General features: G+C 62.2%; 45 protein-coding genes and 1 pseudogene (1 of these 46 running past the window's edge). 21 read left to right on the forward strand and 25 right to left on the reverse strand.

Features of this window, described 5'->3' with window-relative positions:
- Positions 1 to 364: 364 nt before the first annotated feature.
- On the forward strand, positions 365 to 1654 hold the full coding sequence (locus A0J57_RS17595; RefSeq protein ID WP_158298528.1) for a phospholipase D-like domain-containing protein: 1290 nt from the start codon (positions 365 to 367) through the stop codon (positions 1652 to 1654).
- Positions 1655 to 2403: 749 nt separating this feature from the next.
- Here the strand turns inward: A0J57_RS17595 and A0J57_RS17600 are convergent.
- Positions 2404 to 2646: a hypothetical protein gene (locus A0J57_RS17600; RefSeq protein WP_153017843.1), complete on the reverse strand. Its 243-nt coding sequence runs from the start codon at positions 2644 to 2646 to the stop codon at positions 2404 to 2406.
- Positions 2647 to 3009: 363 nt separating this feature from the next.
- On the opposite strand from A0J57_RS17600, the gene A0J57_RS17605 reads away from it, so the two are divergent.
- Both A0J57_RS17605 and A0J57_RS26055 read left to right on the forward strand, forming a co-directional pair.
- Entirely contained in the window at positions 3010 to 3390 is a 381-nt protein-coding gene (locus tag A0J57_RS17605; RefSeq protein ID WP_153017844.1) for a hypothetical protein, read from the forward strand.
- A 516-nt stretch (positions 3391 to 3906) separates the two neighbouring features.
- Complete coding sequence (locus A0J57_RS26055; RefSeq protein WP_153017845.1) at positions 3907 to 4152, forward strand: hypothetical protein; 246 nt, start codon at positions 3907 to 3909, stop codon at positions 4150 to 4152.
- Between the two features lie 235 nt (positions 4153 to 4387).
- Here A0J57_RS26055 and A0J57_RS26060 read toward each other — a convergent pair whose 3' ends face one another.
- The 4 genes and pseudogenes from A0J57_RS26060 to A0J57_RS17620 all read right to left on the reverse strand — a co-directional run.
- Positions 4388 to 4657, reverse strand: a complete 270-nt coding sequence (locus tag A0J57_RS26060) for a hypothetical protein (RefSeq protein WP_153017846.1) — start codon at positions 4655 to 4657, stop codon at positions 4388 to 4390.
- 86 nt (positions 4658 to 4743) lie between these two features.
- The gene (locus tag A0J57_RS17610; RefSeq protein WP_061938101.1) at positions 4744 to 5082 is read right to left on the reverse strand and encodes a hypothetical protein; all 339 of its coding nucleotides are present in this window, start codon (positions 5080 to 5082) and stop codon (positions 4744 to 4746) included.
- 85 nt (positions 5083 to 5167) lie between these two features.
- The gene (locus A0J57_RS17615; protein ID WP_061938104.1) at positions 5168 to 5512 is read right to left on the reverse strand and encodes a hypothetical protein; all 345 of its coding nucleotides are present in this window, start codon (positions 5510 to 5512) and stop codon (positions 5168 to 5170) included.
- 660 nt (positions 5513 to 6172) lie between these two features.
- Positions 6173 to 7399, reverse strand: a pseudogene (locus tag A0J57_RS17620) (IS1380-like element ISSp1 family transposase); the annotation flags it as partial.
- 339 nt (positions 7400 to 7738) lie between these two features.
- Here A0J57_RS17620 and A0J57_RS17625 point away from each other — a divergent pair.
- From A0J57_RS17625 to A0J57_RS17640, 3 genes are all read left to right on the forward strand, one after another.
- Complete coding sequence (locus A0J57_RS17625) at positions 7739 to 8035, forward strand: hypothetical protein (RefSeq protein WP_153017847.1); 297 nt, start codon at positions 7739 to 7741, stop codon at positions 8033 to 8035.
- 65 nt (positions 8036 to 8100) lie between these two features.
- On the forward strand, positions 8101 to 12336 hold the full coding sequence (locus A0J57_RS25420; protein ID WP_158298529.1) for an RHS repeat domain-containing protein: 4236 nt from the start codon (positions 8101 to 8103) through the stop codon (positions 12334 to 12336).
- Positions 12337 to 12869: 533 nt separating this feature from the next.
- Positions 12870 to 13571: an IS6 family transposase gene (locus tag A0J57_RS17640; RefSeq protein ID WP_061938264.1), complete on the forward strand. Its 702-nt coding sequence runs from the start codon at positions 12870 to 12872 to the stop codon at positions 13569 to 13571.
- 4 nt (positions 13572 to 13575) lie between these two features.
- Here A0J57_RS17640 and A0J57_RS17645 read toward each other — a convergent pair whose 3' ends face one another.
- Positions 13576 to 13899, reverse strand: coding sequence for a hypothetical protein (locus tag A0J57_RS17645; RefSeq protein ID WP_061938111.1), 324 nt, complete (start codon positions 13897 to 13899; stop codon positions 13576 to 13578).
- Positions 13900 to 14335: 436 nt separating this feature from the next.
- Between A0J57_RS17645 and A0J57_RS26960 the strand changes: the two genes are divergently transcribed.
- The 6 genes from A0J57_RS26960 to A0J57_RS17675 all read left to right on the forward strand — a co-directional run bounded on the left by A0J57_RS26960 (position 14336) and on the right by A0J57_RS17675 (position 22892).
- Positions 14336 to 14698, forward strand: a complete 363-nt coding sequence (locus tag A0J57_RS26960) for an RHS repeat domain-containing protein (protein WP_235600896.1) — start codon at positions 14336 to 14338, stop codon at positions 14696 to 14698.
- A gap of 293 nt (positions 14699 to 14991) precedes the next feature.
- On the forward strand, positions 14992 to 19485 hold the full coding sequence (locus A0J57_RS25425) for an RHS repeat domain-containing protein (protein WP_082718725.1): 4494 nt from the start codon (positions 14992 to 14994) through the stop codon (positions 19483 to 19485).
- A 1-nt stretch (position 19486) separates the two neighbouring features.
- Positions 19487 to 19900: a hypothetical protein gene (locus A0J57_RS17660; protein ID WP_061938117.1), complete on the forward strand. Its 414-nt coding sequence runs from the start codon at positions 19487 to 19489 to the stop codon at positions 19898 to 19900.
- Positions 19901 to 20491: 591 nt separating this feature from the next.
- A complete protein-coding gene (locus tag A0J57_RS17665; RefSeq protein ID WP_061938120.1) occupies positions 20492 to 20845 on the forward strand; it encodes a transposase in 354 nt (117 codons plus the stop codon).
- Positions 20842 to 21189 (forward strand): IS66 family insertion sequence element accessory protein TnpB, encoded by a 348-nt coding sequence (tnpB, locus tag A0J57_RS17670; protein WP_061938123.1) that lies wholly within the window; start codon positions 20842 to 20844, stop codon positions 21187 to 21189. The genes A0J57_RS17665 and tnpB overlap by 4 nt, the downstream gene beginning before the upstream one ends.
- A 74-nt stretch (positions 21190 to 21263) precedes the next feature.
- Positions 21264 to 22892, forward strand: coding sequence for an IS66 family transposase (locus A0J57_RS17675; RefSeq protein WP_061938126.1), 1629 nt, complete (start codon positions 21264 to 21266; stop codon positions 22890 to 22892).
- 7 nt (positions 22893 to 22899) lie between these two features.
- On the opposite strand, the gene A0J57_RS17680 is transcribed toward A0J57_RS17675, so the two are convergent.
- Positions 22900 to 23163 carry a hypothetical protein gene (locus A0J57_RS17680; RefSeq protein WP_061938129.1) on the reverse strand — a complete coding sequence of 88 codons (264 nt, stop codon included), beginning with the start codon at positions 23161 to 23163 and terminating at the stop codon, positions 22900 to 22902.
- Positions 23164 to 23377: 214 nt separating this feature from the next.
- Here A0J57_RS17680 and A0J57_RS17685 point away from each other — a divergent pair, with 214 nt between their 5' ends.
- On the forward strand, positions 23378 to 25273 hold the full coding sequence (locus A0J57_RS17685) for a potassium transporter Kup (protein WP_061938132.1): 1896 nt from the start codon (positions 23378 to 23380) through the stop codon (positions 25271 to 25273).
- Positions 25274 to 25405: 132 nt separating this feature from the next.
- On the opposite strand, the gene A0J57_RS17690 is transcribed toward A0J57_RS17685, so the two are convergent.
- The 6 genes from A0J57_RS17690 to A0J57_RS17715 are packed head-to-tail and all read right to left on the reverse strand — an operon-like array spanning position 25406 to position 33228.
- The gene (locus tag A0J57_RS17690) at positions 25406 to 26116 is read right to left on the reverse strand and encodes a response regulator (RefSeq protein WP_025549818.1); all 711 of its coding nucleotides are present in this window, start codon (positions 26114 to 26116) and stop codon (positions 25406 to 25408) included.
- Positions 26113 to 28773 carry a sensor histidine kinase KdpD gene (locus A0J57_RS17695; protein WP_061938135.1) on the reverse strand — a complete coding sequence of 887 codons (2661 nt, stop codon included), beginning with the start codon at positions 28771 to 28773 and terminating at the stop codon, positions 26113 to 26115. Before A0J57_RS17695 ends, A0J57_RS17690 begins: the two co-directional genes overlap by 4 nt.
- Positions 28770 to 29354, reverse strand: a complete 585-nt coding sequence (gene kdpC, locus A0J57_RS17700) for a potassium-transporting ATPase subunit KdpC (protein ID WP_061938137.1) — start codon at positions 29352 to 29354, stop codon at positions 28770 to 28772. Before kdpC ends, A0J57_RS17695 begins: the two co-directional genes overlap by 4 nt.
- Positions 29355 to 29377: 23 nt before the next feature.
- Complete coding sequence (gene kdpB / locus A0J57_RS17705) at positions 29378 to 31408, reverse strand: potassium-transporting ATPase subunit KdpB (RefSeq protein WP_062017303.1); 2031 nt, start codon at positions 31406 to 31408, stop codon at positions 29378 to 29380.
- A 13-nt stretch (positions 31409 to 31421) separates the two neighbouring features.
- Positions 31422 to 33125 (reverse strand): potassium-transporting ATPase subunit KdpA, encoded by a 1704-nt coding sequence (gene kdpA / locus A0J57_RS17710; RefSeq protein ID WP_061938143.1) that lies wholly within the window; start codon positions 33123 to 33125, stop codon positions 31422 to 31424.
- Between the two features lie 13 nt (positions 33126 to 33138).
- Positions 33139 to 33228 carry a potassium-transporting ATPase subunit F gene (locus tag A0J57_RS17715; RefSeq protein WP_037483019.1) on the reverse strand — a complete coding sequence of 30 codons (90 nt, stop codon included), beginning with the start codon at positions 33226 to 33228 and terminating at the stop codon, positions 33139 to 33141.
- 420 nt (positions 33229 to 33648) lie between these two features.
- Between A0J57_RS17715 and pncB the strand changes: the two genes are divergently transcribed.
- The 3 genes from pncB (at position 33649) to A0J57_RS17730 (ending at position 37229) form a co-directional block, all read left to right on the forward strand.
- Positions 33649 to 34953 (forward strand): nicotinate phosphoribosyltransferase, encoded by a 1305-nt coding sequence (pncB, locus tag A0J57_RS17720; protein WP_061938146.1) that lies wholly within the window; start codon positions 33649 to 33651, stop codon positions 34951 to 34953.
- 81 nt (positions 34954 to 35034) lie between these two features.
- Positions 35035 to 36099 carry a type III polyketide synthase gene (locus A0J57_RS17725; protein ID WP_061938149.1) on the forward strand — a complete coding sequence of 355 codons (1065 nt, stop codon included), beginning with the start codon at positions 35035 to 35037 and terminating at the stop codon, positions 36097 to 36099.
- Positions 36096 to 37229, forward strand: a complete 1134-nt coding sequence (locus tag A0J57_RS17730) for an NAD(P)/FAD-dependent oxidoreductase (RefSeq protein WP_061938152.1) — start codon at positions 36096 to 36098, stop codon at positions 37227 to 37229. The genes A0J57_RS17725 and A0J57_RS17730 overlap by 4 nt, the downstream gene beginning before the upstream one ends.
- Here A0J57_RS17730 and A0J57_RS17735 read toward each other — a convergent pair.
- Complete coding sequence (locus A0J57_RS17735; RefSeq protein ID WP_025549814.1) at positions 37159 to 37857, reverse strand: methyltransferase domain-containing protein; 699 nt, start codon at positions 37855 to 37857, stop codon at positions 37159 to 37161. The genes A0J57_RS17730 and A0J57_RS17735 overlap by 71 nt on opposite strands.
- Positions 37858 to 37916: 59 nt before the next feature.
- Between A0J57_RS17735 and A0J57_RS17740 the strand changes: the two genes are divergently transcribed.
- A complete protein-coding gene (locus tag A0J57_RS17740; RefSeq protein WP_044662863.1) occupies positions 37917 to 38318 on the forward strand; it encodes a DUF2147 domain-containing protein in 402 nt (133 codons plus the stop codon).
- 47 nt (positions 38319 to 38365) lie between these two features.
- Here A0J57_RS17740 and A0J57_RS17745 read toward each other — a convergent pair whose 3' ends face one another.
- From A0J57_RS17745 to A0J57_RS17765, 5 genes are all read right to left on the reverse strand, one after another.
- Positions 38366 to 39223, reverse strand: a complete 858-nt coding sequence (locus A0J57_RS17745) for a class I SAM-dependent methyltransferase (RefSeq protein ID WP_061938154.1) — start codon at positions 39221 to 39223, stop codon at positions 38366 to 38368.
- 62 nt (positions 39224 to 39285) lie between these two features.
- Positions 39286 to 40569: an HD-GYP domain-containing protein gene (locus tag A0J57_RS17750; protein WP_025549811.1), complete on the reverse strand. Its 1284-nt coding sequence runs from the start codon at positions 40567 to 40569 to the stop codon at positions 39286 to 39288.
- A 288-nt stretch (positions 40570 to 40857) separates the two neighbouring features.
- Positions 40858 to 42297 carry an efflux transporter outer membrane subunit gene (locus A0J57_RS17755; protein WP_061938164.1) on the reverse strand — a complete coding sequence of 480 codons (1440 nt, stop codon included), beginning with the start codon at positions 42295 to 42297 and terminating at the stop codon, positions 40858 to 40860.
- A 10-nt stretch (positions 42298 to 42307) separates the two neighbouring features.
- The gene (locus A0J57_RS17760) at positions 42308 to 43864 is read right to left on the reverse strand and encodes a DHA2 family efflux MFS transporter permease subunit (protein WP_061938168.1); all 1557 of its coding nucleotides are present in this window, start codon (positions 43862 to 43864) and stop codon (positions 42308 to 42310) included.
- The gene (locus A0J57_RS17765; protein ID WP_061938170.1) at positions 43861 to 45012 is read right to left on the reverse strand and encodes an HlyD family secretion protein; all 1152 of its coding nucleotides are present in this window, start codon (positions 45010 to 45012) and stop codon (positions 43861 to 43863) included. Before A0J57_RS17765 ends, A0J57_RS17760 begins: the two co-directional genes overlap by 4 nt.
- Before the next feature lie 96 nt (positions 45013 to 45108).
- Here A0J57_RS17765 and A0J57_RS17770 point away from each other — a divergent pair, with 96 nt between their 5' ends.
- Positions 45109 to 45540 (forward strand): MarR family winged helix-turn-helix transcriptional regulator, encoded by a 432-nt coding sequence (locus tag A0J57_RS17770; protein ID WP_025549807.1) that lies wholly within the window; start codon positions 45109 to 45111, stop codon positions 45538 to 45540.
- 247 nt (positions 45541 to 45787) lie between these two features.
- Here the strand turns inward: A0J57_RS17770 and ilvD are convergent, their stop codons facing one another.
- Positions 45788 to 47641 carry a dihydroxy-acid dehydratase gene (gene ilvD, locus A0J57_RS17775; protein WP_044660624.1) on the reverse strand — a complete coding sequence of 618 codons (1854 nt, stop codon included), beginning with the start codon at positions 47639 to 47641 and terminating at the stop codon, positions 45788 to 45790.
- Between the two features lie 100 nt (positions 47642 to 47741).
- Here ilvD and A0J57_RS17780 point away from each other — a divergent pair, with 100 nt between their 5' ends.
- A complete protein-coding gene (locus A0J57_RS17780) occupies positions 47742 to 48647 on the forward strand; it encodes a LysR family transcriptional regulator (RefSeq protein WP_061938173.1) in 906 nt (301 codons plus the stop codon).
- A gap of 5 nt (positions 48648 to 48652) precedes the next feature.
- On the opposite strand, the gene A0J57_RS17785 is transcribed toward A0J57_RS17780, so the two are convergent.
- Positions 48653 to 49450 (reverse strand): DUF2189 domain-containing protein, encoded by a 798-nt coding sequence (locus tag A0J57_RS17785; RefSeq protein ID WP_025549805.1) that lies wholly within the window; start codon positions 49448 to 49450, stop codon positions 48653 to 48655.
- A gap of 334 nt (positions 49451 to 49784) precedes the next feature.
- On the opposite strand from A0J57_RS17785, the gene A0J57_RS17790 reads away from it, so the two are divergent.
- Both A0J57_RS17790 and A0J57_RS17795 read left to right on the forward strand, forming a co-directional pair.
- On the forward strand, positions 49785 to 52700 hold the full coding sequence (locus tag A0J57_RS17790) for a TonB-dependent receptor (protein WP_158298530.1): 2916 nt from the start codon (positions 49785 to 49787) through the stop codon (positions 52698 to 52700).
- A gap of 21 nt (positions 52701 to 52721) precedes the next feature.
- Complete coding sequence (locus A0J57_RS17795; RefSeq protein ID WP_061938179.1) at positions 52722 to 53756, forward strand: ABC transporter substrate-binding protein; 1035 nt, start codon at positions 52722 to 52724, stop codon at positions 53754 to 53756.
- A gap of 23 nt (positions 53757 to 53779) precedes the next feature.
- Here A0J57_RS17795 and A0J57_RS17800 read toward each other — a convergent pair whose 3' ends face one another.
- The 4 genes in view from A0J57_RS17800 to A0J57_RS17815 are tightly spaced (at most 34 nt apart) and all read right to left on the reverse strand, a layout consistent with a single transcriptional unit that may run on beyond the window.
- Positions 53780 to 54571: an N-acyl homoserine lactonase family protein gene (locus A0J57_RS17800; protein WP_061938182.1), complete on the reverse strand. Its 792-nt coding sequence runs from the start codon at positions 54569 to 54571 to the stop codon at positions 53780 to 53782.
- 31 nt (positions 54572 to 54602) lie between these two features.
- Positions 54603 to 55484 (reverse strand): NAD(P)-dependent oxidoreductase, encoded by an 882-nt coding sequence (locus A0J57_RS17805; protein ID WP_061938266.1) that lies wholly within the window; start codon positions 55482 to 55484, stop codon positions 54603 to 54605.
- Positions 55485 to 55518: 34 nt separating this feature from the next.
- Entirely contained in the window at positions 55519 to 56316 is a 798-nt protein-coding gene (locus tag A0J57_RS17810; protein WP_025551186.1) for an SDR family NAD(P)-dependent oxidoreductase, read from the reverse strand.
- Positions 56309 to 57671 carry the 3' portion of an MmgE/PrpD family protein gene (locus A0J57_RS17815; RefSeq protein ID WP_268873894.1) on the reverse strand. 26 nt of this gene lie beyond the right edge of the window, so 1363 of the gene's 1389 nt are visible here — the last part of the coding sequence; the start codon falls outside the window, past its right edge; it ends in the stop codon at positions 56309 to 56311. The genes A0J57_RS17810 and A0J57_RS17815 overlap by 8 nt, the downstream gene beginning before the upstream one ends.

Below are 57671 nucleotides of genomic sequence, written 5' to 3' on the forward strand. Positions count from 1 at the left end.
CCTGCGCCCAGGCGCAATGCCCCCCAAGCGCAGCCCCTCAGGCCGCCCTGGCAAACCGGCAAACCACCAGCCCAGCCCAAATCATACCTCAAACCCACCCTCCAACCCTGGTAGATTTCCTGGAAGGAACCGGTTGAGAATCAATGGCCGTCAGAGCTGTTGCGGGGGTGATACCCTGCGACTTCCGCCGCTATCGTGATCTAAACCGCATCGACCAGCGGTGCTGCTAGGCGATAGTCTTTTTCGACCGCAAGGTGCGATAACGCCCAATATGTTTTCCTAACACCCTGTTCCAATGTCCTTATTTACAGAATTTACACCGGTTTACAGGAAATCGCTGGCGTGGATCAGGAAGGGAGAATCAGTGAGCCTAGTGAAGATCAGGGATGCCTACGGCAATTCGAAGGATAGCGGCTATTCCATCGATTTCTTCCGACACGCGGCCATGGGAGCTCGAGAGGCATTTCTCGCCAGTCCCTTTGTCGCGACATATGACCCGATCAGAATGCTCGTCGAACAGGGATGCAGGGTCAACCTGCTCGTCAGGCTATGTTCCATAACGCGACCGCCCGTTCTGCGCGAGGCGCTGAAGAACCCGCTCGTGTCGGTGCGCTACTACAGCTCGCGCAGTTTCCATGCCAAACTCTACATCATTGATGACATCGCCATGGTTGGCTCCGCGAACCTCACTGACGCAGGCCTGATGTCCAACCAGGAGGTGTCAGTTGTACTCCGGAAGGGGCGTGATGCCAGCTTCGATGATCTGCAGGCAAGGTTCAGGTTGTTCTGGGAATATGCCGATGTATTTACGACGGAACTCTGCACCCGCTACGAGGAAGCATGGAAGGTCATCGGCAACCCGAAGGAAGAGGAGGGGTTCGAGGAGCATCTGAAGAAATTTGTCCCTCCGGCTGCTCCGCCCAGCGCGAAGGTCGGCAGCGAGATCGTATCCAAACGGCGCTCGTTTTTGCAGGATCTGCGTCGCAAGTATGACCAGGGACTCATACCGGACTTCGAGGAGGTGCGGACCGTTTTTTCAGCTGTGGGAAGGCGGCGTGCGGAATTTGCTCATGGTGATATCGACATAGAGATCGGCCGCTTTCTGGGCTGGTTGCGGGTTGCGCATGCACCCGGCGAAAGCTGGTCCGCGAGCTCGCTGGTCGATGCACCGGAACGGAGGGACCGGATTTCACACTGGCTGGAGGCCTGGTTTGCCGAAGATGATACTGACGCAGGCGACATGGTACGGGCAGAGAACGAGGTAGCCAACATCACCCGGCTGAGGACCACGCTAGGAACCTCTGAAAGTATCAATACTGCCTCCTATGATGAAATTTTCGATGCGCTGAGCGGCGTGCATGCATTTCATGAACGGCTGCGCTTTGTCGCGGGTGGCCTCGAGGGGCTTCGAGCCGAATTCCTCGCGCGTAACGGACTTCCGGCTATCAGAAGCAATCTGGATTTTCTTCTTCACGGTCCGGGCACCCAGCTCGAGCGGGCCTATGACTGTCTGTACAATGAGGCGCGACAGCTTGCCGGCTTCGGCGAGGCCTGCGTAATGGAACTTGTGGGCTGGATGGATGAGGAACGGCCACCCATAAATGGCCGGACCATCAAGGCGCTTCGTTTCCTTGGATTTGATGTGAAGGACTGATTTTATTCCATTAAATCAGTCCTGTGAGAAACAGATTTTCTGACGCGCCCTGTTCATCGTTCCTCGTGCGTAATATATAGTGCGCGACACTCGAGCAGCTTCTCACCACCTTTGCAGGCCGAGGGCGGCAGTCTGGACGGTGTCACCAACCTGTTTCTCGTGCGGATCTAGGCCCGTTCGGCAGGCGCAAGCCTTGCGAAACGTAAATCTGCGGCCGGCAGCCGAAGCTGGAGGCGCAACTGGATTGCGCATGGCTGGGTGGCAACGGTGCACGCTGCGATGGCCCAACGCCAGGATCCTCGACTATTTCCAATATCCGAAGTCCGCATGTCCGGATTTCCCAATGGCAACGAGCACGTGCCATATGCGCTGCGGCGCCGACTGTTAGCTGATTTTGGCCGGCGTATTCTCGTCACGGGTATGCTGCCCTCCGTTTCGTTGCCTTCAAGAAAGGCAACGCAGTCAGCCAGCACTTCCTTGGGCGGGCGGCGGTGCCGACCGCGTATCGTACAACCCTCAGAAATACGCTGCACCGTGACTTGCGATGTTCCGGTCGCCAGCACAGCTCGTGACGTGGAGCTTCACGATACGGCCCTCTTTCCATCCGGTCGTCTGTGCGTGGACGCAAACGGGAAGCGCAGTCAGAAGCGGGGCGGACAGGATTTTCTTCATTCGCATGCCGGTTCTTCTGATTGTGGATTGATTGTCCGGAGTTCGCCGCTCGTGGATCAGCTCCGCAGATGCGTTGCTCAGGGTTCGACGGATACGCTGATGATGACCGGGTAGGTGCTCTGGAAGCAGCCGCTCAGCGTGAGCGCAATTTTCCGTCGTGCCATGTAGGCAGAGATGATCATGGGCTCGATCAGCCTGCTTGCCGGGTTCTGGGGATCGGTGACGTAAACCCCCGAAACCGGGCAGCCGTTGGCCGTCTCCGGAGCATCAGTTTTCACCGCAAGGGCATTCTGGCTCCAGGCATTCCACATTATGGTCATGGATTTGAAACACTGTCCGGCAGCGGCCAAAGACAGCCATCGTCCCTCCGCGCCGCGTTGGAGAGGAGGATGCACTGCAGGTCGTTCAGATATGTCATGGTGGTTTCCCTGCGGGATGACGGCACCAGCGCCGTTCCCACCATCCAAAGCCCCGATCCTGGTGAGGCGGGGTCCGCAAGCGCGGGAGGCTTCGCGGATCGGTCACGCCCGTTCGCTCTGGTTCCGCGGCAAATCGAGCGGTTTGTTGGCGCCGATCAATTTTTCCGTGCGGGGTCGCAGCCTTGACGAAAAATTGCTTGCCGGGCAGAGATTTTGTTGCTTGTTCAAGGGTCTGGACCAGATCGGGGCTGGTCATGGGGGGCAATGATGAACAGAGGTCAGTCTGTATTAGCGCCAGTCCTGTCATGGCGGCGCGTTCTGCAGGCCGTCAGCAGCCTGATGGCGGCGGGAGCGCTGTCGCTGGCGGCCCCGGCGTGCGCCGAGGCCGGTTTTTCCACCGCGGTTGTGGTGAAGTCCGTCAACGCAAGGGACATCGGTACCGATGCCTATGTGCCCGGGTTCAGCAACCCCTTCGGTTGTACAAATGCGGAGTGGTTCCGGATCCTGAAAGATGTTTCCAATGGAGACATGATTCGCGCGACCCTGCTTACGGCATATGCCACGGGACGTCCGGTGCAGGTCTGGGTCAATGGATGCGCGTCCGACGGGGTATCGACGGTGCTCGCCGTCTGGGCATCGCCATAGTCCCATTTCTGTCTGGGGCCGACAGGGAATTCCGAACAGTTGCCGGCTTTGACTCTCACATGGAACTCTCCTCAGCATAATCTGGAGCAATCTGATGAAGGTACAGGGGCAATCATCTGCGTTGTGATCAGTGTCCAGGCTGCTGATTGCGGTCGGACTGGGGGCGATTCCCGCTGCGGCCCATGCCGGCGACTGGACGACTTCCCAGCGGGTGAGTGAAGTTGTCATTGATGACAGCTTTACCACAGTCATTATGTCCGCGGTCGACAATCCGATGGGATGCGGTACGCCTAGCTTTCTGCGGGTGGGCAAGACTACGAGTCCATGACAGCCGCGATCCTGTCTGCGCAGGCGCAGGGCAAAAATGTGCGCCTGTTTGCCGCAGCCTGCTATGGCGACAACAGCGTCCGTTTTCAGGGCGTCTGGATACAGCAGTAGTAACGCAGCGGCGACTCTTCCACTGGCGCAAACGTGTGCCGCCGCCAGCTTTTCTTATCGTAAATCTGGAGAACGCAGGTGTCGAAGAAGCTGATCACGCTGCTTGGTGTTATGGCAGCCATGTACTCGACGACGGCGAGGGCCGACAGTGAAATATTCGTCGTGCCCGCAAACTGGCGTCTTCAGAACTATATGGGCGGAAGCGGCCTTGTGGCCTGGTATACGGGATCCACCTGTACAAATGGTCTTCTGAGCTTTTCCAGTTCAGCCACATCCGATGACCGCAATCGTTTCTTTTCCGCGGTGCTCTCTCTGCCAAGCTGAGCGGAAAGGCTATCGGCATATTCTATGAGACAGTGTCGGGAAGTTGCCAGATCACGAGCTTCTACATGCAGCAGTGAACCTTCGTCCCCCTTGCAATCCTGATCTGGATATGGCTTCGCGAATCGGCCTTGATCGTATCACTGAAGAATGATGTTGCTGGCAGTCTCAACGTCTGAACTGTTTGAACGCGTCCCCGTTCCGCCGATCATGATTGGCCTGCCTGTCATATAAGCAGTCATGATCGAGGCGACATGGCCTGTTTCGGCATTGTGTCGGCTTTGAATGAAAAATTGTTTTTGGTCGGATGAGCACATCCGGGTTTTGCAGATCTTGCTCCATCCGTGTCGAAGAGGACAAGCCCACTTTCATCTACGAAGTAAGCAGTAATCTTCCCTCCGGATGCCACGGAAGCATGGCAGCTGGTCGACAGAATGGAGCCAGCTGCAAAGGCTGCCAGAAGCCGGGCCAGGATCGTGAAACGGCGAAAAGCTGATGTTGCGTTCATTGTTACTCCGATCGTCAGGAAACACGTCTGCTGCGCCCAACCGGTATCCGGCGTAACCTGCAGACCGCGTCATTTACATTTCCGGTTTACTGCGGCGGGCTGTTCTCGATTGCAAAAATGGCCGGCATGCCCTCCAGGCACCCGTCAAGCGTTATGAAGACTGGCCGGTTCGCTGTCTGCGCGGTGAGAAGCATCGCCTGAACGAACTGCGCATGCGCAGCTGCGTCCGGCATGATGTACCAGTCGGTCCTGCCACAGCTGTCCAGATCGTTCATGGTTTCATCCAGCTTCACCAGAATCCCTGGAATTCCCGACCAGTGCTGTAGCGATCTTACGTGCCCCAGAATGGTCCCGCGTGCCTCTGCTGCATCAGTGTACAGGAGTGAGGCCAGCAACGCTGTCACCAGCCATTCAGTATGCTTCATTTCTGCTGCCCCCAATCTGTTACTGCCCGAACATGGACCGGTATTGATGGCTGGCAGACGCCATGCTGCGCAGGTTGGTTGCCGGTCAGAAGATACCGATATTCACATAGTAGGGATTGAGCGCTCCGTCGACAGGCAGGCTGGCCGCGTTACAGTTCGCTGGCGCGCGGAACTGGAAATATACTGGCCTGTTCTGAAGCTGCGCGGTCAGGAGTTGGCTATAAACCGCCGCACAGTTTGCCGGGTTGACAGTCCGCGGAGCATAGCCATCATCGATGCTGGTATTGGCCCCCTGCTGGCAGAGCCACCAGTTCTTGTTGCCCAGTTGGCTATTGAGGACGACGTTCACCCAGCCGTCGGATGAAAGCCAGAGATTCGCCACCGAGAAGCTGCAGAATACGTCGGCAAGATCGAGATCATGTTCAGCCACCTGTATCGCTGCACCCCTCATGTTGGATCAATCAACGATTCCTGAGTTTAAAACAAGCAGTATATGATTGTAGGTAATCGTAACAGATAAAGAATTATTAACCAATGACCGATTTTACAATTGCATATGACAATATAAAATGCAAACCTGCTCTTCGATGGTGGGCTCGCATTGGCACAGTTCATGTGCTGCGAATCGCTGGACTGGCGGCGCTGGTTCTTGCGAAGGCGTGGGCGTGTCCATCCGACTGGTTGTCGCGTGTGCAGCGTGTCAGTGGGGGGCAGTCTCGGCATCGCCTCTTTGTCTGATTTGAGAATGCTTCCGTAAGAAGGTCCTAGGAAGGATACTTGGTTCACTTGCCAAAAGAAAGAACATGAGAAAGTGCATTGGCATTTTGTTCGTGCTCTTTGTGGCAGTCTTTCCGGCGTTGGCGCAGGAGCAGGTGAAGATGGAATATGATTTGTTGGGTCGGCTGGAGACGAGTCGTCGTACCTCTGAATGGGTTTACGGTTATCCCGCTAACTGATTTATGGTTTGGCTAAGATGGTGACCGGATACGCTAACCTCTCTTATTCACGACGCTCGGTTTCGGGTCCGCTCTGGGCATTTGCTGCGGCTGGCTGTATTGCGCGGACGACCGGCATCGCTGGCGTTTGTTTCAAACTCCGCGCTTGCCAGAGCAGCGGTCCTGGGCATCGCCTGCTGGATGCGCCATAGCAGCCAGTATGCGGCAGTGTGCAGTATCAGGCGCATCTGATTGGCATTGGCCGAGCGGCACGAGGTTCGGTCGCTGGCGAGCTGGGACTTGTGGCGCTTGATCAGGTTCTCGGCCTGACCACGCGCGCAGTAGAGCGTGTCGTAGATGTGCTCGGCCGATCCTGTTGCCAACGAGGTGACGACATAGCGGATGTCCATGCCCAGCGTGCTGGCCTCGATCCGTGCAACGACGCGACGCTGGCACTTCCAGGTCTTTGCCCCATAGCGGGTCTCGGCATAGTTGCGCAGGACGGGACACTGACGCTGGGCGCGCTTGACCGCGCAGGCATCGGCGACCGCAACAATGGCGGGATCGGCGCGCAGCGCTGAATTGGTGGGCAGGCCGAACACGTAATCGACGCGGGCCGCATCGCAGTAGGCCATGACCTCGGGTCGACCATAGTGCCCGTCGCCGCGGATAGTGATGTGGGTATCGGGCCAATTACGGCGCAGGTGACGCACCAGGCGTCGGATGTGCCCCGCCGCCTCCTTTCCAGAAGGCGTCTTGCCTGTGCGCAGCAGCATGGCCACCGGCCTGCCGGTCGCGGTGTCGTAGATATGGATCGGTAGGAAGCAGCGCTCCCCATGATGCCCGTTCCAGAACGAGAGCTGTTGATAGCCATGCACGACGTCGCACGTGTCGTCGATATCCAGCGTGACCGCTGTCGGAGGGGCGGGATAGCTGGCGCAGTAGATGTCGATCATCGCGGCCATCATGCTGGCCAGTTCGCGCGTAGTCGGTGCATTTTCCCACCGGCTCATCGTCGGTTGGCTGGCCAGCCCCGCGCCCGATTCCGGCAGCTTGCCGAGCGCCAGGCGGAAGCCTGGATCGTCGCGCAGAGCATCGAGATCATCGGCATCCTCATAGCCGCACGCAATCGCGAACACACGGGCACGCAGAATGTCATCCAGGCGATGGATCACCCGCGCTGGATCGCGCGGATCGGCAATACAAGCCGCCAGGCGCTGGCAAATCCCCATCGCGCGCTCGGCCTGTGCAAGCAGTAGAACACCGCCATCCGAGGTAAGCCGGCCACCGTCGAACGCAGCTGTGATTTTCTTGCGGCCGACTGCTGGGAATCCAAATGAGCTTGCGATATCATCGTTCATGGCGGGTGTGGCCCGTGGCATTTTCTGCCCTGCGGCAGGTTCGGCTTAGACACCCAGTTCCTAATTCAGATCAGAGGCTTACGCCACTCCCGCCAACCCTTCAGGACACTTTTGGTGAATAAGGCGGGNGCCCTGCGGCAGGTTCGGCTTAGACACCCAGTTCCTAATTCAGATCAGAGGCTTACGCCACTCCCGCCAACCCTTCAGGACACTTTTGGTGAATAAGGCGGGCTAAATCCTTTCCGCCGGCCTCTAAGCCAGATTGGTCAGATTTTATGTATGCGCTTTATCTTCTTCGTTATTTAGCTATCGACAAGCAGATTTGAATTATGTTTATCCATGCATCTCGGGGGGGTGGTGGTGGGAGCTTTTGATACTAAGTTGCAAACGTTTTTGGAGCGGACCGAGTGCGACGGTGCATTTGGCTTTCTTTTCGAAAGTGGAACGCTCGACGTTGTGCCATTCCTATGCATTGCTGGACGGATTACAGCGACATGGGCTGAATATTGCGATATAGAGAATATTTATCAGTTCATCGTGGCAGGGAACGGGAACCACCAAAAGGGCGTGCGGGTGAGCATGGCCTGCGATGCTGCCGGCAATCGCAACACCTTCCAGGCAGCGGCCAGCATCAAGCCGCGTCAATCGATGGGCTAGCCGTCATGTTATTAGATAATCGGGCGATAGTGATGAATGGGCAATTATGTATTGGGGGATACATTGTGCGTATAACTTTCTTGGCTGCTTTGGTGATGACTGTCGTCGTGCTGCCGTATGGTCTTGCGCGGGCGCAAGAATATACCCCTCCAGCCGGGCCTCCCGCTCGAGCTACTATCGATAAAAATGGTGTTGACCTGACGCGTGGAACATTAAATGCACCTGTGCAATCGATTTCAATTGGTGCGGACGGCCCCGAGGGCTTTACTTGGTGGAGACAGATAACAAATTCTGGAGGATTCTATGATTCTTCCGGTGGAAACCTAATTGGAACCACAACTAAAGCAGTTACCTTTGGAAGTGGCACCGAAACTTTTACACTCTCAGGGGGCAATTATGTTCCAGATACCCCAAGTGGATCAACGCTCACTGCTGTGGGAAGCGATTTCCTGTACGTAACTGCTGATGGGATTCAGATTTTATATGGATATATCAGTAATCGCACAATGTACGGATATGGATACTCGATAAAAACGGTGACCTATCCCAGCGGGGAGAAGTTGACTTATAATTACCAATGGTGGGACGTCTGCGTAGGAAGTTGCCAAACTGAAACTCGGATATCACGGTTGCAATCAATAACCAGTACCAACGGCTATATGGCAAAAATGAGTTTCTTGGATAATAACAATCCAGGATGGCTTATTTACAGTAGAAACTGGATGACCCTTACGGGCGTCACATTAATCAATATGGCGATCGATTATTGCGATCCAATGGCGAACGCATGCGCTTATTCGCAGCCTTGGCCTTTTCTGGCGTTGAATGGAGTGTCATCAGTCACTGATGCTTTGGGTCAGCAAACCACTTATACTTTTCCGATCAGCCCATATAGAATGACCGGCATGAAGCGCACCGGATCAACTTCCGACACCATGATTATCGGCTACGATGCGTCAGGCAAGGTGAGCACGGTCACCAACGATGGTGTTACGACCAATTATGTTTATGTCGACGCTTCGGGAATTCGTACAACGACTATTAGCGATACTGTCACGGGTGACCGGATCGTCAGGTCTGAGATCGCTAACGCACAGGTAATTTCCGATCGAGATGAATTGGGCAATGAGACAACATACGAATATTATCCAAACCGTTTGCTAAAGAAAATTACAGCCCCTCAACTCAATACTGCTGAGTTCGAATATGATGCACGTGGTAACCATATCAAAACAACCTGGGCCTCGAAGCCTGGTACCGGTTTATCGCCAGTTATCACGCAAGCATCTTACCCGCCCAGCGATGCAACACAGAGCTGGCGCTGTGCTGCGGGCTATGCCGCTGTTCGTTGCAATAAGCCGCTGACGACCTCCGATGCGAAGGGTAATGTTACGGATTTCACGTTCGATAACAGCCATGGCGGTATCACGTCTGCTACCTTACCCGCACCAGTAACCGGCGGCACGCGACCTCAGATACGTTACGGCTATGCGACATATTACGCCCAGTTCAAGAACAGCGGCGGTGCGGTGGTGAATTTTGTAACCCCGGTGACACGCTTGGCACGCATTGGAGCTTGCCAGACCACATCGGGCTGTACAGATGGTACCGACGAGATAAAGACCCTTATCACTTATGGCACCAGCAATGTGCTGGTGACTGCGACGGCATCCGGCGCTGGTAATGGGACTCTCGTTACTACCGGGTTAACCTATGACAATATAGGTAATCGTCAGACTATAGATGGCCCGTTGTCGGGAGCCGTTGATGTAACACGCTATTATTATGATGCTATAAGACGTGTGGTTGGTCTGGTTGGTCCCGATCCGGACGGCGCGGGCATACTAAAATATCGTGCGCAGAAATTTACTTACACCAACAATTTTCTCAGCCTTACTGAGTTGGGAACCGCCAATAATCAGACAGATTCCACCCTAAGCAGCTTCGTATCCCTTCAACAACTGACGTCCTCCTATGATACAAACGCCCGCAAAGTGAAAGATGTACTTACCGCTCCTACAACCGCAGGTAAGCATCAGATCGTTAAATATAGCTATGATTCTCGTGGGATGCTGGAATGTACTGCCGTGCGTATGAACATCACAAACTGGGATGGGGACCAGACCGCTTGTGCTCTGGAAGCATCAGATAGCGCCGGTCCCGACAGAATAACGCGAAATGTCTATGACGAAGTCGGTCGCCTGAAGCAGGTTCAGACAGGCTATGGAACGGCACTTCAGCGTACAGAAACGAACTCGACCTATACGGCTAATGGTAAGCTCGCAACCGTTGCTGATGCCAAAAATAATCTCACGACTTATGAATATGATGGGTTTGACCGCCCAGTGAAGACCCGTTATCCTTCTTCCAGCATCGCTGGCCTGAGCTCCGTCAACGATTATGAGCAGCATACCTATGATGACAACGGCAATATGATTGCTCTTCGACTGCGGGATGGCCAGGTGATCAACTTCACCTATGACAATCTCGATCGTCTGACTTTGAAGGACCTACCTGGGAGCGAGCCGGACGTCAGCTATGGCTATGATCTTCTGGGACGGATGACCTCTGCAAGCCAGAGCGGAAACAGTCTCTCCTTCTCTTATGATGCTCTCGGCCGCAATCTGACTCAGGTCGGCCCCCATGGTACTGTCAGCTACCAGTACGATCTAGCGGGCCGCAGAACGCGGATAACATGGCCCGATAGCTTCTATGTGGTCTATGATTATCTGGCTACCGGTGAAGTCTCAGCTGTGCGGGAATCCGGTGCCACCTCCGGCGTCGGGATACTGGCCGCCTACAGCTACGACGATTTCGGTCACCAAACCGGTATTGATCGAGGTAACGGAACGACCACCAGTTATAGCTTTGGCGATGGGTTACACCTGACATCACTGACTCAGGGGCTGTCCGGCACAACTCAGGATTTGACGCTCAGCTTCGGCTATAATCCCGCGGGCCAGTTGATACAGGTGACACGTTCCAACGCTGCCTATGCCTGGACCGGCTATGTAAATGTTAACCGATTGTACACGGTTAACGGCCTTAATCAGTATACCGTAGCAGGCGCGCTCAGCATAGGCTATGATGCGCGTGGCAACCTGACCAGCTCGGATAGTAACAGCTACACCTACAATTCGGAGAACTATCTCCTCTCAGGCCCTGGCGTTATGCTAAGCTACGACCCGTTGGGAAGACTATACCAGGCCACCGGCACCGCCACTACACGCTTTGCCTATGATGGGGAGGATCTCATCGCCGAATATAACAGCGCCAATACGCTCTTGCGCCGTTATGTTCATGCTGGCGGCGCCGATGAGCCCATCGTCTGGTACGAAGGTTCCGGCACAAGCGACCGCCGCTGGCTTCACGCCGACGAGCGCGGTAGCATTGTCGCCATCAGTGATGGTGCAGGCACCAGCGTGGGGGTCAACAGCTATGATGAATTTGGCATTCCGGCCTCGACGAATCTAGGGCGCTTCCAGTATACTGGGCAGACATGGCTCTCAGAGGTTGGCATGTACTATTACAAAGCCCGCATATACTCGCCCACGCTCGGCCGGTTCATGCAGACCGATCCTATTGGCTATCGAGGTGGCATGAACCTGTACGCTTATGTAATGAATGATCCGATCAATGCCGTAGATCCTTCCGGACTGGATGCTCTCTGCGCTATCGAAGGCGGGACTTGCGCCGCCGATATTACTGTGACTGGTCGTCGGCCCGGATGTAATATTTTCTGCGCTATTGGTCGCTTGTTTGATCCGCCTCGGTCCGGACCGGATGGATCATCCGGCGGTGGCGAGGAACGTATTATCGTTACGGCGAAGAAGGAGGGGCAAAAGGATTGTGGTGGAGGGAGCAGAGAATTATCTGCGCTCGAAAAGTTCAATAGTATTCCCATTGGGGTCTTGGATGCGCTGTCTGGCGGTGCCTACAGCGATTTGGTTCTTCCAGAAACAGATCAGCCGCTTCTGAATGGCAACACTGGGTATGACATTGGTCTAGGTATTGGAGCTGTGATTGGCTTTGGTCGCATTGGCTATGCAGGAGCGGCTCGCCGGGCAGCTTCGATGGAGGGGCGTGCCGCCAATGCATATCGGAACACATTGAAGAGAAATTTTCGCCTCGGAGCAGGCAAAGACTATCGGATGTATTCTTACGAGGAATCTTTCGCGAAATACGGCTCCGACAGCGCAGTCGCACAGGCAGCGTCTCGTACTAATCTGCACGTCAATAATGCGGGTGTAACTTTAGCCGGATCATCAACCGCTCTTGCTCTCCGATGTGGGCTTCAATGACAACGCCACCAAACCTCCTGCAACGCAAACCAGTATCAGCACTAATAGCAGTATGGGGGGCATCTATATTTATCCCGCTGCTATTGCTTATACTATTTCGATCAACGGAGATACTTATACCTTATAGGCCATTCGCAATCTGGATAGCGTCACTTCCAATAACGACTTTGTCTGCCCTTCACGGCCACAAAATGCTGCAGGGAAAATTTGTGTCTTTTTACCCGCTGAGAACCATATTTTTATCGATATCTACATTTGCGGTGTCGATTATACTGGCATTATGGTTGATTGGTAAATATTCTTATTTTATTTCAATTGCATTATACATATTTTTACTTGTTATATCAAGTATTGTATTTGTTATTTCTGTAGTTACGATTGCGCCAGAACGCAATGTGTACGATTAGAGTTCAAGCTCAATCAGCCCCGGAGATTCCCGGAGGCTGTTATGGACTTATGAGGCTGAATGGCGCTGTCAGAGCAAAATGGAGCGCGACTGAACCAGCTGCTACAGCTGTGGCATGAGCCGCTCCATGCCCGACAATCCGTTCCGCTACTTCAACCCGTCGCCCGAGGTGATCCGACTGGCGGTGCTGATGTACGTGCGCTTCCCGCTCAGCCTGCGCAACGTGGAAGACCTGCTCTTCGAGCGCGGTATCGACATCAGCCATGAGACGGTGCGCTACTGGTGGAACAGGTTCGGCCCGTTGTTCGCAGGCGACATTCGCCGGCAGCGAATCAGCCGCATGCGGGGATTTCGCCACTGGCGCTGGCACCTCGACGAAATGTACGTCAAAGTGAATGGCGAGATGGTCTACCTCTGGCGCGCTGTCGATCAGGAAGGCAAGATCCTGGAAAGCTATGTCACCAAAACCCGTGACAAACTAGCTGCGCTGACCTTCATGAAGAAGGCGCTGAAGCGTCACGGATCCCCCGCAGCGATCACCACCGATGGCCTCCGCACCTACGGCGCGGCAATGGATGAGCTTGGCAACCGGGCAAAACAGGATACCGGTCGCTGGGCTAACAACCGCGTCGAGAACAGCCCCCTCCCCTTTCGACGAAGGGAGCGAGCCATGCTGCGCTTCAGACAAATCAGGTCGCTACAGAAATTCGCATCCGTACACGCCAACGTCCACAACCACTTCGCACTGGAACGCCACCTCGTCGATCGACAGACCTATAAGGAAAGGCGCTCAGCTGCGTTGGCTGAGTGGCAGTCTCTCATGAACTGATTTCTTACCCTCCCGATCCAAAGTGCATCGTGTGGAGAGCAGTTCGCCTTTGTCTGACAGCACCACCCGTAGCCTTCGCGGTCATGAGACTGGCGAGAACGGCCGCGGCATTCTTGTCCTTTAAATCCTGGGCCGATCCCTGGGGTGTCCAGGTCAGCATCGTGCCGGCCGCGCAGGTTCCGATGGTCTGGTTCACCTGGAAAATGAGGTTCGTCGGCATATAGGTGACCGTGACCTTGACTTCTGCCGAGTGATCGTAGGCAACCGCTGGCGCAGAGGTGGCTAAAGCTACGATCCCCGCAAGAAGAGCCGTAAGACGTTTCGTCATTGAGGAATTTCTCCATTTTGCAAGGTATGGCGACTTAATCTGCTACAGCAAATGTCGGTGCATTTTCCTTGAAGGCCTGAACGTGTCCTGTGCTTGGACTGCGCCCACAATCAGGAATACGGACGATATGGCAAATCTGCCAATGTAAACATTCCCATGATAGACTGCCCCCTGACCAACGGACATCGAGGATCAGGATCGATTTGAAAAGGGGGGATCTGATCTTCTGCGCATCCGAGCAGATAAAATATTATCAACCATAACGGCCTGATTTTGCAGTTGCATCTGGCAACGTGAAATGCCAGCCTGATCCTCCACAGGGGCATCGCATTGGGATGGTTCACGCGCCGCAAAGTGCTGACTGGCCGCGCTGACGCCCTTGCGAAGGGGGCACGCATGGCTATTCGACTAACTGTTTCGCTTAAACAGCATCGGCGTGAAGCTGGTTTGCGCATCTCCCTCGTCGCCTGATCAACAACGCCTCAGTTGGCGCACAATTCTTGTGCGTTCGGCTGGACAAACCTTCCTTGAGGAAATCGGGATGAAAAAGTGCATTGCGCTTGCTGTTGCGCTCTTTGTGGCTGGATCGCCTGCCATGGCTCAAGAGCAGGTCAAAATCGATTATGACGCGCTGGGTCGGCTGATCAAGGTTACTCACGAGAGTGGGCCTAATTCCGGTACTGTTTCGGCCTATGCCTATGACCCGGCAAGTAACAGGACTAACGTTACCGTAACGGGTGCGAAGAAGCGGGTCGTTGTAGTGCCACTCAACGTATTTACCGTTATTCCGCTTAATTAATAATATCCGCTATAAAAAGACCGTTATCTGATTCAGTCTAATTCCACTTTCTTCATCGAGAAGTCTTTCTTCGAGATATTTGACCTTTGAACCAGAAGCATTCTCTTGGAGGTAAGGCAAGCCTAATCAAGGCACGATTATTCTATATGTCACAACTAATTGCGGCATGGCTAACAAAAGTTATTATTGATATCCAGATAGAAAGACAATATTTGTACACCTCATTTACATCAGTCCGAGAAATAAAATTTAGTTAAGCCAATCTGGTAAAAAATCTAAAGAAAGAACTCTAGATGGAAAATGAAAAAACTTTGAGAAGTGGCAGGTCATGGCGAAAATTGCTTGGACTATATTTTCTTGCTACCTCTTGTATTTCTCCGGTTATTGCGAAGGCCCAGACCGGATCGGGATCTAGTCCTTTAAGTTCCACGCCTCCGTCTTTTCAAACGGTGGACAGTCAAGGCGTTGATTTAGCGTCAGGTAATTTGAATTTATCCGCGCCACTCATCAATATCGGTAATGGCGACAGTGAAATCGCTTGGTCCTACCAGGTGAGGGGGAATATCACTGCCGACAATAAGATTCCCACATTATCCAGTAATATAGCTTCAATCGACGTTTCTGGGTCAATATATTTGAAAATAAATAGAAGTGCAATATTATTCTCGTTCGAGAAATATCTCAATGGTAATAATTCCAACGATGGAACAATGTATAAGCCAAAATACGGAAAATTTGGTAAATTGTTAAAATACACTATCCCTACGATGACAAGGACGTTTAAAACTGGATCTGGAACTTCATCTTTTTCATCTACAGTTAAATATGTATATATAGACAAATCTGGGGCCGAATATACATTCTACTATTTTCCTGCCCTTCCTAATGGGAATTATGTAGACAATATTAAATTTCCTAACGGAAATGTTGAAAGATATTACTATGATTATTTAAATGGATCTAACGCGGACCACGATATCAACAACATAGTTATTTCCGTGGAAAATAGCTATGGTATGCAAATAAAAAATCTGAATCATCACGCATATAGTTCCCCGTCGGGGTCTGGTGATGCCACTGTGTCCACCGTAGCTTTAAACAAGGCGTACGTATATTGTAATCCTGAAGTATACGCCTGCAGCGCGGCGCAGGGGTGGCCGAAGATATCGATATATGACAAATATACTGTAAATTCATCTCCCTCTTCTGTTAATAACTATTCTTCAGAATATGTAGAATTGACTGACAGGCTATCTAATAAACTTAGTTTTAGCTATTCTGGATTGGGTGCCACTCAGCATGTGGTTAGCTATAATACTCTGGGGCCTGTTAGTTCAATAATTAAGAATATCAGCTACAATGTAAATGCGAATGGCTACTATTCTACAGTATCCAGTGTTAGCCACGCGGATCCTACGAGCGGGGGGAATATCTCGCATGGGTATAGCTATACGGTAGCATCCGGTTCCGTATCTGCCACCGCGACAGATCCCTTGAACCGTCCGATGACGATCGTGACCAATTCAGCAAGCGGCCTTCCTCTAACGACGACGGACAAGCTCGGAAAAGTTGTAACTTATACGTATGACGCATCCGGTAACGTGCAGTCGATGACGAGGCAGGACGGAAGTTCTGCAGTCTATACATATGACGATCGTGGAAACGTCACCTACATCCTCCAGAATCCCGCATCAAACTCTGGGCTGTCCAGCACACACCTGTCTTTCGGCTATGATACCGAATGCACAAATTATGTGAAATGTAATAAACCCAATTGGACTAGGGACTCCCTCGAGAACGAAACCGATTTCACTTATAATCAAGATGGATTCGTTGAATCGGTAACCGGTCCGGCGCCGATGCCGGGAGGCGTCAGGCCGCAGACGCGATATTATTATGTAAAGTTGCAGGCATATTATTTGAACAGTTCGGGATCGATTTCGGCCTCGGGTCAGCCAATAACGCTTCTTTCAAAGACTTCGCAGTGCCTCACGCAGGCCGGCGCATCGTTGTCAGGAGTGCCAGGTCAAGGGCCGTTTATTCTCACTGGTACTGCGGCATGTCAGGGAACGAGTGACGAACGGGTGGAAACCATTGATTATGGTCCCCAGCAAAACGGGGTGGCCAATAATCTTTGGCCGATACGAAAGAGCATTCAGTCGGGCGATGGGAGCATCGTGTCCTCTACAGGCTATACCTACGACAACGTGGGCAACGTTATTGCTCAGGATGGCCCCTTGCCTGGCACGGCGGATACGACCGTGTACATATATGATACGGCGCGGCAGCTTACCGGTGTGATTGGGCCCGATCCAGATGGTGTCGGGCCTCGCAAGAACTCTGCCTTACGCTATATCTATGGCAAGGATGGTCAGGTCGTACAAGCGAATGTAGGAACCGTCGATAGTCAGGCTAACACCAGCTGGAGTACGTTTTCCTCCTTGCAGCAGTTTAACATTGACTATGATAGTTTAGGCCGCCCCGTCGCTAGTAAATTGGTCAATAGTGGCATCGTTAGTATCACCCAATATAGCTATGATCTCATGGACAGGCTCGATTGCCTTGCTGTTCGGATGAACAGCGGTGTATGGAACTCGCTGCCCACATCGGCTTGCACGCTTCAGACGGCAGGGAGTGTCGGGCCGGATCGGATCACTAAATACGCTTACGATGCTGCCGACCGACGGACTAAGGTCACGAGCGGCTATGGCACTCCTGAGCAGGCGGATGAGATGACGACGGTCTATGCCGATAACGGCCAGATTGCGAGCATAACGGATGGCAAGGGTAATGTAACGAACTATGGCTATGATGGCTTATATCGATTGACAACGACGAGCTATCCCGGGGGTAGCTATGAGCAGTTTGATTATGACCTGAACAGCAATGTGATATCCCACCGCCTGCGTGACGGGCTGGTTATCGGCTATGGCTATGATGCGCTCAATCGACTGACCACGGTTGATCGCCCGACTGGAGAAGACGATAGCAGCCTGTCCTATGATCTGTTCGGCAACCCGACGGTCGTCACCAAGGGAACGACCCTTACAAACAGCTATGATGCACTGGGACGGCTGAAGAGCGAAGGGCAGGCCTTCGGGACCATGAGCTACAAATATGATGAGGCAGGCCGCCGCACACGCGTGACGTGGCAGGACGATTTCTATGTTAGCTATGACTATCTGACCACCGGCGAGGTCAGCGCGATACGTGATTCGGCCGGCAATGCTATTGTGAGTTTCGGCTATGACGATCTGGGCCAGCGGACCAGTCTGTCTCGCGCCAATGGAACAGTGACCAGCTACAGCTATGATCCGGCATCGCGCCTGACGCAGCTGGTGCAGGATCTGGCAGGTACGGGAGGGGACCTGACGGTTGGCTATGGCTATAATCCGGCTGGTCAGATCAGCAGCCGCAACGCCTCGAATAGCGCCTATGTCTGGAATGGTCATGCCAATGTGAACCGCAACCATATAGTCAATGGCCTTAACCAATATACGACGGCTGGCACTGCTAACTTCAGCTATGATCTGCGGGGGAACCTGACGGGCGACGGTGCGCACAGTTATAGCTACACCATCGACAATCTGCTGAAGGCGTCGAGCGGCGGCGTCTCGCTCTTTTATGATCCGGCTGGTCGTCTTCATGAGTATGACACGAACGTCTCGACCCGAATGGTTTATGACGGGGCGCATTTGTCCGCTGAAATCGCTAATCCCTCTGGTGCGATCCTGCGCCGTTATGTCTATGGTCCCCGCAATGACGAGCCACTGATCTGGTATGAAGGTTCGGGCACTGGCGATCGGCGCTGGCTGCACGCCGACGAACGCGGCTCGATAGTCGCGATCACCAATGACAGCGGTAATGCGATTGCTTTCAACAGTTATGATGAATACGGCATTCCGGGAAAGAGCAATTACGGACTGTTCCAATATACCGGACAGAAATGGCTCCCTAAGCTCGACCTTTATGACTATAAGGCCCGCATGTATTCGGCTACCCTCGGTCGCTTCATGCAAGCCGATCCCATCGGCTACGGCGATGGAATGAACTGGTACGCCTATACCGGCAATGATCCTATGAATAAGGTGGATCCAAGTGGCCTAGTTCGCGTATGCCCTACCGACAATTCCTGCTATGATGATGGAACAGATGGCACGATTGTCGTCACGGCTCCCGGTGGTGAAACCTATAATGACAGCGGGTGGTTCTCATCGGGCTTTGACTACGGAAGTATTGACTTCGGGCAATTGGTCTCGTCCTCTAATTTATTGGGGAGTTTCCTATCAAACGAGCAGGGAGCGCCGCAAAATAACTGTGGGAATGGCGGTTCCGGCAGTGTGAGAGACTTCCTGTGGGGCGCAGGTGATGTTGCCCTGCTCGGGTTCGGTGATGAATTGCGGGATGCCCTTGGTATCGACCCAGTCGATATGAATTCTACCGCTTATACTGCGGGTGAAATCACGGGTAGCGTTGCTCTGTTGGCTACGGGCGTAGGGGGCGGCATTCGAGCTGCCGGTGCCGCTGCACGCGGCCTTGAGTTCTCCCATTTCATACCGGCGCGCATGGGAGGGGCTCGATCGATTTGGAATGGAAATTTCGTCTCCACAGCGACGCACGCTCTGTCAGACCCTTTCCGGTATCGGTTCATGCCGAGGTCTTGGAAGGCAGCTAATCCGATGCCGAACCGGGCAAGCCAGCTTTGGACCAGGACACCCAACACCGCGAAGGGAACGGCCGCTGGTGCGGGCGCTGCTGGGACCGGATTGGCGAATGCGGGGTGTTAATATGAAGTTCCTGCAGTCGATCACCTCGCTCTTTCGTAAAGGGGCTCCCGGCTTCAGTGTCCTTGAAGCCGCACTTCTGGATGAGGTTGAACGTCATCTGGATGTGGATCGAGCCGACAGACTGAGGCGTCGCGTCGAGAGCATTAATCTCGTGCAACGGCTCGATGGAGGTCGGGAGGTAAACGCCTACGCGCTCAAGAACGGGAAGCCTGCATTTAACGAGGCAACCCGATTGATCGCTGAGGATGATGAACGAAAGTTGGCTACGTTCTCATTCATTGGAGCCAATCAGATCAGCTACGAAGGGACTGCATGGTTGGTGAACGGGCAGTTGTTCTCCCTGGAATTTAACAACCCGACAGAGCATGCTCTTGATGATCGCCCAAAGGATGTGAAGCTATCTATTTGCATATAGCAGCTTTGCCCCGCCGGACCCGTTCACTGGGGCCGGATTGACGGGTGAAAGGTCGGGTGCGATCGAGCCGGTGGAGCAGTAATATGTTCACACACATCGAACGCACCGGAGTGCATGACATTATTGAGTGATAGCAAGGCTTATCGGCGGTGGGGTGCGTGTTCTCCTGTGGTACAGCTTTTTTCGGTGCAGGAAACGCAGCCATATCAACGGGTTGAGCGTGGTACGCTGTAACACGCCGATCGCCCGTTGATCCCTGTATGAGCTGCTAAAAACACCCGCCGAGGGGCTGGCGAAGCCGGCCCCTTGATGGCGTCCGTCGATGTTGCGCCAGCTCTGGCCTAGCGGATTATGCACGAGACGCTAAAACAGTCGCCCGAGGCGCTGGACTATCTGGCGTCGCGGGGCCTGTCGCACCCCGAACTCATCGAGCGGTTCCGGCTCGGCTATGGCCGACCGCACGCTGGGCCTTCGCCTCCCGGAAAAGAGTAGTACGCATCCGGCGAAGGCCCTCTGTTGCTGATCGGCACGTCCTGAGAGGTTAGCCATGTGGCAAGCACTGAGGTTTGCCACATGGCTACGGGATGTGCAGTGGGTCAGGTGACGGTGTTTTCCGGCGCGCAGAGGCGGCGGTGGAGTTTGGATGAGAAGCTGGAGCTGGTGGAGGCCTCGATGGCGCCGGGCGCGTCGATCGGGGAGGTCGCCCGCGCTGCGGATGTCGATGTTTCGCTGATCTACAAGTGGCGGCGGATGCTGGTGGGCGCAGCACCCGAGAGGCCGGGAGCGCCACCCCAGTTTGCCGAGGTTGCCATCAGGCCGGAGCAGGCTGCTGCGCCTGTTGCAGACAAAGTGATCGTGATCGAGTTGCCCGGCGCCAAGCTGCGGATACCGCCCGGCGCGTCGCCCGAGCTTTTGAAGGTCGTGTTGCGGGAGTTGCTCGCATGATCCCTATCCCGGGACATGCGCGCGTGTGGATTGCCACGGGTCACACGGATATGAGGAAGGGGATGGCCTCCCTGGCCTTGCTGGTTCAGGCGGGCTTGGGCCGCAAGCCGCATGGCGGGGATCTTTACGTGTTTCGCGGAAGGCGCGGCGATTTGCTGAAGATCATATGGCACGACGGCGTCGGGGCATCGCTTTATACGAAGCGTCTCGAGCGCGGGAAGTTCATCTGGCCGGCGGCCGTCGATGGGGTGATTTCCATCTCGGCAGGGCAGCTTGGGTTTCTGCTGGAGGCTATCGACTGGCGTAATCCGCAGTATACCTTCCGCCCGGAACTTGCCGGATAGAAGCGGCAGATATCCGCCATTTTGCGGGCGTTTTCGCTCGACGGTTTCGCTGATTTCTGCTCTAATTTCCCTCGATGAGCGAGAGCATCGAGGACCTTCCTGACGACGTCGAAGCGCTCCGAGCAGCCTTGCTGGCCGAGCGCCGAAAGGTCGCCGTAGCGCAGGCGGGTGCCGCCATCGCGCAGGCCCAACTTGCCGATGCCCAGGCAATCATCGAAGACCTCAAGCTGCGCATTGCCAAAGCCCGTCAGGCGCAGTGGGGGCAGTCCTCCGAACGCCAGAAGCACCTGATCGACCAGATGGAACTGCAACTCGAGGATCTAGTCGCCTCCGCGACTGAGGATGAGGTCGCCGCCGAGACTGCAGTCAGCAAGGCCGCCGTTCTTGGCGTGCCTGTCGAGCGCTTCACGCGCAAGAAGCCCGCTCGCGCACCGCTGCCCGATCATCTGCCTCGCCGCCGGGTCGTTGTCCCGGCACCCCAGGCCTGCACCTGCTGTCAAGGCACCAGGCTCAGGAAGATCGGCGAGAGCGTCACCGAGACACGCGAGGTCGTCCCCCGCCAGTGGATCGTCGTGCAGACCGTGCGCGAGAAGTTCGTGTGCGAGGACTGCGATACGATCTCCCAGCCCCCGGCGCCATTCCACCCGATCAGCCGGGCATCGGAGGGACCGAATCTGCTGGCCATGGTGCTGTTCAACAAGTTCGGCCTTCATCAACCGCTAAACCGGCAAAGCGAGACTTATGCCGCCGAAGGCATCAATCTGAATGTCTCCACGCTGGCGGATTATGTCGGGCGTGCCGTCAGCCTGCTGCGTCCCGTCATCGCTCTCGTCGAGGACCAGGCGCTGGGCGGCGAGCGGGTCCATCACGACGACACCCACGTGCCGGTGCTGGCTGCGGGCAAGACCATAACCGGCCGGTTCTGGGGCGCTGTCAGGGATGATCGCCCCTTTGGCGGGACCGAACCGCCGGCAGTGGCCTACTGGTATTCCCGCAATCGCAGCGGCGTGCATCCACAGCGGCAGCTCGAGAACTTCACCGGCATTCTGCAAGCCGATGCCTATGGGGGATACGATGCTCTGTACGCCCCGGGGCGCAAGGCAGGACCAATCTACGAAGCTGCCTGCTGGGCGCACGCAAGGCGACCTTTCTACAAGGCGGCGCGGACCGATGGTTCAGCGCTGGCTCGCGGCATCGTCACGCGCATGGACGCCATCTTCGCGCTGGAGCGTGAGTTCTGGGGTAAAGTACCCGCAGAGCGTTTGGCCTGCCGCCAGGAACACGTGGCTCCCTTGGTAGCCGATCTGGGACAGCATCTACGCGCCCAGTATGCCCGGCTGTCACCCAAGGGCGACCTCGCCAAGGCCATCAACTACATGCTCTCGCGGTGGCAAAGCTTTGCCCGCTTTGTCGATGATGGCCGCATCTGCATGACCAACAATGCCGCAGAGCGGCGCGTGCGCACCATCGCAGTCGGACGGCGGAATTGGACCTTCTGTGGATCGGATCGCGGGGGTGAGCGCGCCGCCGCCGTCTACACGCTGATCCAGACATGCAGGCTCAATGAAGTCGATCCGCATGCGTGGCTCGCATACGTCATCGCGGCGATCTCCGATCATCACCAGACCCGCTTGCACGAGCTTCTTCCGTGGAACTGGAAAGCCCGTCAGGCCAATCTTCAGCCCGACGCCCAGGCAGCCTAGTCAGCTATCAGCAAGTCTCAGGCCAACCTGAAGGGTCTTCGCCGAACGCATACCAAAGACGCGCGCCCATCATCGTCAGGGCCGCACCCGCGCTTGCGCTCAGAAACAGCAGCGCGGCCAGCGCAAATTCAGTCATGGTCATGTCCGCTGCCGGGTTCTCCATGACCAGCCTGCGCAGCAGCCCGCCTTCAGGCCAGATGGAGATCGACAGGATCAGGCCCGCCAGCCTCAACCCGATCCTGGCCACCAGATGTTCATGCCAGTCCGACATTTTCCGTATTCTCCTTCCCGGAGAATGTTCAATTGCGCATTCCTGCATAGCTTATCGAGAGCGAGAACCGATCGTCCGCGTTGAAATTTCATAGGATTCGGGGGAGTTTTCCGGCATTCCTATGCGAATCCTATGCCGATCGCATAAAGTGCCACTGGAAATATAATGCGGCTTCGTGCGATGGGCGGCCCGGCAACAGCGAGTGACGGTACGGATGACGGATCGAGCGGGCGAGGGGGTGGGCCATAGCCATCCGCAGGGGAAGTTGTCGCTTCTGGCATTGGGTGCGCTGGGCGTGGTGTTCGGGGATATCGGCACCTCGCCGCTCTATGCCCTGAAGGAGAGCTTCGTCGGCCATCATCCGCTGGCGGTCGATCCTGCCCATATCCATGGCGTCTTGTCGCTGGTCTTCTGGACCATGACGCTCATCGTCACGGTCAAATATGTGTTCATCATCATGCGCGCCGACAATCATGGCGAAGGCGGCAGCATGGCGTTGCTCGCCCTGATCTCCCGCAAGCTTGGGGAGAGCCGATGGACGCCGACCATCGCCATATTGGGCGTTCTGGCGGCAGCGCTATTCTATGGCGACGCCATCATAACCCCCGCCGTATCCGTGCTCTCGGCCGTGGAAGGGCTGGAGACGGTGAATGACGGATTCGCGCCTTTCGTCCTTCCCATCGCCATCGTCATCCTGATCGGGCTGTTCCTGATCCAGAAACATGGCACCGCCCGGGTGGGCGCGCTGTTCGGGCCCATCATGGCGGTTTATTTCCTGGTGCTGGCGGCGCTCGGCATCCTCAACATCGTGCGCCATCCGGGGATTGTCGCCATCGTCAACCCCATGTGGGCCATCCATTTCTTCGCGCTCGATGCGAAGCTCGCCTTCCTGGCGCTGGGTTCGGTCGTACTGGCGGTGACGGGGGCGGAGGCGCTCTATGCCGATATGGGCCATTTCGGGCGCAAGGCGATCAGCATAGCCTGGCTTTACGCCGCCTTTCCCTGCCTGCTGCTCAATTATATGGGCCAGGGCGCTCTGCTGCTGGACCTGCCTGAGGCGGCGGAGAACCCCTTCTTCCTGCTCGCGCCGGAATGGGCGCGGCTGCCGCTGGTCATATTGGCCACGCTCGCCACGGTGATCGCCAGCCAGGCGGTGATTTCCGGCGCTTTTTCCGTGACGCAGCAGGCGGTGCAGCTCGGCTTCCTGCCGCGCCTCAAGATCGCGCATACCAGCGCTTCGGCGGCGGGGCAGATCTATGTGCCGCTGGTCAACTGGGCGCTGCTGTTCCTGGTCGTGCTGCTGGTGCTGGGCTTCCAGTCGTCGAGCAACCTGGCCGCCGCCTATGGGATTGCCGTCACCGGGACCATGGTCATCACCACCTGCATGATGGCGGTGCTGACCTTCAGCGTATGGCGCTGGAACAGGCTGCTCGCCGCTGGCGTGACGGGGCTGTTCCTCACTGTGGACGGCGCCTATTTCCTGTCCAACGCGACGAAGATTCCCGATGGCGGCTGGTTCCCGTTGCTGGTGGCGGCGGTGGTGTTCATCATCCTGACGACCTGGTCGACCGGGCGGAAGATCATGAACTTCTATCTGCTGGAAGGAGCGATGGAGGTCGAACTGTTCATCCAGTCCGTCTCCGGTTCCCTGAAGCGGGTGCCGGGCACGGCGATCTTCCTCAATTCCCGTGTGGAGGGCGTGCCGCCCGCGCTGCTGCACAATGTGAAGCATAACAAGATATTGCACGAGCGGGTGATCATCCTGACCGTGCGGACCGAGGGTGTGCCCCACCTGCCGCTCACCGGCCGTTCCGAAGTGACGGAACTGGGGGCAGGCTTCTACCGCGTGGTGCTGCGCCACGGCTTCATGGAGGAAGTCGACATTCCCGCCGCGATGAAAGCGGTCCAGGGCTGCGGCGGCCCCATCAATGTCAGCCAGACCAGCTACTTCCTCAGCCGCCAGACTTTGATCCCGTCGGAAAAGCCCGGCATGGCGATCTGGCGGGAAAAGCTGTTCGCCTGGATGATGCGCAATGCCGTGACGCCCATGGATTTCTTCAAGCTGCCGACGAACCGGGTGGTGGAACTGGGGTCGCAGGTCGAAATCTGATTCCCCTTCATTTTTCAACTTCACCCCGTCATTCCCGAAGGCGGGAACCCATCCCCCGGACGTGCCGCCAGGGGCTTCTTATGGAGGGTGGATTTCCGCTCCGTGGCGATGACGGTTAGAGGGAGGACGGGCTCAACCCCCATCCGCTTCCTTCAACCGGTAGCCGATCCCCAGTTCGTTCGCGATGATGCGCGGCCGCTGCGGGTCGTCCTCCAGCTTCTGCCGCAGGGTCCGCACCAGCACGCGCAGATATTCGACATGATGCGCATGCTCGTTGGGCCAGACCTGCGCCATGATCTGCTGATGGGTGATCACCCGCCCCGGATATTTCGCCAGTTGCGCCAGCACGCCATATTCCTTCGGCGTCAGATGCACTTCCTGTCCGCCCCTTGTCACGATCCGCGCCATCAGGTCGATCGCCACATCCCCTGCGCGGACCATCGAAACGCCGCCATCCTTGGTCATGCGGTTGCGCAGCGCCACGCGCACGCGGGCAAGCATCTCGTCGGTATCGAAGGGCTTGGTCAGATAATCGTCCGCGCCCAGGTCCAGTGCGGCGACCTTCTGCTCGGTCGCGTCGCGGGCCGATATGACGATCAGGCTGGCGTCCGAATCCCGTTTGATGAGCGGCACCAGCTCCAGCCCGTCGCGGTCGGGCAGGCCCAGGTCGAGCAGGCAGATGTCGGGTCGCTCCTCCCGCAACTTGTCCAGCGCCTCGCGCGCATTGGCGGCCTCCACCGTCGCATGGTCGGCGCGGGTCAGCGCCGCGTGGATCAGGCGACGGATTTGCGGTTCGTCATCGATGATCAGCACCTTGTGGCGACCGGATGAACGGGTGGTCATGACATGTCCTCGTCAGCAAGCGGAGACAGGATCGAGGCCTGCGGAAAGCGCAGGGTGAAGCAGGCGCCGGGCGGATCGGCCCGGTTGGCGGCCGATACGCCCAGCCCCATCGCCTCGGCAAAGCCCTTGACGATGGCAAGGCCAAGGCCGGTGCCATGCTTCGCCCGGTCCGACCCCTCCATGCGGGTGAAGGTGTCGAAGACGCGCGCCTCGCTCCCCGGCGGAATGCCCGGTCCCTGATCGATCACCGACAGGGTGATCGCGTCGGGCAGCCGCTGGCCCTGGATGGTCACGGGCGTATCCGGATCGGCATAGCGCCCCGCATTGTCGAGCAGGTTGATGAGGATATGGTGCAGCAGCGTCGGATCGACCCGCACCAGCGGAATATCGGGCAATATGTCGACCTTCACCTCATGCCGGCCAAGCGACTGGCGCGTATCGTGGACGGCGCCCGCCACCGCGTCAAACAGGTCCACGGGCTCCAGCTTCAGCGGCAGGGCGCCCGCCTCCACCCGCGCCATGTCCAGCAGATTGGCGACGAAGCGGGTCAGCCGCAACGCCTCCGCCTCCACCGTGTCGGCAAGGTCGCAGGGGTGCTGGCGCTTCAGTTCATGCGCGGCGGAGATGATGGTGGTGAGCGGCGTGCGCAGGTCGTGCCCGACCGAGGAGAGCAGGGCGGAACGCAGCCGGTCGCGCTCGCGGATCTGGCGGGCGTCGAGCATCTCCTCCTCCAGCGCCATGCGGTCGAAGGCGATGGACGCCTGGTCGAGCAGGCTCATGAGCAGCGGCAACTGGTCGGACCGCAACGGCTCCCCCGCATCCTCCCGCGCCAGTCCCAGCACGCCCAGCACGCCGCGCGTCGTGCGCAGCGGGTGGAACAGCCAGTCCGACGCCGTCAATGTGGAGGAACCGCGCCCTGCGGGCTGCTCATTGTCCATCGCCCATTGGGCGGCGGCCTTCTCTATCTGCTCCAGCCGGTCCTCCGGCGGCACGGCGGCGCGCAGTTGCGGACCGTCGGGCGATGGGAGGAGGAGGACGGTGCGCACGTCGAACATTCGCCCCACTTCGGCGCAGATGGCATGCATCAGCTCGTCCTGGCTCGCCGCCGCGGTCAGTTGCCGGGAAAATCCCGCCAGCGCCGCATTCTGCCGGGCGCTGCCATGGGCCAGGTCCGCCTGGGCGCGGACGCGGGCGGCGAACTGGCTGGTGACGATGGCGACGCCCAGCAGGACGAGGATGGAGATGACATTTTCCGGATTGCTGACGGTCAGCGTGCCGGTGGGCGGCAGGAAGAAGAAATTATAGGCGAGGCTGGAAAGCAGACCCGCGAACAGCCCGGCGCGCAGGCCGAAGCTGGCGGCGGCGAACATCACCGGCACCAGATAGAGCAGGGCGATATTGCCGAGCGCGATGGTCTGGACCAGCAGCCGCCCTATGGCGGTCATCAGCGCGATCATCGCCGTGGACCAGAGATAGTCGGCGGGCTTGCCCCATGGCCCCATGCGGGCCGTCCGGCGGGGCGGTGCGAACCGGTCGCCCGGCAGGACGTGGATGGCGACGTCTTCCATGGCGCGGACCAGACGGTCGACCACCGACCCGTGCCGCAGTTCGAACCACCAGCTTCGGCTCGCCTTGCCGATCACGATCTGGGTGGCGCGGGCGTCCGCCGCATATTGGCGCAGCCCCGCCACGACGCTGGGGGCGGGGATGGTCGCGGTCGTCCCGCCCAGGCGCGATGCGAGCGCCATGGTGTCGGCCAGATGGCCGCGCTCCTCCGCCGTGAAGGCCAGGCTGCGCTGCGTTTCGATATGCACGGCGGTCCAGGGCGCCTTCAGCGCGTCGGCCAGCCGCTTGGCGGCGCGGACCAGCCCCTGCGCGCTCGGCAGTTCGCCGATGGCGACGACGACCCGCTCGCCCGCCGCGAAGCTGCCCGCCAGCGCATGGGCGCGCACATAGTCCAGCATCTGCGCGTCCACCGCCTGCGCGGCGCGGCGCAACGCCATCTCGCGCAGCGCGGTCAGATTGGACTTGGAGAAGAAATGGTTGAGCGCCCGGCTGGCCTCCGCCGGGATATAGACCTTGCCCTCCTTCAACCGATCGATCAGCTCGTCGGGCGGAATGTCGACCACCTCGATCTCCGCCGTTTCGAGGATGGAATCCGGCACCGTCTCGCGCACCCGGACACGGGTGAAGGAGGCGACGACGTCGTTCAGGCTTTCGACATGCTGGATATTCACGGTCGAATAGACGTCGATCCCGGCGTCGAGCAGCTCCTCCACATCCTGATAGCGTTTCGGATGGCGGCTGCCCGGCGCATTGCTGTGGGCGAGTTCGTCCACCAGCACCAGCCCGGGGCGGCGGGCGAGGATCGCGTCCAGATCCATCTCGCCCAGGCCATGGCCCTGATGATCGACTGCGCGCCGGGGAATGACCTCGTGGCCGTGGAGCAGCGCCTCCGTCTCCCGCCGGCCATGGGTCTCGACCACGCCCACCGCCACGTCGACGCCGGCCTGCAGGCGCTGCATGCCGTCGATCAGCATCTCATAGGTCTTGCCGACGCCCGGCGCCGCGCCGAGGAATATCTTCAGACGCCCGCGGCCTTCCCGCGCCGCCTGACGCAGATAGGCTTCTGGATCGCGGCGTTCCGGTTCGCTCATCCCGCCTGATTAGCGCCGATGCCATCCAGCCGTCGATTGATTTCGAGGACATTGACCCGCGCTTCTCCCAAAAAGCCCAGAAGCGGTCGCTCGATGCTCCGGTCGACCAGCGCGCGAACCTGGCCCGGCTCCAGACCGCGCGCCTTCGCCACCCGCCCGACCTGAAAAAAGGCCGCATCGGGGCTGATATGGGGGTCCAGCCCCGATGCGGAGGTTGTCACCAGATCGGACGGAACGGGACGACCGGGTGAGTGCAGGGCCTGAATGTCGCGCGCGACGCGGTCGGCCAGCGCCTTGCTGGCGGGCCCCAGGTTGGAACCGGAGGAGGCGAGCCCGTCATAGCCCTTGCCCGCCGCCGACGGACGGGAATGGAAATAGCGGTCGCTGGCGAAATTCTGGCCGATCAGCGTGGAGCCCACCGGCCTGCCGCTCTGCCCGATCAGGCTGCCATTGGCCTGGAACGGGAAAAGCGCCTGTCCGATGCCGGTCAGCGCCAGCGGATAGGCGATGCCCAGCAGCAGCGCGAAGAGCAGCGTCATCGCGAGCGCGGGTCGGAGGGAGGTTTTAAGGTCGGTGAACATTCTGCTATCCTTTCCGCCGTCCGTCACGCCAGACCCAGTCCATTCACGGCAAGGTCGATCAGCTTGATGCCCGCGAACGGCGCGACCAGCCCGCCCAGCCCATAGATGGCGAGGTTCCGCGCCAGCAGAGGCCCGGCGCCGATGGGCCGGTAGGTCACGCCCCTCAGGGCAAGCGGCACCAGGCAGGGAATGATCAGCGCGTTGAAGATGATCGCGGACAGGATCGCGCTTTCCGGGCTGGCAAGGCCCATGATGTTCAGCACCCCCAGCCCCGGATAGAGCGCCACGAACATGGCGGGGATGATCGCGAAATATTTGGCGACGTCGTTGGCGACGGAAAAGGTGGTCAGCGCGCCCCGCGTCATCAGCAATTGCTTGCCCAGGCCCACCACCTCGATCAGCTTGGTCGGATCGCTGTCGAGGTCGACCATATTGCCCGCCTCCCGCGCGGCCTGTGTGCCGGTGTTCATGGCGACGCCGACATCCGCCTGCGCCAGCGCCGGGGCGTCATTGGTGCCGTCGCCGCACATCGCGACCAGCCGGCCGCCCTCCTGTTCCTTGCGGATCAGGGCCAGCTTGTCCTCCGGCGTGGCCTGGGCGAGGAAGTCGTCTACCCCCGCCTCCGCCGCGATGGAGGCGGCGGTAAGGGGATTGTCGCCGGTGATCATCACCGTGCGGATGCCCATCTGCCGCAGTTCCCCGAAGCGTTCGCGAATGCCCGCCTTGACGATGTCCTTGAGGAAGATCGCGCCAAGCAGCCTCCCATCCTTCGCCACTGCCAGAGGCGTGCCGCCCGCGCGGCCGATCTCGTCGGTGATGCGGCGCAGTTCCTGGGTTGCGGCTTCCCTGTCGAGGGCGGGATTGGCCCGCAGGATGCTGTCCACAGCCCCCTTGTGGATGGTCGAACCGCCCAGCGTCACGCCGGAAATGCGGGTCTGTGCCGTGAAGGGAACGACCACCGCGCCTTCGGGCAGCGCATCCGCGCTCTGCCCGAACTTCTCCCGCGCCAGCAGGACGATGGAGCGGCCCTCCGGCGTTTCGTCGGCCAGGCTGGCGAGCAGCGCCGCTTCCGCCAACTCGGCCGGGGACGTTCCGCCGACGGGGCGGAACTCGGTCGCCTGACGGTCGCCGACGGTGATGGTGCCGGTCTTGTCGAGCAGCAGCGTGTCTATGTCCCCCGCCGCTTCCACCGCTCTGCCCGATTTGGCCAGCACGTTGAAGCGCACCAGCCGGTTCATGCCCGCTATGCCGATGGCGGAGAGGAGGGCGGCGATGGTCGTGGGAATCAGCGTGATCAGCAAGGCGGYGAGGATCGCCACCGGCACGGCGCCCCCGGCATAGCTGGCAAAGCCCGGAATCGTGCCCACGGCGATCAGGAAGATGATGGTCAGGCCGACCAGCAGCAGCGTCAGCGCAATCTCATTGGGCGTCTTCTGCCGTTCGGCGCCCTCCACCAGCGCGATCATGCGGTCCAGAAAGCCCTGTCCCGGATTGACCGTCACCCGCACCCGAATCCGGTCGGAAATGACGCGCGTGCCCGCCGTCACCGCGCTGCGGTCGCCGCCCGCCTCCCGGATCACCGGCGCGGATTCGCCGGTAATGGCGGCCTCGTTGACCGAAGCGACGCCGGCGACCACCTCTCCGTCGGATGGGATGAGGTCGCCGGTTTCGACCAGCACGATATCGCCCATCCTGAGCGCGCTCGCCGGGACGGTCTCGACCGCGTCGCCCTTCAGCCGCCTGGCCGTCAGTTCCGCCTTGGTCGCGCGCAGCGAGGCGGCCTGCGCCTTGCCCCGCCCTTCGGCCAGCGCCTCGGCAAAGGTGCCGAACAGAACCGTCAGCCACAGCCAGGCCACCAGTTGCAGCTTGAAGCCAGGGGCAAGATGGTCCTGCCCCACGGCCAGCAACAGCGTCAGCAGCACCGCCACGGCGGCGGTCGTGAACATCACCGGGTTGCGGATCAGGTTCCTGGGGTTCAGCTTGCGGAAAGCGTCGCCCATCGCGGGCAGGATGAGGTCGGCGGTGAAGAGCGATCGGGTTTCGGACCGGGGCATGGGCTTGTGATCCTTAGAAGAGCTGGCCACGGACCATCGCGAGATGATCGGCCATGGGGCCAAGGGCAAGGCCGGGCAGGAAGGTGAGGCCGCCGACGATCAGCACGACGCCGACCAGCAGCCCGGTCCACAGCGGCCCCGTGGTGGGGAAGCTGCCCGCGGTTTCCGGCGTGTATTTCTTCGCCGCCAGTCCGCCGGCTATGGCCAGCATGGGTATGATGATGAAGAAGCGGCCGATCCACATCGCCACGCCCAGCAGGCCGTTGTAGAAGGGGGTGTTGGCGGTCAGTCCGGCAAAGGCCGATCCGTTGTTGGCGACCGCGCTGGTGAAGGCGTAGAGGATCTCGCTGAACCCGTGCGGTCCCTTGTTGAGCGGCCCGGCAAGGCCCGCCGGCAACACGCTCGCAATCGCGGTGAAGCCCAGTATCGCCATCGGCAGCACGGCGATGGCGAGGACGGCGAGCTTCACCTCCCGGCTCTCGATCTTCTTGCCGACATATTCCGGCGTGCGGCCGACCATCAGCCCCGCCACGAACACGGCGAGGATGGCGAACAGCAGGAAGCCGTATATGCCCGCGCCGACGCCGCCGACCACCACTTCCCCCAATTGCATGTTGAACAGGGGGACGAGGCCGCCGATGGCGGTGAAGCTGTCATGCATGGCGTTGACCGCGCCGCAGCTCGCCGCCGTGGTGATGACGGAGAAGAGGGCGGAGGCGGCGATGCCGAAACGCACCTCCTTCCCCTCCATGTTGCCGCCGGGAACGCCCAGATGATGGAGGACCGGATTGCCGGCCGCCTCCTGCCAACAGGTGATCGCGACGCCGGCAAGGAAAAGGACCATCATCGCGGCGAGAATGGCCCATCCCTGCCGCACATTGCCCACCGCCTTGCCGAAGCTGTGGGTGAGGCCGACGCCGATGGCGAAGATCGACAGCATCTGCACGAAATTGGTGAGCGCCGTCGGATTTTCGAACGGATGGGCGCTGTTCGCGTTGAAGAAGCCGCCGCCGTTGGTGCCCAGCATCTTGATCGCCTCCTGACCCGCGACCGGTCCCAGGGCGAGCGTCTGCTTCGCGCCTTCCAGCGTCGTGACCTCGACCGGTCCCGCCAGCGTCTGCGGCACGCCGCTCGCCATGTAGAAGATCGCGAGGAGGACGCAGAGCGGCAGCAGCAGATAGAGCGTCACCCGCACCATATCGGCCCAGAAATTGCCGATGGTCGCGCTGCTGCGCCGGGCAAATCCCCGGAACAGCGCAAAAGCGAGCGCAATGCCCGTCGCGGCGGACAGGAAATTATGGATGGTGAGCGCCAGCATCTGGCTGAGGTTCGACATGGTCGATTCCCCGGCATAGCTCTGCCAGTTGGTGTTCGAGGTGAAGCTGATCGCGCTGTTGAAGGCGAGATGCCCGCTTACCGCGCCCAGATGCTGCGGGTTGAGCGGCAGCACCGCCTGCATCCGCAGCAGCGCATAGGTGAGGAGCAGCAGCGCCGTGTTGAAGACCAGCATATGCACCGCATAGCGGCGCCAGCCCTGTTCCTCCCGCGGATCGATGCCGGAAAGGCGGTAGAAGCCGCGCTCCACGGGGCCGAGCAGGCCGTGAAGCGGCGTGCGGCGTCCCTCGTAAAGCGCGAACAGCCAGAGGCCGACCGGCTTCACGAGGATCAGCAACAGGCCGACAAAGGTCGCGATCAGCAGCCATCCCTGAAAGGTCATGGAACGCGCCTTCCTAAAAGCGTTCGGGCCGCGCCAGCACGGCGACCAGATAGAGGAGGAGGCCGATGGCGGTGAACGCGGCGAGCCAGAGGTCGATGGTCATGGCGCCCGCCCTCACGCCCGCCCGCACAGCGCGGCATAGCCGAGGCTGGCGGCGAGAAGAATCAGGATCAGGCCGATCCAGAGCATGTCTTGCATAAGGCAACTCCCGCAGCCGAAGCTGTCGCGCGGGGTGCGGGACGGGCCATCGTCTGCCGCCGCTCAATTAGGACAGGGCGGCGTTTGAAATCGAGAGAGGGGAAAAGGGCAGGGCATAGAAATTGCGTATGAAAATGGCGCGCAGCGCGGGTTCCGGCCATCATGGCGGCAGGACACGCCCGGCCGGGTCACGGATGGGCGAGGACGGCGCCGTCTTTGCAGATGAAGGGGAACGGGATCATATCCGGTTCGATTGGCGACGATGGCTGACAGTCGCGCCTGTCGCGCATAGACTGGGGCCGGTCACGGGCTGAACGGAATTTCGATGGTTTACACCGACATCGCCAACCGCACCTATAATCATAATTGGCGGCTGGACCCCATTGTCCGCAGCCTGCTGGACACGGATTTCTACAAGCTGCTGATGCTCCAGATGATCCGCCACCTCTACCCGGATGTGCAGGCGACCTTCAAGCTGATCAACCGCACGCAATCCGTGCGTCTGGCCGAGGTCATCGACGAGGGCGAATTGCGCGCGCAGCTCGACCATGCCCGGTCCGTGCGCTTCGGGAAGAAGGAACTGATCTGGCTGGCGGGCAACAGCTTTTATGGCGAGCGGCAGATGTTCAGCCCGGATTTCATCGCGTGGCTGGCCGATTTCCGCCTGCCCGACTATGACCTGCGCAAGGTCGACGGCCAATATGAACTGTGCTTCCACGGCCCCTGGACCCACAGCAGCATGTGGGAAATCCCGGCGCTGGCGATCATCAACGAATTGCGATCCCGCGCGGCGATGAAGGGACGGGGGCGGTTCGAACTGGACGTGCTCTACGCCCGCGCCAAGGCAAAGCTGTGGGAGAAGGTGGAGCGGCTGGCGAAACTGCCCGATCTCGTCATATCCGACTTCGGCACGCGGCGGCGGCACGGCTTCCTCTGGCAGCGCTGGTGCGTGGAGGCGCTGAAGGAACGGCTGGGCCGCCGGTTCATCGGATCGTCCAACGTGCTGCTGGCGATGGACGCCGATCTGGAGGCCATCGGCACCAACGCCCATGAGCTGCCGATGGTGCTGGCCGCCCTGGCCGAGGGGGATGAGGCGCTGGCCGCCGCCCCCTATCGCGTGCTGGAGGATTGGCGCAATCATTATGCCGGCAACCTGCTGGTCGTGCTGCCCGATGCCTTCGGCACGGCGGCGTTCCTGCGCCATGCGCCGGACTGGGTGGCGGACTGGACGGGTTTCCGCCCCGACAGCGCGCCGCCGATCGAGGGGGGCGAGCGGATCATCCGCTGGTGGCGGGAAAAGGGACGCGATCCGCGGTCGAAGCTGCTGATCTTCTCCGACGGCATGGATGTCGACAGCATCGAGGCGACCTACCGGCATTTTGCCGGGCGGGTGCGGATGAGCTTTGGCTGGGGCACCAACCTCACCAATGATTTCAGGGGTTGCGCGCCCTTTGCCACGACCGGGCTCGATCCGATCTCGCTGGTGTGCAAGGTGGTGGAGGCCAATGGCCGCCCGGCGGTCAAGCTGTCCGACAACCCCGCCAAGGCGACAGGCGAGCCGGAGGAGATCGCCCGATATTTGCAGGTTTTCGGGGGAGAGGGACGTCTGGAGAAGGAAGTGGAGGTCTAAGGGCGGCAGAGGCCAGACTGCCGCGATTGATCCTTTCCCCCTGCCCGGACGTTCCACGAAGACAGGAGCCATGACGACCCGATGACCGATACGCGCGCTCGCATCAACGCCATCGGGTGCGCCGTCCCCGCGCTGGACATGCATGCACCCTTCATTCGCTGGGCGACTGGCCAACTGGACGATCCGCGCGAGCGCCGGCTGTTCCAGCGCATGGCGGAGCGGTCCGGCATCGGGCATCGCTGGTGCGTGCTGCCGCCGACCGCCGAGGGCGGATCGCCGGTCGATCCCGGCGGCTTCTACGCGGGCGAAATGCCGCCGACCTCGCTGCGCATGCGCTGCTATGCCGATCATGCGCCCCGCCTGGCGATGGAGGCGATCGCGCGGTTGAGGGCGCAGGTGCCGCTCGACCGGATCAGCCATCTGGTGGTGGCGAGCTGCACCGGCTTCGTCGCCCCCGGCATCGACCAGATCATTGCCGAACGGCTGGGGCTGGAGGGGGTCGAGCGCACATTGGTCGGCTTCATGGGCTGCTATGCGGCGGTCGCGGCATTGCGGACGGCGCGGCACATCGTCCGGTCGGAACCCGATGCGCGGGTGCTGGTGGTGACGGTCGAACTGTCTTCCCTGCATTTCCAGCCGGAACGGCAGATCGAGCGGCTGCTGATGATGCTCCAGTTCGCGGACGGCGCGGCCGCCGCTCTGGTGACGGGGGAGGGCGCCGGCGTCGCGATCGACCGGCCCTTCTCGCTCAACCTCGCGGATTCGGCGGAACTGATCCGCTGGGACATAGGGGATAGCGGCTTCGTCATGCACCTGTCCGGAGAGGTGCCGGGGCGCATCCAGACGGCGCTGGGCGATCCCTCGGTGCGCCGCCGCCTGTGGGGAAGCGACGATATGGCCAGGATAGACCGATGGGCGGTGCACGCAGGCGGCCGGTCGATCCTGGACGCGGTGGAGCAGGGACTGGACCTTGGCCGCGATGCCCTGGCGCCGTCGCGGAGCGTGCTGGCGCGGTTCGGCAACATGTCCTCCTCCACCCTGATGTTCATCCTGCACGACATGCTGGCGGACGCGGGGCGGGGGGTGGCGCTGGCCTTCGGACCCGGACTGGCGGCCGAAGGATTCCGTTTCGAAGGGCTGGCATGACGGCGCGCCTGCCCGCTCTGGTCGTCGGTGGCGGACCGGCGGGCGCGGCGGCGGCGATCGCCCTGGCGCAGGCGGGGGCGCAGGTGCATCTCCTCGACCGCCGGAGCGGCCCGCATGATGGCGTGTGCGGCGGCTTCCTCGGCTGGGATGCGCTGGCGGCACTGGGCGATCTGGGTGTCGACGCGGTCGCGCTGGGCGCGCGGCCGATCCGGCGGTTGCGGCTGGTGGCGGACGGCCGGCATCTGGAACTGCCGCTGCCCCATGTTGCGGCGGGGCTGTCGCGGCGGACGCTGGACGAAGCGCTGATCGCGCGCGCGGCGCGGGCGGGAGCCGTCGTCCAACGGGGCCGGGCGGTGCGCGCCGCCGACCCCGCAGCGCGTTCGATCCGGTTCGACGATGGCGGGCAGTTGGCCGGCGACGCGCTGTTCCTGGCGACGGGCAAGCATGAATTGCGCGGGCTGGCGCGCGATCTCACCGGCCGGCGGGAACCGCCCTGCGTCGGGTTCCGCGCGACCCTGCCCGGCAGCGCGGACCTGACGGGCGTGATCGAGATGCACCTGTTCGACGGCGGCTATGCCGGCCTGCTGTTGCAGGAGGACGGCACCGCCAATCTCTGCCTTTCCGTTGCGCGGGACCGGCTGTCGGATGGCGTGCCCGCGCTGATGCAGGCGATCATGGCGGAGGCGCCCCATCTGGCCCGCCGCATGGCTGGAAAAATGCCGCCTTCTTTTGAGGCGATTGCCGGCGTGCCCTATGGCTGGTGCGCAGCGGCGAGCGTTCCGGGACTCTTCCGCATCGGGGATCAGGGCGCGGTGATCGCTTCCCTGGCCGGCGACGGCATCGCCATCGCGCTCCACAGCGGGACCAGCGCCGCGCAGGCCTATCTGCGGGGCGGAGCGCAGGCGGCGATGGGCTGGCAGGACCAGTGGCGCCGCCGCAGCCGGCGGCCGCTGGCGATTGCCGAAGCCTTGCGCCACGGGGCGGCGGGACCATGGGGACGCGGGCTGCTGATGCGGCTGCTGGGCCTGATGCCGGGGCTGGGCGTTCAGGCCGCGCTGCTCACCCGCATATCCGCTCCACGCACAGGCGGAAGGAAAAGCGCCGCACGATCCGCACATCGTCCAGGCTGATGCCCGCCTGGGGCAACAGCTCCGCCCAGTCGCCGGGGCGGAAGGACCGGGCAATGGACAGCCGGCCATCCTCCCGCACGATGCGGTGGACGCGCAGCAGGCGGGCGAGCAGCGGAAAGCCCCAATGGGCAAATCCATGCCGGTGCAGGTCGCAGATCAGCCACCCCATCCGCGCCTCCGCCTCCATATGGCGCAGGAAGGTCATCAGTTGCGCATCCGTCATATGGTGCGTCACCTGGCTGGAGATGATGAAGTCGAACTGCTCCGGCTGGTCCAGATAGTCGCCGGCCCGATAGTCGATGGCAAGTTCGGGCGGAGTCGCGTGGCGGGCCGCGGCAAGGCTCTTTTCATTGAGGTCGACGCCGATCAGCTCGGCCTCTATCCCGCGCTTCCGGGCCCAGCGGGCGACCGCGCGCAGGACGTCGCCGTCTCCGAAACCGACATCGAGCAGGCGGAAATGCCGGGCCGGACCGACCGCGCGGTTGAGGAAGGCGATGGTGGGCCAGGCAGTGAAGGTCCAGCGGTTCACGCGGGCGAGGTCGTGCAGCACCCGCTCATAGACGGCGGGGTCCAGGTCCGGCGCGTCCATCTGCTCTTCCTGCCGCGAACGGATCGAAAGGTCGGCCATATGCCCTCTCTTCTTCTCCGGCATCATAGCATATCTTCATGGGCATGGAGGTGCATGCCATGGGATATTTCACCGCGCTCCTGATCATGGCGGCGGCGGCCTCGCCGCCGTCCGTCGAGGGCCGTTGGCTGACCGAGGACCGGAAGGGCGTGGTGCAGATCGCGCCGTGCGGCGGGCAGATGTGCGGTCGGATCGCGCAAGTGCTGGACAAGGGACCGGGCGTGCCGGCGACCGATGTCAACAATCCCGACCCCAAGTTGCGCGGGCAGCCGATATTGGGCCTGCTCACCCTTTGGGGTTTCCGCCGCGACGGCGCGATCTGGAAGGGCGGCCGCGCCTATGACCCGAAATCGGGGCGAAGCTACCGCGCGACATTGGGATTGAACGCGGACGGATCGCTCAGGCTGACGGGATGCGTGCTGTTCCTGTGCCAGTCGCAGCGCTGGACCCGGCTGCGCTAGAGCACGCTGCGCTAAATCGGACGCAGGTTGCCATGGGCTGAATCCCCTCACACCCCAGGACCGGCGCTGTCCTTCTCCCACAGGAAGATGCCGTAGCGCATCGCGCCGGTGCGCAGCGCCAGGATCAGGCGCGGCAGGCTGAGGATGAAGTCGCGGTTCCGGGTCCGGGGACTGAGCGCAAGGCGCCGCAGGGCCGGGTCGCGGATCATGGCCACCGCCAGCCGGCGCAGGCAGATCGTCCAGGTGCGGCGGACGCGGACGCTGGCATCCTCATGGTCGCGCAGCGCGAACCCCGCTTGGGCGGCCAGCGCCTCATAATCCGCCCGGCTGCCCATGCCGGGAAGCCGCCCCTCCCGGCAAATGGGTCGCAGCAGGTGGCGGACTTCCCATGGCCGCGCGCCTTCGCCCTCCAGCCAGGCGCAGACGACCAGCCGCCCGCCGGGCCGCAGCACCCGTGCCGCCTCCGTGAAGAAGCGGGCCTTGTCGACCATATGTTCGGAACTTTCGATCGCATAGGCGCCGTCGAAACCCGCATCGGGCAGATCATTGTGCAGCCAGTCGCGGCGCAGGCAGGTGAAGCGGGACAGCGCACGCGCGCCTGCCACCTTCTCCTGCGCGGAGGAGAGGGTAAGGCCCGTGACATGGACGTCGTGCCGGGCGACGATCCGGGCGGCGGTGGCGCCATAGCCGCATCCTATGTCGCACAGCCTCTGTCCCGGTTCCGGCGCAAGCCGCGCCTCCACCTCCTCGACGAGCGCTTCGGCCGCTTCGGCGGGGCTCTCGCTCCCCGTCCGCCAATAGCCATGATGCACATGCTCGCCCCAGATCCGCCGGTAGGCGAGGTCCAGTTCGTCATAATGAATGGCGACGCCCGCCGCGGTAGAGGGCATATCCGGCACGATCATGCCGCCTATATCCCTTGCCCGGCGGGCAGGCGCAACGAATTTTCAGGGCAGGGCCCCCGCCTTCATCCCGCCGCCGCGAGCAGCCTGGCGCTGAGCGCCGGCCATTCGGTCATGTCCCAACCCTCCGGCGTTTCGCGGGTCATGATCTGGTCCGCGCCGAAGCAGTTGGAAAGGTCTATGTCCTCCGCCTTCACGAAGCTGCGGTCGGAAAGCGAATAGAAGGGCCGCACCACCGGCAGCGTCAGGTCGTCGGCATTCTGCTCGACCACGATCGCCAGCCGGTGCGAGCGCAGGCGGACCAGCGATCCGATGGGATAGATGCCGACCGCGCGCTGGAACGCCTGGAAGATTTCGGGGTCGTAGAGCGTCTGCGCCTCGTCCAGCATCAGCAGCGCGCGGGATGGGTCCTCGCCATGACGGTGGATGCGGTTGGACGTCATCGCGTCATAGGTGTCGCAGATCGCCGCCATGCGGGCGAACCGTCCGATTTCATCGCCCTTCAGCCCATGGGGATAGCCGCTGCCGTCCAACCGCTCATGGTGATGGAGGCAGACGTCCAGCACGGCGTCCGGCATTTCGCCGCCCAGCGCCAGGAATTCATGCGCCAGCGTGGTGTGGCTCTTCACGACCTCCCATTCCTCTGGCGTCAGCGGACTGTCCTTGTCCCAGGTTTCCTGCGGCACATGGCCCATGCCGACGTCCATCAGCAATCCGGCAAGCCCGGCCTGCTGCACCTCTTCCGGAGAGAGGCGGAGCTGCTGCGCCAGGCTGATCATCAGCGCGCAGACCGACAGGGCGTGCAGATAGAGATATTCGCTGGTGTTCTTGAGCCGCGTCACCGCCATGAAGGCGTGGGGATTGCGCTGGATGGAGCTGGAGATCTCATCGATCATCGTTTCCAGCCTGTTGAGCTTGATCGCATTGCCCAGTCGGGAATCGTCGAAGATCTTCTGCATCGCGCGCACCGACTTGCGGGCGAGGCGGTTGGCATGAACCATCTCCGCCTTGGCCGGCAGCCTGTCCTTCGACAGCGGGTCGAACGGACGGCTGACGGGCGGCGGCGCTCCGCGCCGGGCTATGGTGGCGCCCGCGCGGCCGAACGGACGGTCACGCTGGTCGGCAGCCGGCGCGCGGGGCGGGGCAGGCGCTTCGCTGGGCTTCAGGTCAGCGCCGCGAGAGGTGTCGATCTGCACCCATTCGACCTTGCTCGCCTTCAACGTTTCCAGTTGTTCGGCATCCTCCAGCAGCATTCTGCTCTTCCAGAAGGGGTGGGCGAACCACGACCCTTCCATCTTGTGGAGGAACATGCCCAATTCGACATGCTCGGTACGAATTCTCTTCAACATGATGATGCGCGGCCCCGACTTGAAAGTCCCTCCTGTCCGATCCGAAGCGCGTTCCCGTCCCTGCCGGACTCCTCCCCCGGAGCATGTCGCGCTTCCATCGGACAATATGGACTTTTAGAGCATCGTGCGGAAAAGCCTGTCCTGAGCCCTGTCGAAGGACGGGAACCGGTTTTCTGCCTAAAACGATGCGACAACAGAAACTTGAAGCGCGCGGCCTGTGCCCGATACAAGGCAACACGCTCCAGCGCGGCATTTCGCTCCCAAAGCCTTGCGGAAAGGTTAAATTCCCTATTGCCAGCCGAGGCCGAGCGCCTTTTGCAGGGCGATATAGTCGGCCGTCATCGCCGCCGTTCCCTGGGTCAGCGCCTGAGCCGCCGACAGGCTCTGCCGCTCCGCGTCGAGAAGCTGGATGCGGGTGGCCGTTCCCGCCTCGAAACGCTGGCGCATCAGCGCGGCGGCGCGCTCAGCCGAGGCCTTCGACCGGGCGGCGCTGGCGACGCTCAGGCGCCGCGCGCCAAAGCGGGAAAGCGCGTCCTCGCCGTCGCGCAGGGCATTGAGCACCGCCTGCCGATATTGCGCGGCCGCCTCGTCCCGGACGCCTTCGGCCTGTCCGACCCGGGCGGCGTTGCGGCCGAAATCGAGGAAGCTCCAGCTCAGGCGCGGCATGGCGATCGCCGCCAGCGTGTCGAGGTCGACCAGATCGCCCGGATCGGTGCCGCCGATGCCGATCAGGCCCATGAAGCTGAGGCTGGGAAAACGCGCGGCCTCCGCCACGCCGATCCTGGCGGTGGCGGCGGCGAACTGGCGCTCCGCCGCCCTGATGTCGGGACGGCGCCTGAGCAGCGCGGCGGGATCGCCGACCGCGACCTGCGCGGGAGGCAGCGGCACGGGCGCGGGCGCGGCCAGCATGGCGTCGAGCGCGCCGGGCGCTTCCCCGGCCAGGGTGGCCAGCGCGTTCAGATAAGCGTCGCGCTCCGCACTCAGCGGCAGCAGCGCGGCGTCGCTCTGCTCCAGCTGGTTGCGCTGCTGTTCCACCTCCAGCGCGGAGGCGGTTCCCCCGGCGTGGCGCTGTTCCGTCAGGCGCAGCATCTCGCGCTGCCGGGCCGTGGCCTGCTGCGCCAGCGCGATACGCTGCTGCCGGTCGCGCAGATTGACATAGGCCTGGGCGATTTCGGCGGTCAGGCTGACCTGAGCGTCCGCGACATTGGCCTGCGCCGCCTCGACCTGGGCCCGTGCCGCCTCCACTCCCCGCCGCCGGCCACCCCACAGATCGACCTCCCAGCTCGCGTCGAAGCCCAGATTGTAGAAATTGAGCGACTGGCTGTCGCCCCCCTCGGAACTGTCCTCCTCCGAATTGCCGAGGTCGACGCCGGGCACGGTGGCATGGACGTAAAGAGCGGAGGCGTTGACATTGGGAAGGGCATTGGCGCGCTCCGTCCGCAACGAGGCGCGGGCCTGCCGCACCCTTGCCTCCGCCACGGCCACGCCGGGACTGGCGGCCAGCGCGCGGCTTTCCAGCGCGTCCAGCACCGGGTCGCCCAGCGCCGTCCACCAGGCCGCGGCAGCAGGCGCCTGCGGGCCGGCGTCGGCGGGCGCCCTGACGAACTGCGCCGCCGGGCTGACCGGCCTGGCCGCTTCCGGCCCTTGATAATCCGGCCCGGCGGTGCAGGCGGCGAGCGCCAGCAGCGGGAGGATGGCCGGAGGAAGGACGGTCTGGGGGAAACGCATGGAACCAGCCTCAATGCATCGCGACCGCTTGCCCCTTGGGCAAGGGACGCAGGAACAGCACCAGCGGCAATACGGCGATGATGCCGACCGCCAGCATCGTGAAGATGTCGTTATAGGTCATCACCAGCGCTTCCCGCTGGATCGTGCCTGCCAGCGATCGAAGCGCGGCGTCCTGCCCGCCCAGCGAATGGGCGAGGCCGCCGATATAATCCTGCACCTGCCCGCTATTGGCACTCAGGCTTTCCTCCATGCGGCGGCTGTGCAGCCAGCTTCGCTGGTCCTGGATGGTGGCGATGCCCGCCAGCGCCAGCGATCCGCCCAGATTGCGGACGGCGTTGAACAGCCCGGCGGCATCGCCCGCATCCTCGCGCGGGACCGATGCGATGGCCGCCTGGTTGAGGAACAGGAAACCGAATACGCTGCCCACGCCGCGCAGCAATTGCGACTCGACGAAATCATGGCCTACCGCCTGATTGGTCAGCACCGTGTCGACCCAGCAGCTCGTCGCCATGACGAGCAGCCCGGCGCCCACCGCGATGCGGATGTCGAGGTGCCGGATCAGCAGGGGGGTGAGCGGCATCAGCATCAGGCTCGGAATGCCGGACAGCAGGACGATGCGGCCCGATTGCAGCGCGTCATAGCCGGCGATCGCCGCCAGGAACTGCGGAATGACGAAGGCGGTGCCGTACAGCATCATGCCGATCACCAGCCCCATCAGCGCAACGGCCCCGAATTGCCGGTCGAGCAGCAGCTTCAGCCGGATGACAGGCCTTTTCGCGAAATATTGCCCGGCGAACAGCAGGATGAAGCCGATGCCGGAGACGATCGACATCAGGACGATCTCGCTGCTCTGGAACCATTGTTCCCGCTGCCCCTCCTCCAGCACGATGGTAAGGCCGCCCAGGCCCAGCGCCATGCCCGCGATGCCCAGCCAGTCGGCCTGCCGGAATTCGCTGAGGCGCGGCTTTTGATGCGGCATCGTCACCAGCAGCAGGGTGATCAGCACGATGCCCACGGGCAGGTTCAGGAAGAAGGCGTAGTGCCAGCTTATATTCTCCGTCAGCCATCCGCCGACCAGCGGGCCGAGCACCGGCCCAAGAATGGCGGTGACGCCGAACAGCGCATTGCCGATCGGCTGCTGCGAACGGGGAAGGCGCGTGGCGATGATGGTCATCGCCGTGGGGATCAGCGCGCCGCCGGTAAAGCCCTGGCCGACGCGGCCGATGACCATGGTGGTAAGGTCGCCGGCCACGCCGCACAGCATCGAAAAACCGGTGAACAGAAAGGCGGCGGCGAGCAGCAGGGTGCGCAGCCCCAGCAGCCGTTCCAGCCAGGCCGCCAGCGGAATGACGATGATCTCCGCGACCAGATAGGATGTCGCGATCCAGGTGCCCTCCGTGCCGCTGGCGCCGATCTCGCCCTGGATCGTGGGCAGCGCTGAATTGACGATGGAAATGTCCAGCGTCGCCATCATCGCGCCCAGGCTTCCCGCGATGACGGCCAGCCACGCGGCGGTGTCGGCGCGTTCGGGAAGGGGCGGCGCGGCCGGAGCGGCGGTGGCGTTCATCGGCCGATCCGGGCGTTATGCCGCTCCTGCTCCCGGCGGATCTGCGCGGCGGCGTTCCGGGCCGAACGGGTGTCGACGGACACTTCGACGGACATGCCGGGGACCAGCAGCTTCCGGGTTTCGGGGCCGGCGCTGACGGCGATGCGCACCGGGATGCGCTGGACGATCTTGGTGAAATTGCCGGTGGCGTTCTGCGGCGGCAGGACCGAAAACTGGGCGCCGGTGCCGGGCGCGATGCTGGCGACCCGTCCGGGCAGCTCGATCCCGGGCAGCGCATCCACCGCGATCGTCACCGGCTGGCCGACGCGCATCAGGCCCAGTTGCGTTTCCTTGAAATTCGCCTCGACATAGAGGCTGGCATTGGGAACCAGCGTCATCAGCCGGCTGGCGGCCTGAACGAACTGGCCCTGCCTGACGCTCCTGTCACCGATCCGCCCGTCGACCGCCGCCCGCAATATCGTCGCCTCCACATTGGTGCTGGCGGCCGAAAGCTGCGCACGCGCGGCCTCGCCCTGCGCTTCCGCCTGCCGCACCTGTGTCTGCAGGGTGGCGATCCGCTTCTGCGCGCTGGTCAGTGTCGCCCTGGCCGCCGCGGCCCTCGCCCGCGCCTGGGTCGCCTGGTTCTGAAGCTCCGACAGGCGCTCGCGGGTCTCCGCACCGCTGGCCGCCAGCGGGCGATAGCGCTCCACCTCGCGCGCGGCGAAGGTGGCATTGGCGTTGGCGGCGTTCAGATCGGCCTCGGCCTGCGCGACGGCGGCGCGTTGCTCAGCAATCTGGGCGACGACCCCGGCCGCATTGGCCTTGGCCACGTCGATCTGCGCCACGGACTGGGCCGCCTGCGCCCGGTAATCGCGCGGATCGATCTGAACCAGCGGCTGGCCGGCCTTCACATCCTGGTTCTCATCGACGAAGACGCGGTCGACATAGCCGGACACCTTGGGCGCGACGGTGATCGAATCGGCCTGGATATAGGCGTCGTTGGTCGATTCCTGATATTTGCCGAAGGTTTCGAAGCGGATGAACCACAGCACGCCGCCGCCGATCAGCGCCAGCGCCACGAGCAGCAGGATCAGGCGTGCGCGCGGGCTTCTGAGCGCGGAGGAGCGGCTCTGGCCCGAGTCGTCGCCATGGGGGGGAGAAGAAGCCACTGTCTCAGAACTCATCGATGGAACCCGCAGATCGCAATCCCGTCCCCCTATGCTCGCGCTTGCACCATAGCGCAATACCATTTATTGAGGTTCCTCATGAATGGCGCCGACGAACAGCTACTGACCGACCTGTTTCGGGTCATCACATTGATCCGCAGATCGTTCGACCGCGCGATGACGGAACAGGGCGCATCGCTCGCCCAGACCAAGATATTGATGTGCATAAAGGCGCAGCTGGGAACGGCGCGCGCCGCCGACATTGCCGAGATCATGAATCTCGCGCCGCGCACGGTGACGGAGGCGCTGGACGGGCTGGAGCGCGAAGGCCTGATCCAGCGGGTGCCGGACAGGGACGATCGGCGGGTGAAGCGGCTGGCCATCACTCCGGCCGGAGAGGCGGCGGTCGCCGTGACGGAGCCTCTCCGCCTGCAACTGGGGGGAAAGCTTTTGAAGGCGCTCAACCCTTCGGAACGGCGGCATTTCCATGCTGCGCTGCAAAAATTATTGCAGGGACTGGACGACGCCTGACCTTTTGATTCGCGCGATATTCTCTGTTATCATCGCCCCGCCCGACCGGCATAAGCCCGGCGGCAAGGGAGAGTGCGATGGAGCGTATGCATTACAGCATGTGCCAATGCAGCGTCGGGTTGCTGAGCCTGTGCAGCGCGTCGGCCCTGGCGTTGACCGGCACGCTTTATATCCTCCTCCACTGACGGCCCGCGGGCAATCGTCCGGAACGACGCGCCGCGGGGTCGAATGCGGCGCGCCCTGAATATCAATCCTTTTCCACCTGGCCCACGTCCCGCACCGCGCCGCGCGCCGCATTGGTGGTGAGCGCCGCATAGGCCCGCAGGGCGGGCGACACATGGCGCTTGCGGCCGAACGGCTTCCACGCTTTCGCGCCGCGCGCCTCCATTTCCGCCTTGCGGGCGGCGATGACGGCGTCGTCCAGGTCCAGCCTGATCACGCGATTGGGAATGTCGATGAGGATGGGGTCGCCGGTCGCGATCAGCGCGATCAGCCCGCCCTCGGCCGCTTCGGGCGACACATGGCCGATGGAAAGGCCCGAAGTGCCGCCGGAAAAGCGCCCGTCGGTGATCAGGGCGCAGGCCTTGCCCAGCCCCTTCGACTTCAGATAGCTGGTCGGGTAGAGCATTTCCTGCATGCCCGGCCCGCCCTTGGGCCCTTCATAGCGGATGACGACGACATCGCCCGCCTTCACTTCATTGCCCAGGATGCCGGCGACCGCAGCGTCCTGGCTTTCATAGACCCGTGCCGTGCCGTGGAAGGTCAGGATGGATTCATCCACCCCGGCCGTCTTCACGATGCAGCCTTCGGGCGCGATATTGCCGAACAGCACGGCCAGCCCGCCATCCTTGGAAAAGGGATGCGCCGCGCTGCGGATGACGCCGGTCTCGCGGTCGGTGTCCAGTTCCTCCCAACGGGCGTTCTGGCTGAACGCCTGGGTGGTGCGGACGCCGCCGGGCGCGGCGCGGAAGAAGTTGCGGACCTCCTCGCTATTGGTGCGGCCGATGTCCCAGCGGTTGAGCGCGTCGCCCAGCGTCGGCGCATGGACGGTCGGCAGGCTGGCGTCGACCAGCCCGGCGCGCTCCAGCTCGCCCAGGATCGCCATGATGCCGCCCGCGCGATGGACGTCCTCCATATGCACGTCATTCTTGGCCGGCGCGACCTTGCAGAGGCAGGGAACGCGCCGTGACAGACGGTCGATGTCGGCCATGGTGAAATCCACCCCGCCCTCATAGGCGGCGGCGAGCAGGTGAAGCACCGTGTTGGTCGACCCGCCCATGGCGATGTCCAGGCTCATCGCGTTCTCGAACGCGGCGAAGGTGGCGATGTTGCGGGGCAGGGCCGATGCGTCGTCCTGTTCGTACCAGCGCTTGGCGAGGTCGACGATGGTGCGGCCCGCCTCCAGGAACAGCTTTTCGCGGTCGGCGTGGGTGGCCAGGGTCGACCCGTTGCCCGGCAGCGACAGCCCCAGCGCTTCGGTCAGGCAGTTCATCGAATTGGCGGTGAACATGCCGGAGCAGGAACCGCAGGTCGGGCAGGCGGACCGCTCGATGACCTTCACTTCCTCGTCGGTATAGCTGTCGTCCGCCGCGACGACCATGGCGTCGACCAGGTCCAGCGCGACGGTCTTGCCGCGCAGCTCGGTCTTGCCGGCCTCCATCGGACCGCCCGAGACGAAGATGGTCGGGATGTTGAGGCGCATCGCGGCCATCAGCATGCCGGGCGTGATCTTGTCGCAGTTGGAAATGCACACCAGCGCGTCGGCGGTATGGGCGTTCACCATATATTCGACGCTGTCCGCGATCAGGTCGCGGCTGGGCAGCGAATAGAGCATGCCGTCATGGCCCATGGCGATGCCGTCATCGACCGCGATGGTGTTGAATTCCTTGGCGACGCCGCCCGCCGCCTCGATCTCCCGCGCGACGAGCTGGCCCAGATCCTTCAGGTGCACATGCCCCGGCACGAACTGGGTGAAGCTGTTCGCGATGGCGATGATGGGCTTGCCGAAATCCTCGTCCCTCATGCCGGTGGCGCGCCAAAGGCCGCGCGCGCCCGCCATGTTGCGGCCATGGGTGCTGGTGCGTGAACGATAATGCGGCATGGGTCTGTCCTCGGTTCCTGTCCGGCCGCCTTACGCCTTCGCGGACAGGTTGTGAAATATATTGCAGCCGCGCTATAAGGTCGCAGAATGAATGACTGACATGGACCTTCGCCAGCTCAACCATTTCCTCGCCGTGGCGGAGGAACTGCATTTCGGCCGTGCCGCCGAACGGCTGGGCATGACCCAGCCGCCGCTCAGCCAGTCGATCATGGCGCTGGAGCGGGAACTGGGCGCGCCTCTCTTCACCCGGACCAAGCGGCAGGTGGCGCTCACCCCCTTTGGACGGCAATGGCTGGAGCATGTCCGGCCCGCCGTGGGGGCCGTGGCCGACCTCGCTGCCGTGGCGCGGCGCCTGCAGGCCGGGACGGTCGGGCGGATTGTCCTCTCCTTCGTCAGTTCGGCGGACTACAGCATCCTGCCCGCGCTGGTGCGGCGCTATGCCAATGCTTTCCCCAGGGTGGACATGACGCTGGTGGAAGCGACCAGCGACGTCCAGGTGGAGGCGCTGGTGGAAGGGCGGACCGACGCCGGGCTGCTGATCCCGCCCGCATCCGGCCTGCCCGCGGCCATCGATTATCGCCCGTTGCTGCGCGAGCCGCTGGTGGCCGCCGTGCCGGAGAATTGGGTGAAGGACGGCCGCCTGCTGGTGGAGGACGGCAGGCTGGCCGGGGAGGGCTGGCTCGACCAGCCGCTGCTGCTCTTCCCGCGTCACGTCGCCCCCACCTTCCACGATCTTGTCATCGACCATTACCGGGCCCAGGGGCGGGAGCCGCATGTGCGCCAGCGGGCGATCCAGATGCAGACGATCATCAGCCTCGTCTCCGCCGACATGGGATTGGCGTTGGTCCCCGCCTCGCTGCGCAACCTCGCGCGCACGGGCGTGCGCTATCTGCCGCTCGCTGGCCTTGCCCCCATGCTGGAAACCGGCCTGGCGTGGCGCCGGTCGGACGAGGCGCCGACGCTGCGCGCCCTGCTGGGCATCGCCCTCGACATGGCCGGGGGCTGATCGCCTTATCGGACGACCGCGCGCGTATAGAGGTGCCAGGTGGCATAGCCCAGCACGGGCAGCACCACCGCCAGCCCCACCAGCGCGGGCAGGGCGCCCAGCACCAGCAGCGCGACCACGATCAGGCCCCAGGCCGCGACCGTCACCGGATTATGCCATGCCACGCGGCAGGATGTGCGCACCGCGACGCCCCAACTGACCGGCTTGTCCACCGCCATGGGGAAGGAGACGACGCTGACCGCCAGCGTCAGCAGCGCGAAGCCGAAGCCGACCAGATTGCCGAGCACGATCATCTGCCAGCCCTGCGACGTGCCGAATATGGCCGACAGGAAAGCGCCCACGGAGGATGTCGAGCCGGGCACATTTTCCAGCGTCGCATGATAGATGAACCAGGCCGTCGCCATCCACGCCATGAACAGCAGCGCCAGCACGCAGGTCAGGTCGAACAGGGCGGACCCGCCCGGCTTACGGATCACGTCCAGGAAATGGCGCCAGCGCGCGTCCAGCCCGGCCTCCCGCCGCCGCGCCAGTTCGTAGAAACCGCTGGCGAATGCCGGCCCCAGCAGGATCGCGCCCGCCACCAGCGGAAAGATCAGCGGCAGGATCGACATCCGGCTGGCCGACATGATCGCGAGCGCGACGATGATCGGATAGATGAAGCCGATGAACACCAGATCGCCCCTTTTGGCGAGGAAATCGTCCCATCCCTGACGCAGGGCGACGCGCAGGTCGTCGAACGTGATGGTGCGGATGGAAATATCTTGCCCGGCGGACGCCGCCTGGGACGGGTGAGCCATTGCCATGGTTCGCTCTCCTGACCGAAAGCCATGAAGCTCCTGTTCTTATATGTCCTCTGTCGGGACATGCGCGCCTTTCCGGGGCGAGCATCTCTCGGCATGAGGGAGCGCCTCATGGCCAATGGCGGCATCCTACACCCGGAACACGGCGCCCGCCAGCCCTTTGATGCCCCGCGCGGCTTCGCCTGTCGCGCCACTGCTGGATGATGCGCCTCCGGCATGTTTCTCAGTTATTGTGAATGTTATTTCGTTCAGCGATTTTTCGACGGTCCGCTTCTACGATCCGCTTCTGCGAACAGAACGACAGACCTGCGTCACGCGGGCAATCGGGAGGGATGACATGCGCGTTGCGTCGACCAGACTTGCCCTGCTTTCAGGTATCGCCTTCGCCGCCATGGCTCCGCCGGGTCCATCCTTCGCGCAGCAGCAGGGTGCGGCGGCCCCGGCGGATGGCGCTTCGGAACCGCCGGACGCCGCCCCGGCCGGCTCCCCGATCCCGGCCCCATCCTCGCCCCCCGCGCCGTCCGATCCGCCGGTGGAGGCCGATATCGTCGTTTCCGGTTCGCGCATCGTGCGGGACGGTTTCAACGCCCCCACGCCCATTTCCGTGATCGGTGCGGAGCAGGTGCAGAACCGCGCGGCGATCAGTATCGGCTCGGTGCTGCAGGAGGCGCCCGCCTTCCGCCCCAGCCAGAACCCATCGGCGGCGCGCACCTTCACCAATAGCGGCTATTATGCCGACCTGCGCGGGCTGGACGCCAACCGCACCCTCGTCCTGGTCGACGGCCATCGCTTCGTGCCGACGTCCAATGTCGGCACCGTCGACCTCAGCCTCATCCCCACCTTCCTGGTCGAACGCGCCGAGGTGGTGACCGGCGGCGCGTCCGCCGCATGGGGCTCCGACGCCGTGGCCGGCGTCGTCAACATCATCCTCGACCACAAGCTGACCGGGCTTCGCGGCGAAGCGCAGGCCGGCATCTCGGAAGAAGGCGACGGCTATAACATGAAGGTCGCGCTCGGCGGCGGGACAAGCTTTGCCGACGGCGCGGGCCATATCATCCTGGGCGCGGAATATTCCTATGACGAGGGGGTGGGCGACAATTACACGCGCGACTGGGGGCGGGAGGAATGGTGGTTCGTCACCAATCCCAATTTCGCCACCAACGGCCAGCCCGCGCGCATCTGGACGAAGAATGTCCACTACGCCTCCCAGACGCCCGGCGGCCTGATCGCCACCGGACCGTTGCGCGGCACCGCCTTCGCGCCGGACGGCACCCCCTTCCAGTTCAACTTCGGGGAAGTATGGGGCGACGACCAGATCGGCGGCGACGGTTACGGCATCGGTTCCTGGACCGGCGTCAACATCAGGCAGCCGCATGAGCGCGTCGTCGCCATGGGCCGGGTCAGCTTCGAAAGCGGCGACACCAGCTTCTTCGCGGAGGGCAACTACGCCCATGTCGACTGGACCGTGCCCAGCATCGGCACGCGCAATTTCGGCACCCAGTCGCCCAGCACCAGCGCCTTTTCCCCCATCGTCGTCAGCGCCGACAATCCCTTCATCCCGGCGGCGACGCGGGCGGCGATCGACAATTACAATGCGACGCGGCCGGCCGGCGCGCCGGCGCTCACCAGTTTCCAGCTCGGCCGGTTCGGGACCGAGAATTTCCAGCAGATCGTCAGCAAGGCGAATGAGACCGCCCGCGGCCTGATCGGCGCCGAAGGCTCCTTCGGCGGCATCAAATGGGACGTCTATGCGCAATATGGCCAGAACCGGTTCATCCGCGGCGTCATCGGCCAGCGGATCGAGGCGAACTGGCGCCGCGCCATCGATGTGGTGAACGTGATGCAGAACGGCGTTTCCATCCCCGTCTGCCGCGACCTGCTCAGCCCCAACGCCGCCATCCGCAACGCCGCGGCGGGCTGCGTGCCCTATAATATCTTCGGCACCGGCACGGCCAGCGAGGCGGCCAAGGCCTATGTGACCGGCCTCTCGCTCCAGCATCAGAAGACGACCCAGACGGTTGTAGCCGGCAATCTCCAGGCGGAACCCTTCTCGACCTGGGCGGGGCCCGTGTCCATCGCGACCGGCATCGAATATCGCCGGGAGACATTGCTCTCCATCCCCAGCCCGCTGGAGGCGGCCCGCGCCTTTTCCAGCGCCAACTCCGCCTTCGTGGACGGATCGTTCGACGTGAAGGAAGGCTATGTGGAGCTGCTCGTTCCGCTGGCGGCGGACAGGCCATTCTTCCGCCATCTGGATGTCAACGCCGCCGCCCGCTACGCCGATTATAGCGGCGCGGGCAGCGTGTGGACCTGGAAGGCGGGCGTGAACTGGTCGATCACCGATGAATTCCGCGTCCGCGCCACCCGCTCGCGCGATGTCCGCGCCCCCAATCTCACCGAAATGTTCACGCCGGAAAGGAATCAGAACGCGCGCATCATCGACCCGGTCACCAATGCGGCCTATACGGTGCGCACCTTCTCCGTCGGCAACAGGAACCTGGAACCCGAAGTCGCCAATTCGCTGACGGCGGGGTTCGTCTATCAGCCGCAATGGGCATCGGGCCTGCAATTGTCGGTCGACTATTATGACATCGACATAGACGGCGTCATCAACACCTCCGTCGCGCAGGTCGTCCTCGACTCCTGCGTCGCGGGCGACGCCAGCCGCTGCGCCTTCATCACCCGCCCCGTCGCCGACGGTCCGATCACGGAGATGGTGACGCCCTATCTGAACCTCAACCGGTTCCAGACCAGCGGCGTCGACATCGAACTGTCCTATCGCATGCCGCTCGGCGCGGGCAATCTCAGCACGCGGCTGCTCGCCACCTATGTCTGGGACTACAGGCTGACGGACACGACCGGGGCCATCGACCGTTCCGGACAGAATGGAACGCCCGTCAATGGCGGCACGGTCGGCATGGTGGACCTGACGATGAACGCGACCATCGCCTATGACACCGACGATTTCGGCGTGAACCTCCAGGCGCGCTACATCAACGACGGCAAGATCGACACCGCCGCCGTGCCGGGGACGGCGACCAGCCTCAACATCAACAGGATTCCCAGCCGCATCTATTTCAATCTGGGCGGAAAGCTTGTCCTGACCCGCAGCGAGGACAACGACAGGAAGGTGGAACTGTTCGGGACGATCGACAATCTGCTCGACACCGATCCGCCATTCCCTTCCTTCGACGGGACCTATTATGACCTGGTGGGCCGTGCCTATCGGCTCGGCGTGCGCTTCCGCTACTGACGCCCTTGGGGGAGAATGACGATGCGCGGCAACAAGGCGGCTCTGGCCGCAGCCATGGCGGCCCTGGCGTTCGGCGGATGCGCCGCCGCACCGTCGGCGGCGGTCAATGCCCCAACGGCTCCGGCCGAACCGCTTTCCGTCTTCGGCCATCGATCCGTGCTGGAGTTCGGGCCGGCTCTGCTGGCGGCGAAGAATGCGCCGCCCGGAACCGTCGTCACCGCCAGCGGCGGGGTTCCCAACCTCTGGGCGGCGCCCGACCCCGCGCTCGCCGCTTCGGTCGGCGGGCATGCGGAGGGCGCGCCGCCGCCGCCCAATCCCGGCATGGCCGATCTCGCCGGCAATGCCGAAACGCAGACGCTGCGCATGTCGCTGAAGCATCCCGACGTCCGCATCGTCGTCACCACGACGGAAGGCCTGTACCGCATCGTCGCCCGGCGCTCCTCCGGCATCGCCTCCGTCGCGGACCTGAAGGGAAAACGGATCGCGGTGTTCGTCAACACCTCCGCCGCCTTCTACCTCCACAGGCTGCTGAAGGGCGCGGGGCTGGGCGAAGCGGACGTCACCATCGTTCCCCTGACCGCCAGGGCCGGCGCGGACGCGGTGATCAAGGGCGATGTCGACGCGCTGTCGACCTGGGAACCCGAAGCGGAACGCGCGGCTCTCGCGCTGGGAGACAATGGCCTCAGCATCCAGCCCAAGGGCGCCTATCGCGAAATATACAGCCTGAACGCCAGGGCCGGGACGCTTCGCGATCCGGCGAAGCGGAAACAGGTCGTCGCCTTCCTGCGCGAACTGCTGGCCGGCTGCCGCAAGGCGGAGGAAGATCCCGGCGAAATGCAGGCGATGCTGGCGGAACGGACCGGCCAGAATCTCGAACTCATTCGCCAGTCATGGCATCATCACCGCTTTCCCTGCGCGCTTCCCGACGACCTGCTGGACGTGATGGTGGAGGAGGAGCAGTGGCTCGCGAAGATCGACGGCCGCCCGCCGCGCGACCGCGCAACGCTTTCCCGGCTGATCGACCCCAGCCTGTTGCGGGAGGCGCGGGCGCGCTGAGCGGCAGCGCCCGCGTTCCGCCTTCAGGACGCCGGTTCGGCGTCCAGCCGGACCACCCCCGCCACGCCGTCGCGCGCCAGGGGATAGCGGCTCAGCACCAGCGGATCATGGCCGGGAATGATGTGGTTTTCCGAACTCGCCAGTTCCCGCATCCTGTCGAAGCCGAACAGCATGTCGGTCATGCTGTCGAAGGAGGGGAAGGGCCGCGCCTGCTCGAAATTGGCGTAGAGATGCGCGGCGTCGGAACCGAGCACCACCCAGCCGCGCCGGGTCTTCACCCGCACCACCTGCAATCCGCGCGTATGCCCGCCGACCCGGTGCAGGGTCAGGCCCGGCGCCAGTTCGCTGTCGCCATCGTGGAATTGCAGGCGGCCGTCGAACAGCCGCCCGATCATCGCCTGGACGTCGCCGGGCTCATAGGCGTGGCGCAACGGCTCGTGGCACATGCAGCGGCCGGTGCAATAGGCCATTTCCGCATCCTGCACATGGTACCGCGCCTGCGGGAACATCGCATGATTGCCCGCATGATCGAAATGCATGTGGGAAATGATGACGTCGCTGACCGCGGCGGCGTCGATGCCGATGGTCTTCAGCCCTTCGTTCACGGGCCGCACCAACTGCCGGTTGCGCTTGATCCCCATGGCCGCGTCGAAACCGGTGTCGAGTATATAGGTGCCGTGGTCGCCCACGATCGCCCAGACGAAATAGTCGAGCGGCATCGGCCGGTCGTGCGGATCGCCGCCGACGAAATTGGCCGATGCGGTGCGATCGTGATGGCCGTACTGGACGGCATAGACCTGATAGCAATCCTCCAACGACTTCCCTCCCAAATCTCGCGTCAGGCGTTCAGCCGATCTCGACGCCGGCCCATTGCTCCACGACCCGCGCCATCATCGTGAAGTCGGCATCCGCGCCGAACTGCGCCGCCGTGATGTCCAGCATCGTCTTGGCCAGATTGCCCAGCATCATGGGTACGCCCAATGCCTGCGCTTCGTCCAGGCAAAGCCGGACGTCCTTCAGCGACAGGCCGGTCGCGAAGCCGAAGTCGAATGTGCGCGGGACGACGGCGCGGGGAAACTTGTCCCGGGTGGCGCTGTTCTGCCCGCTCGACATGTTGAGCACGTCCAGCATCACATGCGGGTCCAGCCCCGCCTTGACCCCCATCGCCATCCCCTCCGACGTCGCGGCCAGCGCCACCACCGACATGATGTTGTTGATGAGCTTCATCGTCTGCGCCTGACCGGGCTGCATGCCGACCGGGATCACCTTGCCGAAATGGGAAAGCAGGGGCGCGACCTCCTCCTGCACGGCTGCCGGCGCGGCCAGCATCAGCGTCAGCTTGCCCGCCAGCGCCCCGGCGCGCCCGCCGCTGACCGGCGCGTCGGCGAACGACCTGCCATGCTGCGCCAGCAGGCCCGCCGCCTCGGCAGAGGCGCGCGAACCGATGGTCGACAGGTCGACCACGATCCCGACCCTCGTCCCCGCCAGCTCTGCCGCCACTTGCCGGACGATCTGGGGGGAAGGAAGGCTGGTGAACACCATGTCGGCCCGGTTGCCGACCTCCTCCACGCTGTCGCCGGCCAGGCCGCCCGCCGCCGCGAAAGCCGCCCGCGCCGAAGGATTGACGTCATAGGCGATCACATCATGGCCATTTTCCAGCAGCCGGGGCGCCATGGCGCTTCCCATGCTGCCAAGGCCGATAAATCCCACATTCCGGCTCTGCGTCATCGACTGCTCCTCAAACATCGCCCTGCCGCTGGCATCAGCGGGCCATCCATCCGCCCTCGATCGGCAATATGGCCCCATTCATATCCGTTCCGGCGGGGCCGCACAGCAGCAGCAGCACCTCCGCGACGCTGTCGACATCGACGAACCGGCCGCTGGGCTGCTTCCCGTCCAGAAAGCGCGTCTCCGCCTCCGGCCGCGTCAGCCCTTCCTCGATCATCATCCGCTCCAGCCGGTCGGACCAGAGGGGCGTCAGCACCGACCCCGGCATCAATGCATGGCAGGTGATCGGACTGCCCGCCGTCTCCAGCGCGGTCGCGCGCGTCAGTCCCTGGATCGCGGTCTTGGTCGTCACATAGTCCACCCGGTTGACGGTGCCCCGATAGCCATAGACGGACGTCATGTTGAACACCCGTCCATATTGCGCCTCCCTCATCTTCGGCAGAACCATCTGCGTCGCAAGGAAGGCGGCGGTCACGTTGACGGCCAGCGCCTCGGTCCATTTGTCGATGGGGAAATCCTCTATCCGCGCGAAATGCCGGACGACGGCGTTGTTGATCAGGATATGGACCGGACCCAGCGTCCGCTCGGTATGGTCGACAAGGTCCCGCACGGCTGACGCCTGGCGCAGGTCGGCGCGGCAATAGACGGCGCGCACGCCATAATCCCGCTCGATCGCCTCACCCAGACAGGCGGCTTCCTCCGGATCTTCCAGCCCGTGCAGCATGACGTTCGCGCCGGCCGACGCCAGCTTGCGCGCCATGGCCTGGCCCAGCCCCCCGACCGATCCCGTGACCAGCGCATTGCGGCCGGCGAGTCTTCCTGCGTCATTCATGGTCCGTCACCGTCAGTTCGGTAAAGCGCGACACGTCTTCGCACCGGTCCAGCGCCAGTGCGGCGTCGACAAGGCGCCGGGCCTGCGCTGCGGTCAGCGTTCCCGCCACATTCTCGTTGAACTTCGCCACGATCTCATCGGTGGTCATCGGATTTTCCGACGATCCGCGATTATGTTCCTCGATCTCCTCAAGGACGGTGCCGTCGGTCAGTTCCACGGAAATCACCCCCTTGAACTGCTCCGGGCCGGGGAGGGACCCGTCGACCCGATATCCGACCCGCCGCGCCAGGGAGAGAATGGCCTCGTCGCGCAGATATTCCGGCTGATAGGCGTCCTTCCCCAGCCTGCCCCGCACCAGCGCCTCCGCCAGCGTATATTGCAGGCTGACCCGCCCGTGCGAATCGGTCAGCGGATGCAGCTTCTCGCCCTGCGGCTCGCACACGATGCCGACGATATAGGGCGCGACATCGCACCTTATGGCGCGGATGCGCTCTGACGACAGGCCGTGACGCTCGCGCAGCCGCAGCAGCGCGCTGACATAGGGATGGATGACATGGGCGGCGGGAAAGGGCTTGAAGGAGGCGTTCCGGCTTTCCCATTCCTCGCCCAGCGCATCGGTCAGCCGGCGCCAGTCGGGCGTCACGGCCTCGTCCTGAAGATGCGACGCATAGAGGCCGAAGCGCCCCTCCAGCACCTCGGCGGGACCGGTGACGCCGGCCTCAGCCAGTGTCGCCGCGGCGATCCCGCTCTGCGCGGCCCAGCCGGGGTGCAGGAATTTGGACTGGGTGCCGTCCACCCAGCATTGGATCAGCCCCGCGGCGAAGCTGCCGGTGATCCCGGCGGCGCGGATCATCCCATCCTCCTCCAGCGCCAGCATCTTTCCCGCAAGCCAGCTCACGCCGAACGGCGCGAACAGGCCGGAGGGGTGGAATCCCCGTTTGTGGAACTGGCCCGGCGCCAGGCTGCCGACGCGGCAACTGATCTCGTTGCCGATGGCTATGGCCAGGATCGCGTCGCGCCCGCCGCAGCGCAGGCGGTCGCCCAGCGCCAGCGCCGCCGCGACGGCCGGGCTGCTCATGTGCACGATCGATTCATTATGGGTGTCGTCATATTCCAGCGCCTGCGACAGCGCGCCGTTGGCGAAGGCCGCGCCCGACACGCTCGACCGCGCCGTCCCGCCCCAGATGCGGGCCTCCGTTCCGGGATGCAGGCCGGCGGTGGCGCGGCGCACCGACATGCCGAACGGGCGCTGGCTGCCCGCGATGGAAAGCCCCACCACGTCGATGACGCGCAGCATGGTCGCGGTCACAACATCGTCGGGCAGATCATCGAACCGCATTTGCCTAACCCAGGCC

Source organism: Sphingobium sp. 22B (genome assembly GCF_001580035.1).
In the GTDB taxonomy this organism is placed as follows: Bacteria; Pseudomonadota; Alphaproteobacteria; order Sphingomonadales; family Sphingomonadaceae; genus Sphingobium; species Sphingobium fuliginis.

Bases quoted from the DNA above. Each gene is read 5' to 3' on its own strand.
- A0J57_RS17600 (WP_153017843.1), bottom strand. From the start codon at position 2,646: ATGACCATAATGTGGAATGCCTGGAGCCAGAATGCCCTTGCGGTGAAA.
- A0J57_RS17605 (WP_153017844.1), top strand. From the start codon at position 3,010: ATGATGAACAGAGGTCAGTCTGTATTAGCGCCAGTCCTGTCATGGCGG.
- A0J57_RS26060 (WP_153017846.1), bottom strand. From the start codon at position 4,657: ATGAACGCAACATCAGCTTTTCGCCGTTTCACGATCCTGGCCCGGCTT.
- A0J57_RS17610 (WP_061938101.1), bottom strand. From the start codon at position 5,082: ATGAAGCATACTGAATGGCTGGTGACAGCGTTGCTGGCCTCACTCCTG.
- A0J57_RS17640 (WP_061938264.1), top strand. From the start codon at position 12,870: ATGCCCGACAATCCGTTCCGCTACTTCAACCCGTCGCCCGAGGTGATC.
- A0J57_RS17645 (WP_061938111.1), bottom strand. From the start codon at position 13,899: ATGACGAAACGTCTTACGGCTCTTCTTGCGGGGATCGTAGCTTTAGCC.
- A0J57_RS25425 (WP_082718725.1), top strand. From the start codon at position 14,992: ATGGAAAATGAAAAAACTTTGAGAAGTGGCAGGTCATGGCGAAAATTG.
- A0J57_RS17660 (WP_061938117.1), top strand. From the start codon at position 19,487: ATGAAGTTCCTGCAGTCGATCACCTCGCTCTTTCGTAAAGGGGCTCCC.
- tnpB (WP_061938123.1), top strand. From the start codon at position 20,842: ATGATCCCTATCCCGGGACATGCGCGCGTGTGGATTGCCACGGGTCAC.
- A0J57_RS17675 (WP_061938126.1), top strand. From the start codon at position 21,264: ATGAGCGAGAGCATCGAGGACCTTCCTGACGACGTCGAAGCGCTCCGA.
- A0J57_RS17680 (WP_061938129.1), bottom strand. From the start codon at position 23,163: ATGTCGGACTGGCATGAACATCTGGTGGCCAGGATCGGGTTGAGGCTG.
- A0J57_RS17685 (WP_061938132.1), top strand. From the start codon at position 23,378: ATGACGGATCGAGCGGGCGAGGGGGTGGGCCATAGCCATCCGCAGGGG.
- A0J57_RS17690 (WP_025549818.1), bottom strand. From the start codon at position 26,116: ATGACCACCCGTTCATCCGGTCGCCACAAGGTGCTGATCATCGATGAC.
- A0J57_RS17695 (WP_061938135.1), bottom strand. From the start codon at position 28,773: ATGAGCGAACCGGAACGCCGCGATCCAGAAGCCTATCTGCGTCAGGCG.
- kdpC (WP_061938137.1), bottom strand. From the start codon at position 29,354: ATGTTCACCGACCTTAAAACCTCCCTCCGACCCGCGCTCGCGATGACG.
- kdpA (WP_061938143.1), bottom strand. From the start codon at position 33,125: ATGACCTTTCAGGGATGGCTGCTGATCGCGACCTTTGTCGGCCTGTTG.
- A0J57_RS17715 (WP_037483019.1), bottom strand. From the start codon at position 33,228: ATGACCATCGACCTCTGGCTCGCCGCGTTCACCGCCATCGGCCTCCTC.
- pncB (WP_061938146.1), top strand. From the start codon at position 33,649: ATGGTTTACACCGACATCGCCAACCGCACCTATAATCATAATTGGCGG.
- A0J57_RS17725 (WP_061938149.1), top strand. From the start codon at position 35,035: ATGACCGATACGCGCGCTCGCATCAACGCCATCGGGTGCGCCGTCCCC.
- A0J57_RS17730 (WP_061938152.1), top strand. From the start codon at position 36,096: ATGACGGCGCGCCTGCCCGCTCTGGTCGTCGGTGGCGGACCGGCGGGC.
- A0J57_RS17735 (WP_025549814.1), bottom strand. From the start codon at position 37,857: ATGGCCGACCTTTCGATCCGTTCGCGGCAGGAAGAGCAGATGGACGCG.
- A0J57_RS17740 (WP_044662863.1), top strand. From the start codon at position 37,917: ATGGGATATTTCACCGCGCTCCTGATCATGGCGGCGGCGGCCTCGCCG.
- A0J57_RS17745 (WP_061938154.1), bottom strand. From the start codon at position 39,223: ATGATCGTGCCGGATATGCCCTCTACCGCGGCGGGCGTCGCCATTCAT.
- A0J57_RS17750 (WP_025549811.1), bottom strand. From the start codon at position 40,569: ATGTTGAAGAGAATTCGTACCGAGCATGTCGAATTGGGCATGTTCCTC.
- A0J57_RS17755 (WP_061938164.1), bottom strand. From the start codon at position 42,297: ATGCGTTTCCCCCAGACCGTCCTTCCTCCGGCCATCCTCCCGCTGCTG.
- A0J57_RS17760 (WP_061938168.1), bottom strand. From the start codon at position 43,864: ATGAACGCCACCGCCGCTCCGGCCGCGCCGCCCCTTCCCGAACGCGCC.
- A0J57_RS17770 (WP_025549807.1), top strand. From the start codon at position 45,109: ATGAATGGCGCCGACGAACAGCTACTGACCGACCTGTTTCGGGTCATC.
- ilvD (WP_044660624.1), bottom strand. From the start codon at position 47,641: ATGCCGCATTATCGTTCACGCACCAGCACCCATGGCCGCAACATGGCG.
- A0J57_RS17780 (WP_061938173.1), top strand. From the start codon at position 47,742: ATGGACCTTCGCCAGCTCAACCATTTCCTCGCCGTGGCGGAGGAACTG.
- A0J57_RS17785 (WP_025549805.1), bottom strand. From the start codon at position 49,450: ATGGCAATGGCTCACCCGTCCCAGGCGGCGTCCGCCGGGCAAGATATT.
- A0J57_RS17790 (WP_158298530.1), top strand. From the start codon at position 49,785: ATGCGCGTTGCGTCGACCAGACTTGCCCTGCTTTCAGGTATCGCCTTC.
- A0J57_RS17795 (WP_061938179.1), top strand. From the start codon at position 52,722: ATGCGCGGCAACAAGGCGGCTCTGGCCGCAGCCATGGCGGCCCTGGCG.
- A0J57_RS17805 (WP_061938266.1), bottom strand. From the start codon at position 55,484: ATGACGCAGAGCCGGAATGTGGGATTTATCGGCCTTGGCAGCATGGGA.
- A0J57_RS17810 (WP_025551186.1), bottom strand. From the start codon at position 56,316: ATGAATGACGCAGGAAGACTCGCCGGCCGCAATGCGCTGGTCACGGGA.